Here is a 57,671-nt window from a genome sequence, read left to right as displayed (position 1 = left end):
TCCGCATCAATCTATTTATGGTATCTATGATCAAGCTCTTCTTTTTCGAGCGTTCTCACTCGATGTTAGTTCTCGGGGAAATGGTTTGTCAAAATTAGTTGTGGATGCACTGATTCCGTTTGTTCGCACACACTTCACCGGTATAAAGATGATTGTCTTAACGGTGAATGCTGAAAATCGCACGGCTATTGGATTGTACAAACGAATGGGTTATCGCGATACCGTTCGAACCTTTATCGGCAAAAAAGGAAAACAGTACATTTTTGAAAAAAGCATGATCTGACCTTTTCGTAACTTCTTCATTATATTGGGAATGGGCGACTGTGGACAATGTGAAATGATTTAATACGAGGAGGCGTTTTTTTTGAACTTTCGACAATTTGAATTAAGTGATTTTGACGGGGTCATCGTTTTATGGAAAAAAGCGGGGCTGATTCTATCTCAATCGGATACTTTATCGGGGCTGAAGAAAAAATTGAATTGTGATCCTGAGCTGTTTTTTATTGCAGAAGAGGATTCGTGCATTATAGGTGTCGTCATGGGCAGCTACGATGGGCGACGAGGTTGGATTAATCATTTGGCCGTTGACCCGGGTTATCAAGGAAGGAAAATCGGTCAAAAAATGGTTGAGGAACTGGAACAACTGCTCAAGAATAAAGGCTGTGATAAGGTAAATCTGTTAATTGAATTAAGCAACGATAAAGTTGAACACTTCTACGAAAAACAAGGATATCAAAGAGATGACCTGATTTTCATGGAGAAATGGATTTAAGACACAACTTAATCAATGGGGGAGAAATAATTTGACACATGGGCTGCTTCATCATGTTGAAGTAAATGTTTCAGATTTGAAAGAATCCGTTCGTTTTTGGGGCTGGTTCTTAGAAAAATTAGGCTATGAGCTCGTTCAAGAATGGGAGGAAGGGAAGAGCTGGGAGTTAGGCGATACATATATTGTCTTCGTACAAACAAGAAAAAAATATCTTGATATCCCCTTCCATCGATGCAGGACGGGGCTAAATCATCTTGCCTTCCATGCTGAATCAAGAGAAGAAGTAGATGAAATGACGGAGGCCCTAATCAGGCGAGGGGTGAACATCCTTTATAGAAATCGTCATCCCTTTGCAGGTGGCAAGGATTATTATGCGGTTTTCTTTGAAGATCCCGATCGGATCAAGGTTGAATTCGTTGCACCTTCGTAATGAATCGTTTAAAGCTAATCATTCAAACTTCGATAGGAAGGATTTATAAATGAGTCTATTTTCTAGATTTAATGTTTATTTTACAGGCGATCCTATTCTTGATTCTTATCATTTTTTAAGAAACAACCAATTACCATTAGTTGCTGAGCATTCAAGACGGGTAAGCGAAGAAGCAAATAGACTGGCACGTGCTTTTGGTGCATCGGAGAAAAAAGCTGAGATTGCCGGTGCTTTGCATGATATTAGTGCAGTGATCCCAAACAATCAGCGCTTATCTATGGCCAAAGAATTAAATATCGAAGTTTTAGAAGAAGAAATCGCATTCCCGATGATTCTTCATCAAAAGATCTCCAAGTTTATGGCAATGGAATTATTTCACGTTACTGATCTAGAAACTCAACGCGATTGAATGCCATACGACGCTCAGACGGGACCCGTCTGTTCTTGATCTCATTGTATTCATTGCGGATAAGATTGAATGGGATCAAGAAGGAAAACCGCCATACATTGAAGAATTAAAAAAACAGCTGCATTCTTCATTAGAGGCTGGAGCCTACGCCTATATCCACTATTTATGGAATCGAAAGGAAGAGTTAAAGGTCGTTCACCCTTGGTTAGCGGAGGCTTATTTTGAATTAAAAATAAAATGACAAACTGAAACGGCAGTAAACTAACAAAATAGCTATAAGCTGGAAGTGACAAAGAAATGTGAGAAAGCCCTATGTTTTGAGCATCGAAGGGGTTTGGATCTGATTCAACCAGTTAGTAAATATGAGCTTTTTAATGCGTGGGAGTTGAACGATAATGAGAAAAATTATTCGATTTCTAATGTATCTTTTTTATAAATTACATAACTTATATATGCTGCTTACTGTACTGGTGGCTGAACTTCTATTGACAATGGGAGACTTATCAATATTTCTCATAGTTCCCGAGCTTGCACCAACTATTTTTATGATCGCAGCAATAATTTTTATTTGGGAAAAATGGGGCAACCGAAAAGCAATTCGTTCACTATTTAATTATTCTTTGAACTTAGCTCAATCGCTTATGTTTTGGAGTTACGCATTCGTTTGGATTTCCCCATTTCCAAAAATTGATTGAAAATAAAAGCAATTGGGTTATCACTGTAAAAGAATGATAAAGTTCATTCGGGCCGGTACGCATACAAAAAAATGATTTTCGGTTTAAATGAATTACCGGATTTCGTTTAAAAGCCATGGTTGATGACATTTAGGGATGGAGAAATACCACATGCATCCTTGAAATCCATCGGCATGATAAACAGCTGCCTTAAAGGCTAAGCAACTATTTTTCAAAATAATACTCCCTTTCTAAACCTATTCGTTAACATGTCAACATAATTATAAGGATGTTGGGAATTCGCAAAACGATTGGTGCGGGAGGAGTCATAAATCATGGACATTCACGTTGTGCAGAGCGGTGAGTCATTATGGGAAATTGCTCAACATTATCAAGTGCCGCTTGTAGGCATTGTTGCGTTAAATGGATTAGCTTATCCGGAACGGCTCGTGCCGGGTCAGGCACTGGTCATCCCGTCTATGCCGCCGGTATTCGCCCCTGAACGGCCGGTAATTGAGATCAATGCTTATACTTATCAGCCAGTAAAAGAAGCAGCCGCGGAAATTGTTCAGCGAAACGGTCTTCTTTCGACTGTGCTGCCATTTGCTTATCATGTAACGGAGAACGGCAACTTGGATGATTTGGACGATCAGGAATCTATAGCTGCCGCCTATGCGCAAAGCATCATGCCCCTTATGCCCATTGTTAATTTCTCACTAAATGAATCAGGCGCTGATGTTGCGCATGCAATTTTTACTTCATCATTGGCACGCGAAAACCTGGTATCATCGGTGATTCGTGTCATGCAACAAAAGGGTTATCGTGGACTGAACATTGATTTCGAAAGTGTGCGGCCTGAGGATCGCCGAGGCTTTAATGATTTCTTGCAGTTTGTTGTTAACCGGCTGCATCCGCTTGGGTTTAGCGTATCTACAGCGGTTATGCCAAAAACAGCCATAGATCAGCCACGTGCGGAATACATTGCGTATGATTATGAAGCGCATGGCCGAATTGTTGATTTTGTTGTCTTAATGACTTACGAGTGGGGGTATCGATTGGGTCCTCCTCAAGCCATATCACCGGTTAATGAAATGAAGCGAGTGGTTGAGTACGCTTTATCAGTGATGCCGGCAAATAAAATTTCGCTTGGATTTGAAACGTATGCTCGAGATTGGCTGCTCCCACATAAAGAAGGACAGGAAGCAGAAACCTTTAGCCCAAAAGAAGCACTTGAACGCGCCATTTATAATGGCGTTAGTATTCAGTTCAATGAAGCTGCACAATCTCCTTTTTACACCTATGTGGATGCAAATGGAAGCGCACATGAGGTATGGTTTGAAGATGCGCGCAGTGCACAAGCGAAATTTGATCTTGTCCGATTATATAATCTGCGCGGGATCAGCTATTGGGCTTTAGGTTTTCCCTATCCGGAGAATTGGGCGTTGCTGGAAAGTAATTTTAGCGTTGGTAAATGGCTTTGAATCATTAGCGTGGTTAAGAGATGCCATAATGGCCGAAGAGGCAGGGTTGATGATCCGGTCGTTGATTCCCATGAGCTTCATGGAAGAAGGACGGAAAATTCATGAAACCAAGCTGTCTGATCATGAACATGTGAATGATGTTTTAATGGATCAGATGGTTATTAAGGTATCTTCATCAATCAATGAACAATTCATGATGTAACAAATTTAATGAAATTTGCGTTCCTATAATTGACTAAGTAAGAGGAGGAACGTGATGATGAAGATTGCTGCACTCTATGATATTCATGGAAATTTTCCTGCGCTGAAAACGGTCCTTGATGAGCTAGATCGGGTGAGGCCGGACAGGATCATTATTGGTGGCGACATGGTTTCCGGGCCGATGCCTGTTCAAACATTAAACTGCCTTTTAAATTTGCGGGATAAAACAAACGTCACATTTATTAGAGGAAATGGTGACCGTGAAGTTGTGGAAGCATCAAAGTGGGCACAACTGCTTCATATGTCAGAAAAAGGTCGAGCAACAACAAAATGGGTCGCAAACAGCTTAACAGAGAAACAGCTTGATTTTCTTTCGAATTTGGACGATGTCGCAACTATTCATGTGGACGAACTGGGTGACGTGCTTTTTTGCCATGCGACACCCGAGAACGATCACGATATTTTTACACCCTTATCGCCGAAAAAAAGAATCAATAAACTGTTCGCTGAAGTGGAGCAGTCCATCGTTGTGTGCGGCCATACGCATATTCAGTACGAAATGAAACTTGAGAGAACAAAAATATTTAATTCAGGCAGCGTGGGTATGCCGTTTGCAAAACAGCCAAGGGCCTATTGGCTGCTCATCGATTCGGATCAAATCGAATTCAAACGGACCACTTATGATTTTGAACAGGCTGCCTTGGAGATAAGAGAAGCACATAGTCCGGATGCGGAAGATTTTATTAATACAAATGTCATTCACGTTCCAAATGAAGAACAATCCATGATCTTCTTGGAGAATCTGGCGAATAAAATAGAAAAAAGCATTCCAAATGAATCAATCAAATAAAGATTCGCGAGGGGACAAGATGACCGATACTGAATTGAAGGACAAGCTTATTGAAATAAAAAATAGTGATTTTCATGTTCCAGAAGAATTTTCTGATTTTGAAGCGGTTGAGTACGTAATGCGTGCTCTTCATTCCACAGATAGTGATTTAAGAGATGATCTTGGGTATACCATTCTTTCAAAATGGCTGATTGAGTTCAAGCTGCTTGATGGAAAGCAGCTCATGACGATTCTTAATCGAACACTTTCAGAACGGTTGCTTTTTTATGAAGTCGGTGAAGAGCTGTCGGATCACGTGTTTCTGAGATCCTTCTCAGCATTGCTTATTGCGTTGATTTTATATCGGGATAATCAAGAGCCTTTTATCGGTCGACAGGACTATACGGAGCTGCTTGAGCATCTGAATCATTATTGTGAGTTAGAGAATGATTATCGAAGCTTTGTTGAAGGCAAAGGATGGACACACGCGCCGGCGCATATCAGTGATGCGCTTGATGAATGTGCACAGAACCGATTCGTAGGCGAATCCGAATGTATCACCATTTGGGAAAGCTTGCTGACCATGCTTCGGAATGCTCCGACCGTATTCGATGCGGAAGAGGATGAACGAATGGCAACAGCGGTTGTAAGTATGGTGACTTCGAAAAAAATAACGGTCTCCGTACTGATTCAGTGGCTTCGCAATATTGATTTACAGAAACCAAATCAATCCGTTCATGACTCAGCGTTTCGCAAGTATCTGATCCAAAGAGTGAATATGAAGCATTTTGTACGATGTATCTATTTTAGATTGAAAAATGCTTCGTTGCTCGATCAAGAGGCAGACGATGCGCTTATGCATTTGGAGCATGCATTTAACCCTTATTTTTGATGGACTCGTCAACTTTGGCACGTTTGCTAAGATATATGTTGAAAAGGATACCGCACGCGCAGATTATTCCGCTTATGATGGAAAGCGGATTTTTTGTGTACAGCCAAAGAATGAACGAAGCGATTAAAGTGGCAGCGAACAAAAACCATAAGATGCACATAACAAAATTGCCAATGATCGTGTTCAGAGATTTCTTTTTAGGAGTCATATTTACTCATCCTTTTTTGTAAGGGGATACATAATAATTATATAGCAAATTAAATACGGTAGCTATTCCGATCTTGAAATCAGTTCACAGTTGAGTTTGCGCATGAGATTAAGTACACTTTAACAAGATACAAGAATGCGAGTTTTTGAGTTTATCAGCCGGGGGAGGAGCGTTTTGATGAGCCGTTTCATACAGCGAATAGTTCTAATTCTCATGGCATTGTTTCTTTTGACTCCCGCAGTCCCGGCACGCGCAGCTGACGGTACGGTACTGATCAGCAATGAATCTGCGAACGGCTACAAAACGGAAAGTACAGGGAACTTCAGTATTAATAATAAAAGCTATGCGAAAAACAAAAAGCTGCAAAGGGCCTCTTACCGGCTTGATTATGTGCAGCCGCTAAAGATTCGAGCAAAATATAATCCATTGAATCATACATCGCAAAAGAAAAAAAGCATTAAAGTGGGTTCGGGTAAAAAATTCTGGGTATCCGATCTGTCGACGGATAAGCGATACCAAATTACAGCGAAATTAAGCTACGTGGGTCAGCACACCAAGGTGTGGGTGAACGGAAACCAGCTGACAAAAAAGGATGCGGAAACGCTTGGTAAGACGTTTGATCAAACTATTTTTCCGCTGGACAATCGTTATTTCGGAGCACCCTCTGATGTGGATCACGATGGAAAAATTAATCTGCTTTGCTTTGATATAAAGGATGGTTCGGCGGAGCAAAATGGCGGTTTTGCGTCGGGCTATTTTGACCCAAATGATTTATATAATGGGAAGAAATCAAATCGTAGCGAAATCGTGTATGTCGATACGTATCCGTCGCTTGGTTCAAGCAAACATAAAAAAGTGTCGCTCGCTTATTCGACGCTGGTACACGAGTTTCAGCATCTTATCAATTATAACCAAAATGTCCTGGTGGAAAAAAAGGATGAGATGGATACCTGGCTTGATGAAGGACTGTCGCTTGCTGCAGAACAATTGCTGGCGAAAAAGCCGCTTGACGATCGAATTGATTATTATAATGAATCCAGCTCCATAGCGAATGGCAAGTCACTGCTTTACTGGGATGATTCTGGTGACAATTTGGCGAACTATTCACTCTCATATCTCTTTGTGCAATACCTATATATACAATGCGGCCAACCGGATGATTTGTTTAAACGGATCATCCAAGATCCGCACAATAATTATCGGGCTGTCCAAGACGTAATCCATGAGTATATCAGCCGGGCTATGTCTTTCGGACAATTCATGAGTAATTTTCGCAAAGCCCTTTATTTGAACCAGGCGGACGGCCCTTATGGCTTTCATGGAATTGCTGGGTTTCAACAGTTGAAAAAGAAGGTGTATAACGGTAAATCAAAAGCACCAAAGCTCAGAGGCGGCGGTGCGATCATTGTTAACAGTGCCGCATCGATCCCAAATGAAAAAGGTGCACCTATTACTTATTCAAATCTTGCTGAACGCCAGGAAGATCGTGAGGCTCCAAGACAGCCGCGCATTGCTCCATTTGGAGATAAGGATTCACAGCTTAGAGGTAATTCAGAACCTGGAGCAGTCATTGCCATCGTCGGCAAAGCCGGATTATTAGCTAAGTGCAAGGCGGACGCCACCGGACATTTCCAAGCCACTATCGGAAGGCAGAAAGCCGGGACGGTACTTGATGTGTTTGCGGCGGATACCAGCGGAAACGCGGGCCAATCAAAGAAAATAACAGTTAAAGATCAGACACCTCCGGCGGAGCCGATTGTCTATCGTTTTTATCATCAGCAGTTGAAAATACAGGGAACAGCGGAACCTGGTGCACGTGTTACGGTTCGGTATGGCAAAAAAAAGCTTGGTGCTGTGGCTGCAAATACTCACGGTAAGTACAGTATTAAGCTGTACCAAAAACAAAAAAAGGGAAAGAAACTGACAGTTTATGCTCAAGATCGGGCGGGAAATAAAAGTCTTACTCGAACCTTTACTGTGTTTTAATAATGGGTTACTCATAAAAACGTAATAGTCGAACGTGTTTAAAAATTCCGGTGTAGAATCCGGAATTTTTTCATACACTCAAAAAGTATGGACGAATCGCAGAAAAAAAATTGGTCAATCCGGTTGTGAGAATTGAAAATGGGGTAAAGATAAGAGAATAGATTAGTGGCGAGATAAGGATGGTGTAGCGAACGTGAGTTGGTTTTCCAAAGACGCTGAACAGGTATTAAATGAGCTTCAGGTCAATCAAAGACAAGGTTTGACGGACGCGGAAGTACAGTCAAGGCTTGGAACCTATGGAGAAAATAAATTAAAAAGCAAACCAAAGAAAAGTATTGTTGCTCTGTTTTTTTCTCAGCTGAAAGATATGTTGATATACGTCTTGCTTGGTGCGGCAGTAATTACACTCCTCATTGGCGAATACACCGATTCAGTCATCATTTTGCTTGTTGTTATTCTGAATGCAATCATTGGTGTATTCCAAGAATTTAAGGCAGAAAAAGCGATTGAAGCACTTCAGAAAATGACGACACCGCGTGCGCTTGTTCGTCGAAATGGCGATGTCATTGAAATTGATTCAAAAAATATTGTTCCCGGAGACATTGTGGTTTTAGATGCAGGACGCTATATTCCGGCTGATCTTCGGTTGATCGAAAGCGTCAATCTGCAGATTGAAGAATCTGCTCTGACGGGGGAGTCTGTTCCGTCGGAAAAGAATGCCGCACATGTTTTTGAGGACCCCAAAACGCCGCTTGGCGATTTAGCTAATATGGCTTTTATGTCCACTCTTGTGACCTATGGGCGTGCGGAAGGTGTTGTTGTTGGCACAGGAATGAATACGGAAATCGGCAAGATCGCCAAGGGACTTGATGAGACGCAAACGGATATGACGCCGTTGCAGAAACGTCTTGCAGAGCTTGGTAAAACGCTTGGGTATATTGCCATCGGCATCTGCGTGCTCATTTTCGTTATTGCGCTGATTCAAAAGCGCGATCTTTTTGAGATGTTCCTGACCGCGATCAGTTTGGCTGTTGCAGCGATTCCGGAAGGGCTGCCTGCTATTGTTGCGATCGTATTGGCACTCGGTGTGACGCGCATGTCGCGGATCAATGCCATTGTGAAACGCTTGCCTGCAGTTGAAACACTGGGATCGGTCAACATTATTTGTTCGGATAAAACGGGGACACTGACGCAGAACAAAATGACGGTGCTCCACCTGTATACACATCGCAAATTTCTTGATGTGCCGAATGAAGGAACTGCGACAGCCGATGAGGGTACGGAACGAAAACTGATTCAAACGATGGTGCTGTGTACCGACGCCACACTTATTAATGGTGAGGGCACCGGTGACCCGACGGAAATTGCCTTGCTTGAACTTGGTGAAAAGTTTCATTCGCCGAAACGCGAATTGGAGGTGGGACATGCACGTGTGGCGGAAAATCCGTTTGATTCCGACCGCAAGCTGATGTCTACACTGAATAAGGAAGGCAGCCATTATCGTGTACACACAAAAGGTGCATTTGACAACATTTTAAAAATCTCTTCTCATGCGTTGGTTAATGGGGAAAAGGTTCCTCTTACAGATGAGCTAAAAGCGGATTACCTCAGAGCAGCGGAAGAAATGTCTGACCAAGCGCTTCGTGTTCTTGGTGCGGCATACAAAGATACCGATGAAATGATTGATGCTGATGTCATGGAAAAGGATTTGACTGTGCTTGGACTCGTAGGCATGATTGATCCGCCTAGACTTGAGGTTAAAGATGCGATCCATCAGGCGAAACAAGCAGGGATTACACCGATCATGATTACCGGCGATCATCAGCACACAGCAGCAGCGATCGCCATGCAGCTCGGTATGGCAACGTCACTGGCACAAACCGTTTCGGGCAGCGAGATCGACTCAATGACTGATGAAGAATTGAACGAAAAAATCGGTCATTATCGCGTGTTTTCACGGGTTTCTCCGGAACATAAAGTTAAGATCGTAAAAGCATTTCAATCGCACGGAAATATTGTTTCGATGACCGGCGACGGTGTCAATGACGCACCATCGCTGAAAAATGCGGATATCGGTGTCGCCATGGGAATTACCGGTACAGATGTTTCTAAAGGCGCGAGCGATATGATCCTGACCGACGATAATTTTACAACCATTGTTTCAGCGATTCGCGAAGGACGTAATATTTATAACAATATTAAAAAATCCGTTGTTTTTCTGCTCTCCTGCAACCTTGGAGAAATTGTTGCTATACTTGCTTCGGTACTCTTCTTCTGGCCGATGCCGCTTCTTCCGACGCAAATTTTATGGATAAACCTCATTACCGACACATTTCCGGCAATTGCGCTTGGCGTCGATCCCGGAGACAAAGATGTGATGAGTAAAAAGCCGCGTGATCCGAAGGAAAGCTTCTTCGCTGGAGGAGCAGCCATGCGGGCAGTTATTGGCGGATCATTAATCGGTATTCTGACTTTAGTCGCTTTCTACTTTGGATTAAGCGAACATGGCTACCAGCTGTGGTCCGGTTCAATTCCGGAAGATGTCCTGACCTATGCGGAAACAATGGCGTTTGTTGTGCTTGCCGTATCCCAGCTTTTCTACTCATTGTCGATGCGGAGCGCATCCAAGTCCATTTTCCAAGTTGGGCTGTTCTCGAATAAATATTTGATCGGCGCAATCCTGCTGGGGATTGTCCTTCAATTCGCTGTGATCTCCGTTCCGTTCTTGGCCGCAGCATTCCATGTTCAGATGCTGTCGTTGCAAGATTGGGTCATTGTTATCCTATTTGCCTTGATCCCGCTTGTGGTCAATGAATTGATCAAGATCGGGATGCGCGCAAAGAGCAGGTAAGTTAAATAAATAAAATTGATTAAGGCAGGTAAGCTCCGTCTAGAGCATGCCTGTTTTTTTCTATGGTCGGGTCATGGTTTACGTATGACTGAGTTTTGTTACGTGTTTGTTGAGAGTCTGTAAATCATATTGTTAGCGCAGTTTATTGATGTTTATAATTAAGTTGTTGAAGGACAAACGAATACTCAAATACATTCATAAACTGATTTATTCACAAACTTCTTAAAATGGTTGTTTCCTCTACAGAATCCTACAGTTTTACTCCATCATTGAAAAAATACGAAGCAGCCCTAAATCGGTTAAGTAAAAACAGCTGATAACAAACATTCATTTCGTTAAATCGGTAATGACTGAGCTATTCTCAATCTAAAGCTGAAGTCCAGAAAAATAGGAATTTCAAGTTAATAATATTTTAAGGAAGGGTGAACTTAATGGAAACTTTACCCGTCTGGGTATTGGTCATTTACTATTTGTTTTTGCTCACGTCTTTATTTGGCATACTCTTTTTCCTTCTTCAAAAGAAATTTATAGGCTACTCTTTAGTTGCGCTCCTTATGCTCTTAACAGCACCGTTAATGTTTTTGTGGATTGCCTTAGGACGTGCAGAAAGTTTTAATGAATTTGAATGGCTGATTAATCAGATAGGACGAGGATCAATTGCTGCCATCTATCCGGTTGCTGGTTTCTTATATCTATTTTTTTGGTGGGGTTTGATCTTAAAAACAAAGATAAAGTCAACTCAAGTCAGGTAATTATTCTATCTGTTGAAACCTCATTCAAGAAAATAAATTTATCTAATTCCATGATGAATCTTTGCAGGAGACCGTTTTGCTGCGCACAGCACAAATACTGAATAGACGAATTGGGTTAGTCAACATAGCACAAAGATGTCCTGTGCATGAGGCATTCAATTTCTTTTGCTTGTTCTTATGCTCGCGCCCATTCAGCAATTTGCCGTATGTTTTCCGGTGATGTACGGCAGCAGCCGCCAATAAGCGACGCGCCGGCTTTAAACCATGCTTTAGATGCTGATCCGTAGCTTTCCTGCATTTTAGCCGCTTCCCATTGCTTGGTCATTGGATTGTAGTGTTCGCCTGAATTCGGATAAACCACGACCGGTTTGTCCGTGACTTGGCGAATAACCTTAATCGCCGGTTCAACTCGATTCATTGCAATGCAATTCACGCCGATCGCCGTAATTTGCTCATAGGCATTAAAATAGGATACTGCATCAGCGAGCGGCGTTCCGTCACACAGATGCAAATCGTCGGCAAGACTAAACGAGAGCCATGCTTCTTCCTCAGGAAACTCGTCCTTCATCATGTCGGCCAACACCTTCGTTTCACCGAAAGCAGGCATCGTCTCAAAGGCGAACAGATCCGCCCCTGCTTCTTTCAGCAAGCGCATTCTTGAACGATGAAACATCCGATATCCGGCATCATTTAATGTGTAGTCGCCCGTATACTCCGAGCCATCCGCCAGATAGGCGCCATAAGGACCAACGCTGCCTGCAACAAGCGGGTAAGGACGCGCTTTTTTTTGCTCTGTGCTGATTTCTTCCCAAAATTCGGAGCGAGCCTGAATCGCGATGTTTACGGCATCTTGAATGAACTGCTCCGCTTCGAGTTCTGTATAACCGCTTTGCTGAAATCCGGCTAATGTTGCCTGATAAGTATTGGTCGTTGCGACATCGGCACCAGCTCGAAAATAATCCAGATGCACTTTTTTAATGCTTTCAGGATGGTCATGAATGGTGGCCGCTGACCACAGCTCGCTGTCGATCGTGATCCCCTGCTTCTCAATTTCAGTTGCCATTGCACCATCTAAAATGATTGGGGTGTATTGGTTCATCAGGTCACGGATACTGCTTCGCATAGGAGGCCTTCTTTCTGTCTGGCTTGATAAATCAGTCAGTAACATTATACAAAACTCGCCCCATCATTCAAAAATGGCATGGTAGAGGCGTTCTACACCTTCCTCGATTTTATCAACAGATAGGTTTGCAAAACCTAAAATAAAGGCCGGCCGCGCGTAGAGATAGCTGCCATCAAGGCAATAGGGCTTGAGATTATAGAGCTCTATTTTGGCTGCACGCGCACGTTCAGCGATATCATCAATTGTACGAGGTGTATCAAATTCTGCAGTGAAATGAAGACCGGCGTTTGCACCGTGCATCGTAATAGCTGAGTCAAAGTGCTTTTTCAATGCATCAATCAATTTCTTTTGCCGTTCAATATACACTTGTTTCATGTGTTTGATGTGCTTGCGGTATTCACCTGAATCAATAAATTGCTTCAAGGTCAATTGCCCCAGAGCGTTGCTCGTTGACATAATGAAGCTGCAGCGCTCTCTGTATTTTTTAAGCAGCTTTTGCGGAAGAATCATGTAACTCAAACGTAAACCAGGCAGCAGTGACTTGGAAAACGTGCCGAAATAAATGACTCGCCCGTAGCTGTCGAGGCCTTGGAGGGATGGAATCGTATCCGTTTCATACTTAAATTCACTGTCGTAATCATCTTCAATGATATAACGATCTTCTTTTTCGGCAGCCCAATTCAAAAGTTGGATACGGCGCGAAATCGGCATCACAACACCTGAGGGAAACTGGTGCGACGGAGTCACATAGACAACGTTTGGATTGATTTGTTTGAGAAGATCAATAGAAATTCCTTTATTATCAAGCGGAATCGTTCTAAGACGTACCTGTTCCATCTGCAGTAATTCATACATGCGCCGGTAGCCCGGATTTTCCATCGCGTACAATGCGTCTTCCTGAAACAGGTGGCGAAGTATGTAGAAGAGAAACTGGGTGCCGCCGCCTAAAACAATCTGCTCCGGAAAACATTTCACACCACGAGCTATGGACAGGAAGCGGGCAATTGTTTTTCGTACCGAATATATGCCTTGCGGAAAGCGTGATGAGTCATCGTTAAGCTCTAATCTGCTTAATTTCAGTGCGCGATGCTCACACGAAAACCAACTGTCAAATGGAAAGATTGATCGATCGACAGACATATGTGAAAAGGAAATCCAATCTTTTTTCGATTCTTTTTCCTCAACAAGATCAAGATCCAGTGATTGCGGGAGGCTCTGAGAAAGCGGGATCGTATCCAGTTTTTCAACGTAAAAGCCGCTTCGCTCAACAGCATAAATATAGCCTTCTTCGAGAAGCTGCTGATAGGCTCCGTTAACTGAGTTGACACTGACGTGTAATGTTTGTGCCAACTCGCGTTTGGAAGGAAGCTTTTCGTTTGGAAGAAAATGGTGAAGAAGGATCTCTTTTTTCAATTGTTTGTAGATTTGACGGTAAATATATTCTTTTTTAGTATCAGATTGAATGGTTAGTGAGATCATAGGCACTCCTGACACCATAATTATTTGAATTTTGATACTATACATAATACCAAAAAATTAGCAAAATATCTATTAAAGGAGTGAGAACATTGGGAAAGGAATTATTGGAAGGAAATCTAACAAAAGTTTGGCAGGATAAACGCGATCAATTTGTTGCGGCTGCCGTCGGAAATGGGAATCGCCATATTGCGGCAAAGGCGGAAGGAGCGTTAGTAACCGATATTGAGGGCAATCAATTCATTGATTTTGCCGGAGCAATTGGTGTCCAAAACGTCGGACATTGTCATCCGAAAGTTATCAGTGCTGTAAAAGAAGAGCTTGAGCACTTTATCCATCCCGGCTTTAATGTCATTATGTATCCGGGCTATATTGAACTATGTCAACGCTTGTGTGAAATTGCTCCGGGAGATTTTACGAAAAAGGCACTTTTGCTTAACTCCGGCGCGGAGGCTGTTGAAAATGCTGTGAAAATTGCTCGTGCCTATACTGGCAGACAAGCAGTCGTGACATTTGATCGTGCGTTTCATGGCAGAACAAACTTGACCATGGGCATGACAAGCAAGGTAAAGCCTTATAAATTCGGCTTCGGGCCGTTCGCCCCCGAAACCTATCAAGCGCCCTATCCTTATCCATATCGGAAACCGGAAGGAATGTCTGAAGAGGCGTATGACGAGTATATCATTGACAAGTTTAATTACTTCTTTTTAAGCAGTGTTGCTCCGGAAATGGTTGCTTGTATCGTGATGGAACCTGTTCAAGGTGAAGGCGGGTTCATTATTCCGTCGAAACGTTTTGTTACGTACGTACGCGATTTCTGTACCGAGCATGGGATTGTATTTATCGCTGATGAAATTCAAGCCGGTTTCGCTCGAACAGGAAAAATGTTTGCCATTGAAAATTTTGATGTGGCTCCGGATCTTATGACCGTATCCAAATCGATTGCTGCAGGATTCCCACTTAGCGGTGTCGTCGGAAAAGCGGAACTGTTTGATGCATGCGATCTAAAGGGATCCCTCGGCGGCACCTATTGCGGCAGCCCGATCGCTTGCGCTGCTGCATTAGCCGTTCTCGATATTATTAAAGAAGAACATCTTATTGAACGAGCAGAAAAAATAGGCGTGATCATTGAAGAACGGGCGAAAGAGTGGGCACAAACCTATTCATTTATCGGTGACTTTAGAAGACTTGGCGCCATGGCAGCCGTTGAATTTGTTAAGGACAAAGGGACGAAAGAACCGGATAAAGATCGGGCCAAGAAAATAGTTGCCTATGCCAATCAGCATGGTTTGCTTCTTCTTGATGCCGGATTGAAAGGCAATTGTATTCGCTTCTTATCGCCGCTGACGATTACTGAAGTCCAATTAGCTCAGGGATTGGATATAATTGAAGAAGCACTGGAAACTGTAAAATAAAAAAGGTGCATAGATTTTTCTAGCAATGACTAGTAGAATTCAAAATATGAATAACTGAAAATTGTATTTAATTATATAACTTAAATAATTCAATAACTGGGGAGGTCTTTTTCATGAAACGTTGGTTTATGTCAGCACTTATTCTTGTATTGCTCGTCGGTATTCTTTCAGCTTGTGGCTCAAGCAGTTCCAAATCAGGCAGCTCTTCTTCAAGTAAAACGACAGACACATTGGCGGCGGCAAAGAAAAAAGGAGTCCTTGTCGTGGGGTCTTCAAATGATGCGCCGTTTGCTTTCATTGACCAGAAGACGAAAAAATTCACCGGTATCGACGCTGAAATCATTAAAGAAGTTGCCAAACGTTTAGGAATTCCAAAGGTTGAAATGAAACAGACAAAGTTTGAGAACTTGCTCCTCGAATTAAACAATAAGAATATCGATCTCGTGACGGATGCTATGTATATTAACCCGCAAAGAGAAAAAATAGCGAAGTTCACAACAATTTGGTATACAGAGGGCGAAGCGTTCGTTATTCCGAAGAATTCACCGATTAAAAGTGTTAATGACCTGAAAGATAAAGTGGTCGGCGCACAAAAAGGAACAGCATTCTATGACTTTGCGAACAAGCTGAAAAAAGAAGGCAAAATCAAACAAATTAATGTGTTCGGTTCTCAAGCCGATTTGCTTCTTGCGGCAAACACAGGAAAGATTGATGCATTGGTAACTGATGGTGCTGTTGCTGCCTATAGCTTGAAACAAGATCCATCGCTGAAATTAAAAATTCTTGATCCGTATACACCACAGGCTTCCGGAAACATCGGTGCTGCTGCAAGAAAGGGCGACACGAAGCTGGTAAACGCGATCAACAAACAAATTAATATTTTGAAAGAAAACGGATTTATCAAGAAACTATTGAAGAAATACGGAATGCCTGATAACTATTACGTGCCCGTTCAAAAATAAAACTAAAATTGATTGAATCAGAGTTATTCTTTCAACAAGACTAACTCTGATTTCTGCTATTTGTATGGGAAATTCAAGTTAAGGGCAAGGTTGCAGAATGCAAGACAATTGATTGACGAATGAGGTGTAACGAATGGATATTTTGAGTCATCTGGATTTTGCCACAGCCATCAAAGAACTGACACCGGAATTATGGCAAGGGCTTTTAATTGCTCTTGAAGCAACAGTAGGCGGATTCTTGCTGGCTGTTATTCTAAGTGTACTCATTGCAGTGGGCCGTTTATCGGACTCAAAAGTACTAAAGGGCATATTGGTTGTTATTTTGGAAATTGTCAGGGGGACGCCGCTCCTTGTTCAGCTTGTGTATATGTTTTATGTTGTGCCCCTGCTTATCTCTTTAGTTGCTCAATTTTTCATGCCGGATTATCAATTTCAGCTCAATCCGCTTTTCGCCGGAATACTTGGATTAGGAATCAATTACGGCTGTTACTTATCTGAAGTGGTGCGTGCCGCGATTCTGTCGATTGACAAGGGACAGACAGAAGCGGCGCTTGCGCTGGGCTATACGCAGCGTCAGGCCTTGTGGTCTATTGTGATTCCACAAGCAACACGACAGGCGATTCCTGTATTTGGTAACTATCTGATTATGATGATTAAAGATACATCGCTGCTTGCGTTTATCACGGTCAACGAATTATTGCTGCGCACACAAGCCTATGCGTCACAGACCTTTTTAACGATTGAGTCCTATACGATTCTCGCAGTTGCTTACCTGATTCTCAGTTTGCCGTTGTCTCAAGTCGTGCGGCTGTTAGAAAAGAGGTTATCGAAACATGCCTAAACCAATGATCGAAGTGAATCAGCTTCATAAATCGTTTGGCAGTCTGGAAATTTTAAAAGGGATTGACTTGGATGTTCATCAAGGTGAAATTGTCGTGATTATCGGACCTTCGGGCTCAGGAAAATCAACGCTGCTTCGCTGTTTGAATTGCTTGGAGCTCCCAACATCAGGAACAGTCAAAGTTGAAGGGGAGAATTTTGCAGACAAGTCCGGCCGCTATAATGAGAAACGCGTTGCTAAGCTTCGCACAGAAATCGGCATGGTATTTCAAAGCTTTAACCTTTTCCCAATGATGACTGCAGTTGAGAATGTGATGGCGGCACAAGTGAAAATAAGAAGAAAATCAAAGGAAGAGGCAAGGAAGACTGCAGAGAACTATTTGAAAAAAGTGGGTCTTGCCGAACGAATGGACCACTATCCAAGTCAGCTATCCGGCGGACAAAAGCAACGCGTTGCTATTGCTCGCGCATTAGCGATGGAACCGCATATTATGCTGTTTGATGAAGCAACATCTGCCCTGGATCCCGAATTAGTCGGTGAAGTGCTTAAAGTCATTCGCGAACTCGCGGATGAAGGCATGACCATGGTACTTGTTACGCATGAAATGCGTTTTGCCGAAGAAATCGGAGATCGTATTATTTTCATGGATAAAGGTGCCGTTGTCGAAGAAGGAAAACCGAGCGATCTCTTTAACGCGCCGAAGCATGAGCGCACCAAGCTCTTTATCAATCAAGTACTGCACCCTGAAGCGGAAAAAGTATAAGAGAATTTTCGAAAAGTCCGGGAAAAAGGTAGTGAGGTGCTTCTGCTAACAAGAAGGATCTTCAACTAATAACCTCACGTCCTGTGAGCAACGTTGAAGTCACAGCACCTGCGGAGGTTCTGAGCAAGCATCATGTGAGGTGATTGAGACTGAGCGGGAATTCGATAAATAATGAGAACTCTAAAAAACTATATGAGAACTCTAAAAAATACTTAGTAAATGGTGTTGCCAGCAGCTTTCACAAAGCGGGTTTTCAAGATTTTCCAATCTGTTTTGATCATGGAAAAGGCGCTCATCTTTATGATGTTGACGGCAATGAGTACATCGATTATGTGGCGGGAATGGGTCCTTTGATTCTAGGCTACAGTCCGGATGCGGTGAATCTGGCTGTGGCCAAGCAGATGGCAAAGGGGACGCAGTTCTGCTCACCTTCTGCCGATTTGAACCGACTTGCGGAAAAGCTGACCGAGATTATCCCTTGTGCTGAGCGTGTCGTTTTTCAAAATACAGGCACAGAAGCGAATATGTTCGCGTTCCGATTGGCGAGGGCATTCACCGGAAAATCAAAGATCATTAAGTTTGAAGGACAGTACCATGGATGGTCTGATGAAGAACTGATCAGCACGGATGCCCGTTCCGTTGATGAGTTGGGACCAAGAGAGCAGCCGAAGAAAAATCGGGAAGTATTGGGACAGTTAGCCGATGCATCCGATCAAATCATCATTCTGCCGTGGAATGATTTAACGGCAATCAAGCATGTGATTGAAAAGCATCGTGATGAAATTGCCGCAATCATTACCGAGCCTTATATGTGCGATTCCGGTCCGATTTTTCCGAATGAAGGCTATCTTGAAGGGTTACGAACACTAGCGACAGAAAACAAAATTTTGCTCATTTTTGATGAAGTGATCACAGGCTTCAGAATGTCTTTAGGCGGCGCACAAGACTATTTCGGGGTAACGCCTGATATAGCCGTGTTTGCCAAGGCTGTGTCAGGAGGTCTTCCTTTATCGATTGTTGCAGGAAAAGGTCGCGTCATGGATTGTGGAATCCGTACTTTTGGCACGTTTAATGGTAATGCACTCTCTGTTGCTGCTGCCTTGGCGACTATTGATCAATTGCAGTGTGACGATGTCTATGAACGGTTTGATAACATAGGTCAGCAGTTAACAGAAGGCCTCAGAGTACTGGGCGATCGCTTTGGTATTCCTCTTTATTGCCGTCATGACGGAGCTATTTGCATGCTTTTGCTTGGGGTTGATCAGCCTGTGGATGATTTCAGAGATTATTTGAAGTTCGCCGATATCGAGCTTTATAATCGTCTGGTTGCCCGTTCGCTTGAGCTTGGCATTCGACTTACGCCGAACCGTGGAAGAATTTATCTGTCAACCCAACATACAGAAGCGGATATTCAAAAGACGCTGCAAATCTTTGAAACCATATTTGCCGAATGGCAGTGATGCGTGACACCTTTTATGAGCAGAGCTGAGTGCTCTGTTTTTTATTTGCCCCCATTTTTTAATGTCGGTGTTTTGAGCAACTGAACGATGTGAGTATTGACCAGTTTGCATAATCTAATACTCAAAAACGGAAGGATTATTAAAGGTACTAGGCAAAAATAATCATTAATACTAAAGAGAGAATTTCCACTTATAATTTAAAATTTATGTGGAAATACTCTCTTCTTTTAAGTTTAAATATTGGCCGTGTGATGGGCCATTGAAAAGCTTTTATTCAAACGGATAGACAATGCCCCATTTTTTACGTATCACACTCATCAACTCCATCACATCCGTCGTCAATTGAAGGGTCGTATCTTCTTTTTCTCCATTTACTACGGAATTCATATAGTCATATTCATAAACCATGGCGTCATCTGTATTTCCGGCTGTTACAACCTCTGTTGAAAAATCGGGATAAGTAATTGTCGCTGATTGTGCGCGTGGAAAGGTATCTACAGTTATATAGGCTTTTTCACCAGTAATGATTCCTCTTTTTGGAAGTTTTGCGAACAGAGTCAAAATAACTGAAGCCATTTCATCCTCAGAATTTCGTAGAATAATTTCGGATTGTTCGTCGACACCGGTTTTAAATCGTTTAGCGGTTGTTAAAATTTCATCGGGTTGTTTGTTAAGGAAAAAGCGTGTAAAGGATAAAGCATATACGCCAATATCCAGAAGGGCACCGCCTGCCAACTTTTCATTTAAAAAGCGACTGTTGACATCAGGAACTCTAAGGCTCCCAAATGATACTTGGATCATTCTTAATTTGCCGATTTTCCCAGCTTCGATAAGATTGTTCAATTTTTCATAAAGGGGCATATGATAAATGGTCATTGCCTCAATGACAAAAAGCTGCTTTTCTTTGGCAAGGTGAATCACGTGATTAAGCTGCTCACTATTTACGGTAATTGATTTTTCACAGAGGATATGTTTTCCGTATTCAAGGCATTTAATCATGAGTTCATAGTGATTAGAATGTGGTGTCGCGATGTAGACAACATTAATCTTAGGATTACTTAATAATTCGTCATAAGATCGGTATGCATTTTCCACGTGATGATCATTAGCAAACTTTTGGGCGCGTTCAAATTGCCTGGATGCGACTGCGAAAACAGGACGTCCTGATTGATGGAGTGTATCGGCAAATTCAGATGCAATGGTACCTGTTCCTAAAATCGCCCAATTTAAAGTATTCATCATTATTTTCCTCCCAAGTTCTGTTTTTTTTAAAGAATAAATCGAAAGTTGAAAAAAGATTAAGGTGGCAGGAGAAGTCTCAAGCCACCATAAATCATATAAAATCAATCAACATTCTTTATGAAGAGGAACAATGCCCAATTTATCGAAAATCAATGCCTTTTCCGCAATATATGCGTTGTATTCGATTCTCTCAAGCATGTCATAGGCTTTATGAAGTGTTTTATCTGTGATTAGGATCCCATGACTATTAAGAAGGCAGGCTTTTGGAACGACATCATCTCCAAGGGATTTGATGTGTTCACGCACAAGATCTGCAAGTTCAACCGTTGTTGCCGGGCGGTAATCAAGAGTTGGGATCTTACCCAGTTTTTGCGTTGCTTCTGTAAGGTTAGGCAACTCAATTCCTAATGTCGCGAAGAATAGTGAATCTCTAGGATGTGCATGGATCACGCAACCGATTTTCTTATTCTGTTTATAACAAGCCATATGCATGTTGATTTCTCTAGTCAGTTTTCCATCACCCTCAATGATTTCTTCATCCATGTTGACGACAAGAATATCATAGGGGTTAAGGTTGCACAGCTTTTGCTGAGACATTAATGTTGGCGTCATGATGATATGGTCATCATCTATTCGGACGCTGACATTTCCACCTGCAGCATTTGTTTCAAAACGATCAAACATTGTTTTAACAACGGTACATAAATCTTTTCTTTCAGACTCATATAACATGAGATCCCCTCCGAAAACATTATTTAATCTTCTCAAATGTCACTTGTTCTCTTAGCAGACGCGCTTCTTCAGGAATAAATCCGGAACTTGTAGGCTGCATCGCTTTTGAAGCACTTACGGAAGTTGCGAAAGTTAACATATCTTCGACAGAATAATTTTTATAGAGCGCGTAAACAATTCCTCCGACAAAAGCGTCGCCACAGCCGGTATCATTTACAGTTTTTACTTTAGGTGGAATAACATGGTAAATTGAACCGTTATGAAACAACAGAGAACCTTTCTTGCCAAGTGAAACAATGATATAATTTATGTTAGGTAAGTTAGACTTTTCCATCACTTCAATTGTGTCCTCAATTGAGGTGATATTTTTTTGAGTTAGTTCACCAAATTCATATTGATTTGGTTTAATTAAAGTCGGCGATATTTCAATGGCTTTTTTTAGATAGTCGCCGGAAGCATCGATGATGAGTCGTACGCCCGTTTTTTTTACTTTTTTTAATATCGAACCGTATTCATTAGGACTCATTAATCGTGATGGATTTCCGGCAAATACTACGATATCATCCGGAAGTAATTTGCCAGCAAATTCAGTTGTAAATCTTTCGAGTTCATCGGATGTTATCGATGGACCTGTTTGAGTAATCATAAAGCTGCCTGAATCTGTTTCATCCATAATGACATAATTCTGGCGAACGGCACGATTGGGCAGAACAAAGAATTCCGGGCTGACTTTTCGATCAATCAACAAGGCATACAATTCTTCTTTGCCATTCTCGCCGATAAAACCTGTTGATACATTCGGCGTATCAAGACAGGAGAGTACGACGGAAACATGTGTCCCCTTACCGCCAATGTCATTGTAGCTTTCGGATATATGGTTGTTTTTTCCACGAGTTAATTCATCTTTGACATGGATGATGCGATCAATGGCTGGGTTAAGTGTTACTGAATAGATCACCTTTTTACACCTTCCTTTCTCTGCATGTACTTTTGGCGAATCTCTGCTACCTTTTGATCGTATTTTTTGAAAAGCAGGTCATAGGCACAATACCGGACAAGCAGGCCAATAATTAAAGCAACGACCCACATCATCAAATCACCGGTGAGAAAGCCAAGTAACAGCAGGGTGAATCCAAGGAAAACCATGAAAATCCAAAATGCTTTTGCCAATTTTCCCGCTTTCATGATTCAAAACCTTCAGCTTTTGCTTCATCGCGATATCGCTTCGCATTTTCCTTCTTTCGACCAAAGTAGAAGTAGACGAACAGTGCGATCCAAACAACTGCTAAGAGAATTCCCCACCATTTTCCGGCCATCGCCTCAGAAAAAGCGAACTTAAATTCACCATTTTCCATCGTACTCCAAGTAAGCATGCTTCCGACGGGTACTTTAACGGCATGAGTTTCCTGAGCCAGTCGCGTCATATATGGTGCAAAGAATGTCGCCAGGTATAAGAACACCGGAGTTGTAATGACACCATAGACAACCATCCGAAGCAGATTTCCTCGGGCAAGCAAGACAACTGCCACGACAATCGACAGATTAATGATTCCACCGAATGGGAGCACTTTATTACCCGGAAGAATAACAGCGAATAACAGTTCAACCGGGATGAGCAGAATAGCGGTTACCCAAAGCTCATTTCTCCCTGCTAGGATTGGCCAATCAAGTCCAATTAGAATTTCTCGATTGTTGAAATGCTTTCTCATAAAGTCTGAAATTGCTTCCGAAATTGGTGATAGCGCTTGCATAAAAAGTTTGGAAACCATAGGAAACAGTGTTAACGCCGTCGCAGCTTGAACCGCGAGAATTAAAGATTTGGATACTCCATATCCAGCAACAAGTCCTAGAAGGAATCCAACAATTGCTCCCATGACATGATTTTCTGCAAAAACACCTAATTTTTCCTTTAATGCATCTGCATCCATCTTCTTATTGAACATTGGAATCTTATCCATTAATTGATTAATCGGATAGAGCAGGCTGGCAATGATTGTCATATGGTGTGGTACGGTAACACCAGGAATGCCGGTCAATTCTTCAATTTCTTTTCCCCAAATATCACCGATTTTCAGTTCAATAATGATTTGAATGACAACAACAACGAAACCGAGATAGACATTTCCAGAGATATACGAGACCATAACTGCTGTAAATGCTTTTCCCCAAACATTCCACATGTCAACATTCAGCGTTTTCGTCCACTTCAAGGCCAACATAACAATGTTAACGCCAATCGTGATGGGAAAGATCAGAAATGCAAGCGGCCATGCCCATGTGATTGACGCGCCGGTGGTCCAACCACCGTCAACGGCGGTGAGTGCAATTCCCGTGTTCTTAGCAAATGCTTGAGCTGCGGGACTAATCGAATCAAGCATGAATCCAACAACTAAATTCATTCCGGCAAATGCGACACCAAAAATGATGGCTGCACTAATTGCATCTTTGAATTTCATTCGCGCACAGATACCTATGATCAGCATAATAATTGGGACAAATACCGAGGCACCTAAATTGAGTACATATTGAACAACATTAGTTAAAACGTCCATTTCATTCACTTCCTTTTCATAGTTGGTCGTTGTTTTACTTTAATGCTGCAATCAGTTTTTCAACCTCTGCGTCCATTCCCAAACCTGTAAGAAAAGCAATGCCATTTAAAGTTGGAATTCCATATGCTTTCTTTGGTTTTGTAATGGCAACATAGACATCACAGTTCTTAATCAAATGATCAAGCGACTTAATATCTACGGCCTCAACTTCTGCGCTTATCTTTTTTTCGGACAAAATACGTTTTACTTTTGAAGCAACGGTTTGACTGGTTGCGACACCGGAACCACACGCGACAATAACTCGTTTCATTTTGACTACCTCCCAAATTTGTCTTTCAAGTAAGCTTCCATTTGTTGCGAATCATTGATCGTTCTCACATGATCGATAAAAGATTGATCATTAAAGCATGACATAATTTCAGAAAGTAATCCGACCTGGCCTTTTGGATCCTTAATACCGAGCACAAAAACGATTTCCGCATTAACTTGTTGATCCGACATTCCCATATGAGCGAAGCGAACAGGTTTTTTTAGACGAACGACTTGGACAAAGGGTCGGTTAACATAGGTCACATCAGTATGCGGTATCGCAAACTGAATTTTTTCGTTCGCTAAGCCAGTAGGATAAAGAGACTCTCTTTCTGTGAGCGCAGTGCCATAGGATGCATTGACTAACCCTTTGTCTTGTAGACTTTTAAAAGTTGAATTGAAGAGATCGTTTTGGTCTTGATACTCAGCATTAAGGATAATGAGATCTTTTTGAAATAAATTGCTGTAATTCACGGTGTTCACCTCCTTTCAAGCAGATTTAGAATGTCTTTCCTTGATTTACAAGCGACTATTGCTTCGATACGTCCTTTTTCCAAGAAAACATCATTAAGTTTTAATAGCAAAGGTACATGAGCATTTGATTTTTCTGGTACTAAGGCGACCATAAGTTGGAAAGGATCACCTTCCGGATTTGTCACCGCTTGCTTGAAAATAGTGATTTGAAGATCGGCAGATTCTTTTGTTACAGTTGCATGCGGCAGGTAGACTTTTGGACCGATAAGCATCTGTTGATAATTTGAATAAAATATGGATTTACATTTATTAATGTAATCGCTTCCGATATTTCCCCTGCTAATGATGGGATTAAAGGCAGCCTCGACACAGTTATCCCAAGAGACGGAGGAATCAATTAGTGAAATATTTTCTTCTGTTAAGCTTAACTTTTCATGACAAATTGGTCGTTTTTCTTCTTTTTTATCAAAAAAGGATTTTAGTGCAAGCTCAGCAAGTTCCAGCTTATCCTCAGGAATGAGATCTCTTATGGCATAAACAATACCTTTAGCCTCTCGATGTGGGTCTTGACTAAGTAACTTGGTAACAACTTTTCTCAATTGTTTTCGGCTATCAGGCTCGAGAAAAGGTGGAACAATAATGGTCGCGATACGACTTTTCATTGGAACAGTTGTGAAAATAAAATCAGGCTCCAGATTCATTTGCTCAAATTGGCGAAAAGAAAATGCCCCAACAAAATCAATATCAGGAAACATATCTTTTAAATTTTCGAGCAATAACTTTGAAACCGATGTGCCATTAAAGCATAAGACAACGGCTTTATAATAGGCTGAATTATCTTCCTCTGTTTGATACATCCACCCGAGTACAATCATAGAAAGATACACGATTTCTTCATCCGAAAAATCATGTTCCAGAATCGTTCCAAATGATTTTTTTGCCGCATGAGCAACTGCCTTAAAAACGTAATAGTGCTCGTTTATGAACCGTTCAGTCAGAGGATTATTGACACGAAAACCTAAAATATTTCTAAAAATTGCCGGCTGGATATGCAACATAATCTTAGATTTGAAATCCGTCTCTTTCACAAAATCAATGGCTAATTTTTCCTTCAATAGTGCAATGAATTGATTTACCGAACTGTTTATTTCTTCGCTATCTGCAAACTCAAGAGCTGATTCGATTCGATTAGATGAAAGAATGTGTAAGGACAGATATAATAAATCAACATCTTTCAAAAAGGAAAATTCGCTGAACTGTTTTTTGATGATTGGAAATTCTAAGGTGTTTCTAATATCATACTTCTCCACCTTGAAGTTCCAAGGCTTTGGAAAATTTTGCATTCGTTGTAATAAGATCGATAGAATAAAGGGTAAATTTCCAAGTTGTTCGTCAGTAAGACGAATCATTATTTCGTCTTCAATACACTCTAATTTTTGCTTAAACATCGATATTGAGCTTTTATTAATATTAAATCGATCAATCAGACAGGATCTTCCATAAGCTGTTTTTAATAATTCATTTATGAGTTGAACTAAATGATTTCGGATTAAATATTCCGGTCCATTGATTTGATAACCATCTTTTCTCGAGTATGTTACGTGAAAATTCAAATTTCTTAGTTCTTCTTTCAAATACTTCATATCCGAAAAAACTGTGTTTTTGCTTACATAAAACAAATCAGATAGTGTTTGCAATGTGTGATGATTGCTATGAACGATTAACTCGAGTTCGATTAAATTTTTTCTGAGATCGACTTCATACTCATTTGAATTTGACGATAAATTGCCAACCAATGATGCATATAACTCATCGACACACTTTTCAGATATTTTTACTTCTCCGTTAACTACTTCAATTGATTCATGAGGAAGCCGCTCACTGATTAAATGAATCCGTTCAAGGACTTTGTTCTTTTCTGTAGATAAATGGTGGGCAATTTCCTCTACGCTTAAGTGCTTTTGAACAAGTATAAGATTTGTAATCTCGCGGTCTAAGATGATCAATTGTTTTCACCTCCTTCACAAAATCAATTATATGTGTACGACGTCTAAGTTTCATCACAACGTTTTGAAAACGTTTTCATTAACGATGTGATGTACTCGTGGGAATGTGACTATATACTCTACTTGAATGATAAAGAGGGGAGGAATGGGGAATGAAGAGGATCTACCTGGTAAGGCATGGTCAGACATTCTTCAATTTGCTTAATATTGCTCAGGGTTGTGCTGATTCACCACTTACTACAAGGGGCAAAGAAGAAGCGAGCGCGCTAGGGAGAGCTTTGAAGCAAAATAACATAATAATTGACACTGCTTTTACGAGTGACCTTACCAGGGCAAAACACACTGCCAAATTCATTTTGCACAGCGCAGGATTATCCATGAATAATCTTAGTGAGATCGAAGAACTGAGAGAAGTATCCTTTGGTTCATTTGAGGGAATGAATTCCCACTTGATGTGGAATAAAGCGGGAACAGCCGCAAATCTACCCCAGTTTAATTCTGATTATCCGGACTGGCAGAAGATATTTGTATTGGAGGGCTTAAAAAAAATTGACACATTCCATGCCGCTGAAAATTATAGTGATGTAAAAAAGAGAATACATCGTCTTTTAGAGATATTCACATCCACTCCTTCCAATGACATTTTGGCTGTTAGTCATGGATTATTTCTCAGCTGCCTTGTTTATTTTCTTTCAAGCGAACAGATTAAAGTAGACGTTATTCCCAATGCAAGTCTAACTAAAGTTGTGTATGACGGGAAAGCTTTTAACATTGAGTATGTTGGAAAAAGACTTTAAATAGCGAAATAAGTTAGCAGCGCAATGAAATGAAAACGATTACTTTTTTGGATGCAATTAACATCCCCATTTTATCAATTGATGAGAGGAATGATTAACTATGACCGTAGCTTCGAAAAGCATAATAGAGGCAAATTTTGTTAAAGAAATGGCAGAACTGGCATCAATAATGTGGTTGCATGGCTGGGATGAACGTAACGGGGGGAACATTAGTTACATTATTGATGAGGATGAGTTAAGACCTTATCTGAATCCGGATCATGTTAAGAAATCATTACCATTCAACGGATTCGGAGAAGTACCTGAAAACTTGGTTGGAAAAACATTCTTAGTCACTGCCACTGGTAGCTACTTTAAAAATGTGGAAAAACGGCCTAGTGAAGAACTGGGAATTGTTCGGTTGAATGAGCGCGGTGATTCGATTGATGTACTTTGGGGGTTTGAGGCGGGAAGAGGTCCAACAAGTGAATTTCCAACCCATTTGCTTTCACATAGTGTGCGCCTAGCACGGAATCCAAATCATAAGGTGATTCTGCATAATCACGCGACGAATATATCCGCGATGACTTTCGTTCATTCCCTTGATGAGAAAGAGCTGACGCGTACACTATGGGGGATCATCAGCGAATGCCTGATTGTGTTTCCGGATGGTGTCAGTGTTATCCCATGGATGGTGTGCGGAAATCGTGATATTGCTGAAGCAACCGCTGAGAAGATGCGGGATTCGCGAATTGTTCTCTGGCCTCATCACGGTATCCTGGCGTCTGGTGACACTTTTGACGATGCCTATGGTTTAATTGAGACGGTTGAAAAAGCAGCACAGATCTATATGCTTACCTACCGAAATGTTCGTGCTCAAATAACGGACAGTCAATTAAAGGATCTTGCACAGGCATTCAATGTAGTACCCAAAGATGGTATTCTCCATTAAGAAAAAAATAATTAATATAGCAGACAATCAGGGATCAACAGGCATCAACTTTTTATTACGACGAAGCTATGGAATGACGATCAGGGATATGAAGAGACGCTCAGGGCTTTTGATAAGAGCTTGAAGACTCTGGGACTTGACTATTTAGATCTTTATCTTATCCATTGGCCGGTAACCGGGAAATTCAAGTATTCGTGGCGGGCAATGGAGCATCTGTATCAGCAAGGCAAAGTACGAGCGATAGGCGTAAGTAATTTTAATCCGCATCATATTGAGACATTGTTAGAGGATGCCAAAATTCGGCCGGCAATTAATCAATTTGAACTTCATCCGCTCTTGTCACAAGTACCGCTAAGAGCCTATTGCGCTGAGCAGAATATTCAGGTCGAGGGATATTCACCGCTTGGAACGGGGAAGGTACTGACCAATTCGTCAGTAAATGAGATAGCTAAAATGCATGATAAAACTGCGGCACAGGTGATTCTGCGTTGGACTGTGCAGCACGGCATCATCACAATTCCGCGATCAATAAATCCAGAGCATGTGGTCAGCAATGCGAACATTTTTGATTTTGAGTTGTCTGCTTATGAAATGGAGCAGATTGATACGTTGAATGAAGATAAGCGCAATAATAGTGACCCAGAAGATTTTTAACAATATCCATACAGAAACAAGCCTGAACGCGGAATACTCTACGTTCAGGCTTGTTGTTTATCCTTTATATGCGACACAGGAGACTTCCAGTTTTGCTTGCTTTGGCAGGGCAGCTACTTGGATGGCGCAGCGTGCCGGGAGGATTTCTCCAGTGAAGTAATTTGAGTAAATGCCATTTACGGTCGCGAAGTCATTAATGTCAGCAAGATAGACGGTGGCATTCACGACGTTTGAGAAATCGAGGCCGGCTTCATTTAACACGGCCTGCAGGTTGAGAAAAACGCGTTCAGCTTGCGCTTCGATACTGCCTTCGACGATTTCGCCTGTTGCGGGATCAAGAGGAATCTGTCCGGAAGCGAACAGGTAGTCTCCGGCAAGAACGGCTTGTGAATAGGGACCAACAGCTTTTGGTGCAGCATTTGTTGCGATTTGCTTTTTCATTGAATCAAACCTCCAGATGTGTGTGAACGGCTACGCGCGATTGTCGGAGCAATCAATGACGAAAGCCGCGAATCAATAGTCTTTATTAGTTTACCATAGCGCTGCACGATGCGAATAACTAATTGTGGAACAAAAAGATTTGTCACTACACAGGTGCTCATCAGCGTCTTTTTTTCAGCAACCCTTTTCTATTTAAATAGTGAAAGAAACGTACGGATGTAAAAGCTAATAACCCTATGAGAATCGGTGCGACAATATTGTTATGAACAAAGAGATTAATCAGGATCTCAAAGGGGATTACAATTGCCAACACAATGATTAGCGATGTACTTCTTTTCATCAAAAGTAACCTCCAATCATTGATCTCAGGAATGAACAACCTTTTGTTTCATTGTAGTTCCAGTAGTATCTTTGTGCCCCGCATTTTTGGTGCGTGCATCCGCATTTATCATGCGTGATCACGCACTTCCCGTATAATCAGGAACGCGTGCGTATGGCGTAGGCATCCAGAATGATGCGCGCCATGACCTGCAGCGGGAGCCGTGAGCGCACTTCGTAATCCGGGAAATAGGATACTTTCGACTTGTAGCCGACGAGCGTCAGTTCGGACAAGGTGTAAAGCGGACTCTCACGATTGGCGGTCAGTGTGATTGTGCTGACTCCGTTTGCCTTGCAGTTCTTCGCTGCCTGTACCAATTCTTCGGTACGTCCATTGAGTGAGATGAAGATAACGAGATCTTTCTTATCTATTCGCTTGCTGATCGTCGTGATGATGTTCGGATCGTCATGCATTTCACAATACTTGCCGGTGAGCTGAAATTTAACGGTCATCTCTTTGGCGATCAGTTCAGAAAAGCCGCGGGCGAACAGCACAATTTTTCTTGAGTAAATGATTTTCTGCAATACATCTTCAATCGTACCGCGATCAAGCATTTGTATCGTTTTGGTGACTTCCTGTTCATTCTTAAGCATGGCTTCTTTAATTTTATTATCGACTTTTTCGACAACGGAAAACTCGGGAGCAAGCCGATGCTCGTCCTTCAGACGAATCTTGAAGGACGTAAAACCTTCATAGCCAAGCTTCTTCATTGTACGGACAATCGTCGCTGTCGACACGTTGGCATTCTCGCTTAAACGGACGATTGAAATTTTCGGCATGTCATTCAAATGCTCCTGAATATAGCGGAGCAGAAACTTTTCGCTGTCACTGAGTGTTTCGAAATACTGATTGACGCGTTCGAAAAAAGTAAAGTCCATCTTGACCTCCAATTTGAAAACCTTTACATTGATTATATCCTTTTTCGAAAACATTTTCATAAACAATCATGGCATAATGAAAAAGTAGAGAAGATGCAAGTGAAAGCGAGGGATAATCCGTGATCTATACATGCACGATGAATCCGGCAATTGATCTGTTTACTGAGTTTAACAGTTTCGAACCTCATGTAGTTAATCGAAGTGTTTTCGAAGATTACCAGGCAAACGGGAAAACGATCAATATATCATTTATGCTGAAAAAAATGGGGATTGACAGTGTAGCTACCGGATTCTTAGGTGGGTTTACAGGTACGTATATTGATGATGAACTGAATCGGACCGGTATTGTGACCGACTTCGTCATAATCGATGGTATCACACGCATTAATACGTTTATAAAAGCAGGTGCCGCGGAATATAAAGCGGTGAATCGCGGACCGGCGATCAGTTTGGCCGCGCAAGCGCAATTGATTGATAAAATCAGTAAGCTTACCGGCAAGGATATGCTGTTCGTGTCAGGCAGTTTACCGAGAGGCGTCGATGATTCGATTTTGAAAAGAATTTCTCAATTGTCAGCACAAAAAGGATTTCAATTGATTCTTGACGTCAGCTCGAATGCGCTACTGAGTTGCCTTGAAGATCATCCCTACCTAATCAAGCCGAGTGATGAGGAGTTGGCGGCATGGCTGGGTGTAAAGCCTGACTCTTTTAATAGTGAAGCGCAGCTGATTGAAGCGGCAGAAAAGTTACTGAAAAAAGGGGCACAGCGAATCTTGGTTTCTCGAGGGGAGAAGGGCACGATGTACGCAGATGGTGAGAGAGTACTGTTCACCACAGCACCTAAGGGCGAAGTAGTCAATACAGCCTGCGCCGGTGACACACTGCTCGGTACTTTTGTTGGTTCCAGGCTCAAAAACAAAAGCCTGGAAGACGCACTGGTTTATGCGACGGCAGCGGGATCCTCAACGGCGTTTACCGCAGGACTCAGCGATTTAACTGATGTTCCGGAATTAATGAAACAAATTAAACTTACGACACATTTGAAGGGGGCAAGAGAATCATGACAAAAATTATTGCGGCAACAGGTTGTCCGACAGGAATTGCGCATACGTTTATGGCTAAGAAAGCGCTTGAAGATGCGGCAAAGGCAAAAGGTATTGAGATAAAAGTGGAAACGCATGGACAAGCGGGTATTGAAAACGGCTTGACACCAAAGGAAATTGCAGAAGCGGACGGCGTGATTATCGCCGCTGATAAGGATGTTGACGAAGATCGCTTTGCGGGTAAACGTGTGATCAAGGTTTCGGTAACGAAAGGAATTAAAGAACCGGAAAAATTAATTGATGAAATTGTAAACGGTTCCGTACCTCTGTTCAAAAGCGGACAGACTCCGAGCGGAAGCGGTGCGACCGTAAGTGTTGATAAAGAATCGGTTGCACACAAACTGTATGTTTACTTGATGAACGGCGTTTCTCACATGCTTCCCGTAGTTGTTGCCGGTGGTGTGCTGCTCGCCATTTCCTTCATGTTCGGAATCAATTCGGCAGATCCGAAAAGCAATGAATACAATGTTTTCGCAGCCAATCTGAACGCGATCGGCAAGGTAGGGCTGGGATTAATGGTACCGATTCTGTCGGCATACATCGCTCAAGCGATCGGAAAACGCTCAGGTCTCGTGATTGGATTTATCACCGGTATGATCGCGTTCACAAATGGAACCGGTTTCCTTGGCGGTATTGTCAGTGGGTTTTTATCCGGATATCTGATCCTTCTGCTTGAATACGGCTTGAAAAGACTGCCGAAACAACTAGATGGTCTGAAATCAATTTTTCTGCTTCCGGTGCTGGGCGGTCTCATTGGTGGATACGCAATGATTTTACTGTCTTCGCCAATGACAGCAATAAATGAAGGTATGATGCAATTTCTAAGCAATATGCAGAATCAAAGTCCTCTTGTGCTCGGATTGATTGTCGGTATCATGTGCGCGTTTGATATGGGCGGTCCGGTAAACAAGGCAGCCTATGTAACTGGGGTCGCACTGCTTGGTCAAGGGAACTTCTATTTCATGGCCGGCGTCTCTGCCGCATGCATCGCGCCACCGATTGCGACTGGTTTTGCAGTTCTGTTTGCCGGTAAGTATTTTCAAAAAGAAGAACGTAACGCCGGCTATGTCAACTTTCTGCTTGGCTCCACACATATTACTGAAGGCGCGATTCCATTTGCGGCGAAGAGTCCGTTTACTGTCATCCCATCATTGATGGTCGGTTCGTCGATCGCTGCGATTCTAACCTATTATATGAAGGTTCAGGTACCGGCACCTCACGGAGGATTTATCGTGCTGCCGATTGTAACCCATCCGCTGCTCTGGGTCTTGGCCATTCTTGCAGGAGCTTTAGTGTCGGGTTACTTAATCGCTATTGATCAGAAACATCGCTTTAACAAAAATTTGAAAGCAACGGAAGCAGATAATGCTGCTCAGGCAGCTGCAGAAAGCAATGAAGCTGCTCCGACACTTGCTCAAGAGACACTCTTGAGCAAAGAGAACATCTATTTTGAAAAAGGTGTCCAAACGAAAGATGAGTTGTTCCGATTTATTGCTGAAAAAATGCAGATTAAAGGGAATGTGAGCGACCAAGAACGATTAGTCAAGGCTTTTCAATATCGGGAAAAGCAGAGCTCAACCGGCATGGAAGACGGTTTTGCGATTCCACATGCTCAGTCTGAGACCATTAAAAAGGCGGCGATGCTGGCAGTAAAACTTGAAACTCCGATCACCGACTGGCCAACGTTTGATCAGAAACCGGTAACCTTTGTGATTGCCTTCTTAATCCCACCGAAAGGCAGTGAAGCACACCTGCACTATTTGTCGGATACTGCTCAGAAATTGGTTGATAAACGTATAGTCCATGAGCTGAATACAGCGACAAATGCAGACCAAATCTATGCATTGCTTCATTGAAGAATTGTTTCTTAAAAAACCATCCGACGCCGGATGGTTTTTTTTAGCAAGACTCACCATATTTTGCAATCACGTCCTACTTAAAACATGTAGGAGGTGATCAAGATGGCAACCAGTACAATCACAGAATCGGTCTTTGTGATGAATCTGAATGGCGGCTTAGATGAAAAAGGCGAGCAGATTCTGCTCACCAAATCATTCAGAAACATTAAGCCAGCTGCTTCAGAGAATAGCTTGCTCGCAATCGCACAGAAATTAGCGCCGCTGCAGCAGCACCCGCTCATTTCAGTTGAGCGTAACGACACAGCCGAAATAATCGGCTGATCCTTTACAAATAAATCGAAAGGAGGAGCTAAGGAATGAAGAAACTGAATCTTGTTTTTTTAAATACTGAGGGCAAAAGTGTGACACTCTCATTGAATGATCCGGTTGAACCGGCGGATCCAGTTGCGATTAAGGACGCGATGAATACACTTATCGCAGAGAACGTGTTCCGATCATTGGGCGGTGATCTAACAAGCGTTAAATCGGCACGCATCTCGGAAAACAACACGACGCCAGTTGAACTAGACGTATAATGAGATCATATGAGGCCGAAGAGAATGTCGAACACGTTCTCTTTGGCCTTTATTAATGATCAGAAAGGAGGATGCTTCTATGGAGGTGTGGTTATCCATGGTTAAGGATGTTGGTTTTCCGGCTGTCGTCACCTTTTTTCTCTTGCATCGAATTGAAGGCAAGCTTGATGAGCTGATTCAGTCGGTACGTTTGCTTCCGGTCGACCAGGAGGCCGGCCAGCCGGACGAACGGATGAAAAGACAAATCTGAATGAAAGGCGGCACAACGTTCGTTTGAACGGTTTATGCCGCCTTTTACTATTATTCCTGCATTGATGCTCAGCCGTGATCGAATACCACGTGCATCGGTTTGAACCAGTTTTGTCACACAAGGGTTGGCAAAACTGGTTTTAGTTTGTGTTGTTTTTGTGAACGGGGGATCACTATAATAGAAATGTAGCAGAGATATAGAAAATGTAAGCGCTTAATAAACAATAATAAACAAACCGTTTTTTTAAGTAGCTTCAATTAGTAAGACCTTAAAAGGAGGAGAAAATAATGTCCGCAGGCTCTGGTGTTAAAGTTAAGGTTCAAAAGTTTGGAAACTTCCTAAGTTCAATGATTCTGCCGAATATTGGTGCTTTTATTGCTTGGGGGTTGATTACAGCACTTTTTATTCCAACAGGTTGGTTGCCGAATAAAGAATTAGCGACAATGGTTGACCCGCTTGTAAAATATTTGCTGCCGATTTTGATTGGTTACTCCGGCGGTAAACTGGTATTTGGTCATCGCGGGGGTGTCGTTGGTGCTATTGCAACTGCCGGCGTCATTGTTGGGACCGATATTCCAATGTTTCTCGGTGCGATGATTATGGGCCCGCTTGGCGGCTATGTCATTAAAAAGTTTGACAAATCGATTGAAGGCAAAATCAAGACCGGTTTTGAAATGCTTGTTGATAACTTCTCTGCAGGTATTCTCGGAGCAATTCTTGCAATTGTGGCATTCTTTGGTATCGGACCGGTTGTTGATGTGGTCAGCAACGGACTTGCTTCTGGTGTCGAATGGCTCGTGCATGCCGGTTTGCTTCCGCTTGCCAGTTTGTTTATTGAGCCAGGCAAAGTATTATTCTTAAACAATGCAATTAATCACGGTGTACTGACCCCAATTGCAGTTGAACAGGCACGTCAGTACGGTAAATCTGTTCTCTTTTTCCTTGAAGCGAACCCTGGACCAGGCATGGGCGTTCTTCTCGCTTATTGTTTCTTTGGAAAGGGCAATGCGAAAAAGTCGGCACCGGGTGCTGCAATCATTCATTTCTTCGGCGGCATCCATGAAATCTATTTTCCTTACATTTTAATGAAACCGCTTTTACTGTTGGCGACCATTGCAGGTGGGATGAGTGGTATCTTCACCTTGGTTACATTGAAAGGCGGTTTAGTCGGACCGGCATCTCCCGGCAGCTTTCTCGCAATGTTGGCCGTAACTCCGAAATCGTTTAGCAGTTTTGCAGCAAACATTGCGGATGTGCTTGTCTCATTAATCGTTTCATTTGTGATTTCGATGCTGATCTTAAAAACAGATAAATCAGGGAATGATGATCTTGATGAAGCAACACGGAAAATGGAAAGCATGAAAGGAAAGAAGAGCAGCGTTTCCGGTGTATTGACTAATAGTGAAGGATTTGATCCGAAAGCTGTGAAGAAAATCGTTTTTGCATGCGATGCCGGCATGGGATCAAGTGCTATGGGTGCGTCTCTGCTGAAGAAAAAAGTAAAGGCAGCAGGGCTGGATATTTACGTGACCAACACGGCAGTCAGCTCCATACCAAGCGATGCGCAAATCGTGGTGACTCAATCCGAATTGACACAAAGAGCACGAGACAAGGCACCGAACGCATTCCATATTTCTGTCGACAACTTCCTAAGCAGCCCTGAATACGATCTTTTGATCAATCAGTTGAGCAAAGGAGAAAAGATTGAATCGGCGGCACCGGAAGAAGCGGAAACACAGCCATTTGTTGATGGAAAGATTCTTCGAAAAGAAAATGTGTTCATCCAGCAATCCTTTAAGACCAAAGAAGAGGTTATCCGTTTTGCAGGTCAAAAGCTGGTGGAAGGCGGCTATGTGAAACCGTCGTATGTCGAAGGTATGATTGCCCGTGATCAGTTGATGTCAACATATATGGGCAATGGCATTGCCATTCCGCACGGCACTGAAGAAGTGAAGAAGGAAGTGCTGGAATCAGGAATTGTGATTGTTCAAATCCCGGATAGTGTTAATTTTGAAGGAAACAAGGTTCGGCTCGTTTTCGCAATCGCAGGTAAGAATAACAGCCATCTGGAAATTCTTTCAAAAATTGCTGTTGCCTGCTCGGATGTAATCAATGTCGGCGAGATGATACGTGCACAATCGGTCGATGATCTGCTAACGATCATAAATAAAGCAGCAGCGCAAAACGAGTAAGTGCTTTCACAAGAAATCGCCTGATCGTTATGCTATGTTAGAAGAAAAAGGCGGATAAATCGAATGTACATGACCACACGGGAAAAAACCATACTTGAGTTGCTGATTAAGACGAGCGGCAGGCACTCAACGTTGTCGATGGCGTCCTATCTCCAGGTCAGCATGCGAACGGTTCACCGCGACCTAAAAAATGTTGAGAAACTGCTTAAACCATTTGGTCTGCAATTGATTCAAAACGCAGATAAGACCCTGCAAATTCAAGGACCGGATAAATCCGTATTCAAACTGGTTCAAGAGCTTTCAAAAATAAAGCCAGTAGATTTGTCAGCCAAGGAGCGCAAACTTTTGCTCTTCCTGAAATTATTTGAGGCCGATGAACCCATGAAAACTGGACCGCTGGCAAAGGAACTGGATATCTCGTCAACAACTTTAAGCGGGTATCTGGATGAACTGTCCGCATGGACTGAGGACTTTGAGATGCATGTCGTTCGCAAACGCGGCGTCGGCTTGCAAATGATCGGCACGGAACGCGCCAAACGCACAGCGCTCGCTCATTTTTACCTGTTCTACTTTAATGAAGAATTAATCGAAGCGATTTTTCAAATTAACCATCAGCAGCTAAAGCCAGGAGTGCATGTCCTGCATTATTTCAAGTCCGATTACCTGTCGACGGTCGATCAAGCGATGAAGCATGATCTTGGGAAGCTTTATACGGAATTGGCGGACAGTGACTATGTCAGCTTTCTCATTCAGGTGTGCATTGCACTGCAGCGTTTTGAAAGCGGGCATCCGCTTGAAGAGGGAACGGGTGGTGATGAGAAGCAAAACAGTCATGAAAAGGAAGCGCTACCTTTTATTAAGAAGATTTCGGGACTCCTGTCCGATCAATTAGGCATCGTACTTACGGACTCGGAAAAGGCGTTCATGGCAACACTGCTCAAAGGATCACGGTTGCAAAGTGCCGAATCCATATACTTTGATCAGGTCATCACGGGCAAAGCAATTAAAAAATTGATCCAGCACATCTCACAGCAGTTGCAGGTCGATTTGAACAGTGATTTCTCTTTATTTCAAGGCTTGATGGCACATCTGGAGCCGTCACTGTTCCGGATTAGAAAAGATCTTGCCTCGTTTAATCCGTTGACGCAGCAAATTAAGGATCAGTTTCCTGTTCTGTTCAAGATTACTGAACAGGCTTTGAAACAGGTGTTTCAACAAATCCGGTTTCCTGATGACGAAGTTGCTTATATTGTGCTGCACTTCGGCTCCGCTCTGGAACAGCGAAAACAAATGCGAAAGATTCGTGCGTTGATCGTCTGTCCGACCGGTATCGGTGCATCGAAAATGCTGGCAGCAAGGTTAAGAAAGGAAATGCCGGACCTTTATTCGGTGACTGTAGCATCGATCCATGAAATGGGGCATATGGATTTAAATGCCTTTGATCTGATTTTATCTACCGTACATTTGCCGAAACAAAAAATACCGTGCCTGTTTGTAAACCCGCTGCTCAGTCAAGAAGATATTTCAGCGATCGAACAGGTCACGCATGATTTGGCAAAAAGCGGGACCGATGCGGAGCTGCTTCCGGAACGAATCGTTTCGAGCCCTGAGGTTGCCGGTCAACGTTCGCTACAGCAGTTGATGGATGAAGTGGATCAAGCACAGGCAGCAATTCGAGGCATTCTAAAAGCCTTCTCAGTAATTCAAGTGAACAAGGCGGAAAAGATGAACGATGTCTTAATCCAATTAATTGATACTTGCTTTGATCAAGCAATCATCGATGACCGTGAATCCGTCTATTGGCGGCTGATCGAACGTGAGCGTATGGCCGGACTTGCCGTTCCGGGAACGAATATGGCGCTGTTTCACTGCCGAGACAAGTCGGTACGGCACTTATGTTTTAAAATAGCACATTCAACTGAGCATTTTGAACTGGCAGCAATGGATGGTAAAACGTGTTCGGTCAGTAACATTTTGCTGATACTCGCGCCTGACCCCTTAAATCCGGTCGCTCAGGAAGCGATCAGTATGATCAGCTCCTCACTTGTCGAGGATCGCGAGAGTACACTAATTTTCGCATCAGCAAATGAAGAAATGATTCGTGCAAAATTAGAAACGATTTTTTATCGATTTTTCATTCATAAATTCTAATAAAAGGACTGAGGATCATGCAGGAAGTTGTACATTTTGGTGCAGGCAATATTGGAAGAGGGTTCATTGGCGCGCTATTCGCGGAGTCCGGCTACCATGTAAGTTTTGTCGATATCGCGGAAGAAATAATTAATGCCTTAAACGAAAAACAGACCTATACGGTGAGAACAGCGGCAGAGAATCAAGAAACGATCACCATTCATAATGTTTCCGGAATCAACAGTAAGACAAATCCGGACCAAGTGATCGAAGCAATCGGTAAAGCGGTTTATCTGACAACGGCGATCGGTCCAAAAGTGCTTCCATTCATTGCTCCGCTCATCGCCAAAGGGCTGGCTGAACGCGTAAAGCATACGGATGAAAAGATTTATGTGATCGCCTGCGAAAACCAGATCAATGCGACCGATCTGTTGAAAAAAGAAGTTCTGAAAGCACTTGATGAAGATACGTTGAAGAAGCTTGACGGAACCGTTTATTTCTTGAATTCAGCAGTCGACCGAATTGTGCCTATCCAGCATAATGAAGAATTGCTTGACGTGCTTGTCGAAGACTATCACGAATGGATTGTCGCAACGAATGAAAAGCTCCCGGAAGTAAAAGGAATGCAAATTGTTCCGGATCTTGCGCCGTACATTGAACGCAAACTGTTTACCGTAAATACGGGGCATGCGACGACCGCATATCTCGGCTATCAGGCAGGGAAAGAGAAGATTCATGAAGCACTGCGTGATTCCGACATCTATCAAGATGTGAAGGCAACGATTGAAGAAACCGGTGCTTATCTCATCAAGCAATATGGCTTTAAACCAGAAGTACATGAAAAATATATTGAAAAAATCCTGCATCGTTTCCAAAATCCGAAGCTGAATGACGATGTTACTCGTGTCGGACGTTCACCACTTCGTAAACTTGGACCGGAGGATCGGCTTGTAAAACCTGCTCGTGAAGCTGAAAAGCTTGGATTGTCCTTTACGCATCTTGCCAAAGTGATTGCGGCGGCACTTCGGTTCGATGTTGCCGAAGATGCGGAAGCAGCACAGCTGCAACAACAGTTAAAGGAAAAAGGAGTGGTTGCTGTTCTGCAAGAAGTGAGCGGACTTGGAGCCAACGATCCGATTGCGAAGGAAGCCGTAAGCTACTATGAGAACTTCAATTTGCTTAAAAAATAATTTTCTACACATATATTAAGATTAGCAGCACAGGCCAGGGCTATGGTCTGTGCTGCTTTTTTAGTGCGCCCGGCATGGGCAATAACTTGGCGGTGAAAGTCCGCTGTAGACCGTAGCGGTCGGAACTACTAGCCGAGGACAAGGGTGTCTCCCGTGAGGGAGAATCTGAAGGAAGTCTAAGGCAAAGTGCTGAACTGATGCACAAGAACCAGCTATAAGGCTGCGCGTCATGGATAAGGTTGCTAAACAAACCAAAGTCCGATACCGCTCAAAATGATGAGTAGTAGAGCTGGCAGTTACATGGCACGAAGGTTATTGCTCTTACCCGGGGAGATCTGCATCATACATTGCCGGCAAGAGGGATGCCATATCCCACAGCGACAAACGGTATAGTGATGTGCCGCTGAATGATGCAGAAGTCAGCCGAGGTCATAGTAGCTGTCTCTAGCAGCGAAGGACCGAACACTAACAATTCTCACTGATATTGGAGGTGGAAGCCGTGCGACAATCGCAGAAAACAGAACATCAAGCTGACCGCCGGAAGAGGGCAGGCATGGAAGGCCAAGAGTACTCCGGGGCGCGTAGTACGGTCTCCGGTGAAGGTGCAGCTGAGAATGGCACTTTAATGATGGAGCGTCTCCTGTCGCGAAAGAACCTAAATCAAGCTTACCTTCGGGTGAAGCGTAACAAGGGGGCGGCAGGAATAGACGGAATGACCGTAGAAGAAGTACTGCCTTATCTCAAAGAACACCGGGACGAATTAGTCGCATCCCTGCGGAATGGAACCTATAAACCAGCTCCAGTAAAACGTGTAGAAATACCCAAACCGGATGGCTCCAAGCGCAAACTTGGCATACCGACAGTCGTCGATCGGATTGTTCAACAGGCAGTGGCTCAAGTGATGATGCCCATGTTTGAAAGGGCGTTCTCAGATCACAGCTATGGCTTCAGACCGCATCGCAGTGCTCATGATGCGATCCACCAAGTGGTGGCACTCTACAATCGGGGCTATCACTACGTGGTGGACTTAGACCTGAAAGCCTACTTTGATACGGTCAACCACGATCTTCTCATGAAATTTATCAGCCAATATATTGATGATCCGCAACTCTTGCATCTGATCCGCAGATTTCTGACGAGCGGAGTGATGAACGGTCAGTTCTTTGAGGCAACGAACAAAGGAACACCGCAAGGTGGGAATCTGTCGCCCTTGCTGGCTAACGTCTATCTTAATGAACTGGATCAACTGCTCACCGCAAGAGGTCATGAGTTCGTGCGCTATGCGGATGACTGTAATATCTATGTCAGAAGCCGGCGTGCGGGATATCGAGTGCTTGCCAGTGTCACGAAGTTTCTGGAAAAAGATCTGAAATTGACGATCAATCGGCAAAAGACGCAGGTGGGTTCCCCACTGAAGTTTAACTTTCTGGGATTTTCCCTGGGTGTCTCCCGTAAGGGTGCCTATGCTCGCCCTAGCACGAAAACCAAGAAACGCATCAAAATGGCTCTGAAACAAATGACCAAACGCAACCGGGGACGCAGCCTTGAGGTCCTCTTCGGAGAAATTCGATTGAAGATGAGAGGCTGGCTGCACTACTACGGGATGGGGCAGATGAAGACCTTCATCCAGCGTCTCGATGAATGGCTCCGATCGAGAATTCGTCAATATATCTGGAAATCGTGGAAGAAAATTAAAACCCGTTATAAGAAACTCCGAAAATTAGGGTTGTCTGAAGCACAAGCGTTCACCTTCGCTAATACCCGTAAGGGTTACTGGCGGACAGTACACAGCAAGACGCTCTGCTACACCCTAACGAATGAAAAACTGGAGCATCTTGGATTGATTAACCTTTCCAAGACACTCCAGCGTATTCAAAGTGCTTAAAGTTATTGAACCGCCGTATACGGATCCGTACGTACGGTGGTGTGAGAGGTCGGCAGATGAACTGCCTCCTACTCGATCACAAAAGTATAAAGATTTAGAGAAATTTAATGTAAGTGGCTCGGCAATAAAGGAGCTTCGACTACCGGTGTTCACTTCCTATGAGGAACGTCGAAGCCAACACGTCCTGTGGAAGTACGTCCTGTGGCGAACCGGACCTAGGTCATCCGTGACCGTCGCGACGGCAGCTTCGTCTTCACCAGAGGCTTGGCGAAGCTAAGTTTTCTAACAGTAGAAGTGAAGAATAGGTCGTGACACCTTTCTGATTATACAAAACCTTAATTTGTCAATCTTGTGATTTTATGCTTCATTAGAAAGCTGATAAAAGCCTTTGCTGCAGGATGTATATAACGATCTTTGAGAAAGGCTAGATAGATGATTCGGGCAGGTATGTTATCCGCAATGTTAATAATTTTTAGGTTAAAGGAGGACAGGGCTTTAATCTTCGGAATGATTGCAATGCCGTAATTATTGGAAACAAGACCGGCCATCGCCAAGTCCTCTTCTACGACACAGGCAATTTTCGGATGGATCTGTAGTGATTGCATCGTTTGTTCGATGAGTGGGTATAGACCGCTCTCTTTACTGAAAAAGATATACGGATATGGCGTTGTCTGCTTCAGACTAACAGAATCCTGCTTTGCTAAAGGATGATTCTTTGCTGTGATTAAGACAAGCCCCTCTTGATAGACAGGAAAAAATGATAGTTCGGGAAGATCAGGCACGTAGGAGCAGATAGCCAGATCATAGGTTTCGTCGTAAATCTTGGGGATCACGTCATGAGTTGTCCCCTGATGAAAGTTAAAGGTTACATTTTGATAAGCCTCTTGGGAAGAAAACAGGCGAACCATTTTTGGAACAAAAGATGCCCCCATGGTGTAAATAAAAGCCAGCTCAATTGTCCCAGATTTCGGATCAATCATATTTTCAAGTGTTCGTCTTCCCTTCTCCAGTTCATTGAGTGAATTCTGTACATAAGGAAGAAATAAACGACCATATTTTGTTAAACGAATGTTGCGACCTTCTTTTTCAAAAAGGAGAACGTTAAGCTCGGATTCAAGTGTTTTGATCATGTGACTGAGCGTTGGTTGAGAAATGTCGAGAAGTTCAGCGGATTTGGTGTAGTGCTCGGTTTCGGCAAGATTGGCGAAATAATACAATTGTTTCAGATTCATAAACACACCTCCGAAAAATGCATAGATGGCATCTATAGATAAAACCGTATACCTTTATTGTATTTGATGTAAGCGCGTTCTACAATAAGATTGTGAAATAAATATCATTCTCTTTTGATTTAATACATGTGAAATAATTATCAATCATTTTTAACAATATGATATGGGGGTCATGTCACTATGGAAGACTATCCTTTACTTTTCAAACCATTAACAATTAAAAGAATGACGATTAAGAATCGAATTATCATGCCGCCAATGGGAACAAATTTTGCCAATCTCGATGGCAGTATGACAGAGGATCATCTTTCTTATTACACAGAACGAGCCAAAGGTGGTACAGGATTAATTATTTTAGAAAATGTTTGTTTGGATTATCCGATGGGCACAAATGGCACAACACAGCTCAGAATGGATAATGATCAGTTTATTCCCGGTTTATTTAAGTTTACGGAAACGATGCACGCTTATGGAACGTGTGTTTCCGTGCAAATGAATCATGCGGGTGCTTCAGCTTACCCTGGTCGGCTTCAGGGAAAACAGCCGGTATCAGCCTCCAATATTCCGTCAAAATCCGGTGGGGTGATTCCGCGCCCATTAACAAAGGGTGAAATAATGCTCATCGTTAAGAAATATGGAGAAACGGCACGACGCGCACAACGTGCAGGATTTGATTGTATCGAAATTCATGCCGGACACTCTTATCTTCTCAGCCAGTTCCTTTCACCTATTTATAACAAGCGGACGGATGAATTCGGCGGGTCACCGGAAAATAGAGCGCGATTCACGAGACTAGTGATCAATGAAGTGCGTCGCCAGGTGGGGGTCAACTTCCCAATCGCTTTGCGTTTTAGTGCGGAAGAATTTGTAGCGGGTGGTAATAAATTAGAGGATACTTTGCAGTTGTTGGACTATTTGACTGATGATGTTGATGTGCTGAATGTATCGGCGGCGTTGAACGACTCCATTCAGTATCAGATCGACGAAATGTCTCTTGAGGATGGCTGGCGGGCATACATGGCTGAGGCTGTGAAAAAGAAATTCAATAAACCAACAATCACATCGGGGAACATTCGTACGCCTAAAGTGGCAGAAAAAATTCTTGAAAGCGGAAAAGCAGATTTGATCGCGATCGGGAGAGGGCTTCTTGCCGAACCTTATTGGGTCAATAAAGTGCAACATGGGCAAGAAGAATTAATGAGAAAATGCATCTCGTGTAATATAGGCTGCGCGGATAATCGAATCGCACAATGCAAGCCGATTCGCTGTACAATTAATCCGGATTTGATTCATGGGGATTCATATAAGCGCTATCATGTGAGTCATCCCCTGCGCGTCATGGTCGTTGGTGGAGGAACGGCCGGATTGGAGGCGGCTTGTACGGCAGCTGAAGTCGGTTGTGATGTGCATCTGTTTGAGACGAAAAGCTATCTAGGCGGACTCGCACGAGAAATTTCAAGGCTTCCGGATAAAAAAAGAATTGAGGATTTTCCCAACTATTTGGAAAAAAGGGCGAAGTCGCTCACGAATCTGAAAGTTTCGTTGAACACGACGGTTCATTTTGATCGGATCGCCGCTGAAGCCCCGGATATCATCGTTACGGCAACAGGTGCGAAACCATTTTTACCGCCAATTCAGGGGCTTAAGGAGCAACTTGTCAGTTCGGAGCGTAAGGTCTTTTCCGTTTTTGATTTATTGTCCGATTTGAAGCGGTTCAGTAGTTTTAAAGGTAAGCAAATTGCGATTGTTGGCGGTGGCGCAGTTGGACTTGATGTGGCTGAATACTTTGCAAAACGCGGTGCCGGTTCGGTTACAATCATTGAAATGCTTCCTGTCTTAGGAAAAGATCTGGATCTGGTCACACGTGTGTCAATGATGGCGATGCTGGACAAGTATCAAGTCAATCAGTTAACTGAAACACCGTTAATAAAAGTGGAACGTGATCACTTTAATGTAAAGGTTGCAGGTGCTGAGAAACAGATTCCTTTCGATTTCGGATTCATTTGTTTAGGCATGCGTTCCTTTAATTCGCTGACGAATGAGCTGAATGATTATTGCCGAGAAAACAAAATTGAACTGGTTAACATTGGCGATAGCAAGGTGGCGCGGCGATTAATCAATGGCACCAAAGAGGCTAGAGATATCATCAAAACAATTAAAAAAGTCGATAGCATGAAAGCGGGTTTTTCTGCTGCATTATGAAAGCCGGAGTAAGTATTCTAGCTTTCGCGCAGTTGTATATAAAAATTTTAAGTGATGAAGGGAACGATTATCATGACAGAACGAATTACAGGACACACAGAACTCATTGGTTTGATTGCAACACCGATTCGGCACAGTCTGTCCCCGACTATGCACAATGAAGCTTTTGCGAAGCTGGGGTTGGACTATGTTTATCTTGCGTTTGAAGTAAATAATCAGGAATTACCTGATGTGATCAAAGGGTTTCGTGCTTTGAAACTGCGCGGTTGGAACGTATCAATGCCGAATAAAAGGTTGATCGGGAACTATTTGGATAAACTTACTCCGGCTGCCGAATTAGTTGGCGCGGTAAATACCGTAGTCAATGATCATGGTGTTTTAACAGGGGACATTACAGATGGAACAGGCTATATGCGTAATTTGAAAGAAAATGACATTGATATTATCGGTAAGAAAATTACGATTGTTGGTGCAGGCGGTGCAGCCACGGCCATTTGCGTGCAGGCGGCACTGGATGGAGTAAAAGAGATTTCAATTTTCAACCGCAAAGATGCGTTCTTTGAAAACGCAATGCACACAGTTGAGAAAATTAACTCAAGAACATCATGCAAGGCAACACTTTTTGACTTAGCCGATGAGGAGAAACTGAAAGCGGAAATCGCTGACAGCGTCCTGTTCGGTAATGCCACAGGTGTCGGTATGAAGCCGCTTGAAGATCAGAGCATTATTAATGATCCGAGTGTATTCCGTAAGGATCTGATTGTTACGGATGTAGTTTATAGCCCGAAAAAAACAAAAATGCTCAGCATGGCCGAGGCTCAAGGCTGCCGATTCTTTAACGGACTTGGCATGATGCTGTGGCAGGGCGCACGTGCATTTGAAATCTGGACGGGAAAACAGATGCCTGTGGATTATATACGCTCACTGCCATTCTTAGCAGAAGACGAAACAAAAAGCGCGGCACCTCAAAATAAGTAAACGGATATCGATAAGTATTCATTTGTGATTTTTATGTGAAAAAAATCACATTTAATCTATTTTAGAAATAAAATTCTGTATTTGGTCATTCTGTTCGGTACAAGATTTTAATAATGTCTCAGTTAGGAAATGCTGAATAATTTTTAACTTTGACAATGAGGAAGGAAGGTCAGCTATGAAGAACAAATATATGCCCACTGCGCTCGGATTGTATATCAATTACTTTATTCACGGGATGGGTGTCATTATCCTTGCACAAAATATGGATGCTCTCGCCGCACATTGGAACACAAATGTCGGCGGTGTCGCAATTGTTATTTCAGCTCTAGGGATCGGACGCTTGATCGTTCTGTTTGTTTCAGGTGTTCTTTCTGACAAATTCGGACGGAGACCGTTTGTGTATATGGGTTTGGCGACGTACATTGCCTTCTTTATCGGTATCTTGATCAGTCCGAATATTGGTATTGCCTATGTATTCGGCATTCTAGCCGGAATCGCTAATTCATTCCTTGATTGTGGCACTTACCCGGCACTCATGGAATCGTTTCCAAAAACAGCTTCAACGGCAAACATTGTTTTGAAAGCATTCATTTCTGGAGGACAGTTTTTGCTTCCATTGATCATCAGTTTTCTTGTAGCTTCTCATCTTTGGTACGGATGGTCATTCATTGTTGCAGCGGTCATCCTTGTCGCCAATGCCATTTACTTGATTAAACGGCCATTCCCGCCTATGACCGTCAACGAAGAATCCGAACAGTCGGGAGATCAAACATCAATCTTTATCAGCAAGCCGAAATTTTGGCTCGAAGGCACCTGCTTTTGTTTGTACGGTTATGTCTCTCAGGCAACTTTCTATTTGGTGAGCCAGTGGCTGACCAAGTATGGCAGCAGTGTCGCAGGTATGGGCGATGCATCTTCACGTGCGTTAATGAGCTATTATGCGATTGGCTCCATTGTCTGCGTTTTTGTGACTGCAGTTCTTGTACGCAAATTGCACACAATTTTTTTCTTGGTTGGCTACACATTCGTATCAATGGCTGCACTAGTGGTTCTATGTCTCTTTCCGAAACCGCTCGTTTGTGTACTATTCTCATTTGTGATTGGGTATTCAGCTGCAGGCGGTGTCATGCAACTCGCTCTTGTTTTGATGGCTGAAGTATTTCCACGTGGTAAAGGAACGATTACCGGAACATTTTATACGCTGGGCAGCATTGCGTCGTTTACTATTCCATTGATTACGGGTGTTCTGTCAAATACCAGTATTGCTAACATTATGGTATTTGATGCTTGGATCGCAGCTGCAGGTTTTGTGCTAGCTTTGATCATTGCGTATCGGTATCGTAAGGTAGTTCCGATGATGAGAAAAATGGAATCAAAAACAATATGAAAAGACCTGGTGCAATTAACTAGTGTTGACTTTGAGGGACGGGATGCAGATGAAACAAAAGAACAGGTACTTATTTTCAGCACTCTGCTGTTATTCGATTTATTTTGCCTTCGGCATGGCTTACATCATGCTGGCGCAGAATATGAGTTTTCTTCAAGCTAAATTTCATACGGATTCTGCAGGGATCAGCTTCCTTATTGCTACATTTGGTCTCGGCAGACTTTGCACTGTATTTATCGATGGACTTCTTGTTGACAAAATCGGGCGTAAGTGCATGATTGTGATCGGCTGTCTGTTCATGACTGTTTTTCTTTTCGGCATCCCGTTGGCGCCAAATTACTATGTAGCTCTATGTGTTGCTGTGTTCGGCGGACTATCTATCGCATGTCTCGATACGGGGACTTATCCATCACTGATGGAATTTTTCCCAAAATATTCTGGTTCATCAACAGTCATACTGAAAGCGATCATTTCTTGTGGATCGGCACTGCTTCCGGGGATCATTATCTTTCTGAACAATAATCAACTTTTTTATGGGTGGGCATTCTTTATTCCCGGTGCAATTTATATCATCGTTCTTTTATTGTTAAGCAGAGCGCCGTTTCCAAGTAAAAAGTCAAAAGCGGTGTCCGGAGAAGCACCACCGAATATACGCTTTACCGGAAAGCCAAAGTTCTGGCTTGAGGGTGCGGCATTTATTCTCATTGGATTTACAGCACCTGGTCTTTTATATATTATGGGGACATGGCTGCCGACTTATGGGCAGAAAGTGGTTGGCATGGATTTGGGAGACTCGTTAAAACTGGTCAGCTATTTCAATATTGGCGCGATTGTTTCAGTAATTTGTTTGGCATTGTTGCTGATGAAAGTTATCCGACCTGTGACGATTCTTGCTGTTTTTCCAATCTGTTCTTTTCTAGCGACTGTTCTGTTCATGTTCTCACGATCCGCATTTGTGGCGGGAACAGCTGCTTTCTTGATTGGCATTTTCACGGCAGGAGTCTTCCAACTGTGCATTGCTGTATTTTGCGAATTCTTCTGGAGCCGCAAAGGTACAGTTACAGGTACAATTGACACGGCTACTGGTATCGCGCAGACAACAATTCCCTTTGTGACAGGAATCATTATTCGCTATTCAGACATTCACGGAGTATTCGCTTTCTCATTATGTGTGAATACTTTAGGAATTCTACTTGGACTCTTTGTCAATTATCGCTATCGAAAATTAATTGCACGAACACCGGCTACTGAAACAACATCGTAAAAAAGCTCTATGGCGTAAATAAAGAAAGGTGAAAAAAATGAAGACAGTTAAAGTGAAAAATGTGGAATTGGGAATTGGTATTCCGAAAATAGCGATACCGATTGTCGGAAGAAATCTTGCGGAACTTCAGAAGGAAATTTTGCTGCTGAAGGAACTACCTGCCGATGTGATTGAGTGGCGCGTTGATTTTTTAGATGAGGTAGCCGACGTTGCAGCGGTTAAACGAGTTGCCTGTGAACTCAGAGATCTGTTGCCGGATAAACCGATTCTTTTTACGTGCCGGACGCTGAAAGAAGGCGGAGAAAAAGAAATTAGTTCAAATGACTATGCTGCGCTGAACCTTGAATTGATTCAGAGTGGATGGATTGATCTAGTGGATGTCGAACTTTTTATTGGAGAGGGTGTGGTGCGTCGTATTGTTACAGAGGCACATCACAATGGTGTCAAGGTGATCATGTCAAGTCATGAGTTCCATCAGACACCAAGCACGAAGACGATCATTGAACGGTTGTGCGAGATGCAGAATCGTGGGACTGATATTTCAAAAATAGCGGTCATGCCGCAATCAGCATTCGATGTTTTGACACTGCTCAAAGCAACGGAACAAATGAAAACTAAATTTGCCGATCGCCCGTTCATCACGATGTCAATGTCCGGAAAAGGTGTCATTAGTCGGTTAACCGGAGAACTCTTCGGTTCGGCTTTAACGTTTGGCTCGGCAGCAAAAGCTTCTGCTCCCGGTCAAATTAGGGCTGATCAATTGGCGAAATTGCTGTACTTCTTCCATGAACAAGCAGGAATATAATCACTATAAGAATGAGGTGTTTCAAAAGTCCGTCTTTGACTTTGAGACAAATTAAAAGAGAGATCGCGCAGTAAAATGGTACCTGTAGTTAGGACACTTGAAAAAGAGTGTTTTATCTACAGGTATTTTTTTATATACTTGAATTTCAAGCTTTGAGGAAAGAGGCCATCATGAGTAAACGAACATTTTCAACCAAAGAGATAAACAAGCTTAGAAATAATCCAAATGTACAACGTGTTAGCGAACGAGCAATTACCTATACCGATTCCTTTAAAAATAAATTCATCGATGAGTATCTGACTGGCAAACTTCCGAGACAAATTTTTATGGAGAACGGTTTCGACGCAGAGGTTATCGGAACGAAGAGAATTGAACAATCCGCTTATTGGTGGAAGAAATCCTACGATAATCATGGGTTAATCGGACTTACAGATTCACGGAAAACAGCTTCTGGAAGACCCCTAAAACGAGAACTGGCACCGTCCGAAATCATTGAAAGGCAGCAAGCAAGAATTAAGCTGCTCGAAGGGCAGGTGGAGCTATTAAAAAAATTAGAAGTGACAGAAAGGAGGCTGCTCAATGCAAGCAAAGGTTTAAATCCAAATAGAATATTTCAACTCATTTATGAAACTGTGGAACAAAATCATTTTAAGCGAATGACCAAGTATTTTTGTGACCTCTTGGAGGTCTCCCGATCTGGATACTATAGTTATCTAAGGGCCTCTACTCGTCGAGAAACAAGAGAACAATTAGACTTAGAAGCGAAGAAAATCATAGTAAAGGCATTTAATCATCGTGGATACAAGAAGGGATCACGTTCCATAAAAATGATCGTGGAGAATGACTTTAACCTGATCTTTAGTCGTAAAAAGATACAGAGAATTATGGGAAAGTACGGAATCGTTTGCCCTCATAGAAAGCCCAACCCTTATAAAAAGATGGCTAAAGCGACCAAGGAGCATTGGGTTGTTCCGAACAAATTGAACAGAGTGTTTAAGCAAGGAGTGCCGGGAAAAGTATTATTAACCGATATTAATTATCTGCCGTATAGCGGGAATTGTATGGCTTATTTATCGGCTATAAAAGATGCCTCCACGAATGAGCTCCTAGCATATCATGTTTCTGATCGGATCACCTTGGACATCGTAACCCAGACCATGCATAAATTAATCAATAATAAGAAAGTTACGCTACATCCAGAGGCCTTTATCCACTCGGATCAAGGCAGCCATTATACCAGCCCTAAATATCAAGAATTAGTAAAAAATCATGGCCTCGGCCAGTCCATGTCCCGACGAGGAAATTGTTGGGATAATGCCCCCCAAGAGTCTTTTTTTGGTCATTTAAAAGATGAAGTCGATTACCAATCATGTAAGACGCTCAAAGAACTAAAGGCGAAAATAAGTCATTATATGGTTTACTATAATAATTATCGCTATCAGTGGAATTTAAAAAAGATGACCCCTATTCAATATAGGAACCATCTTCTAGCTGCTTAATCTCTTTTTTATTGTGTCCTTGATAAAGTACCAGTTTACAGCGATCTCTCTTTTCTATGATTCCTTCATCAAGGAAGAATTCGAAGGAGTTAGCGGCATACTCAGTTCAAAATCATACCTATTAAATGAATCGAATATTATTTATGAACAATCAATCAGCAGACAGCGCGTCAATTGGATTCAGTCGTGAAGCGCGTCTTGCCGGTAAAAGTGCGGCAATAAATGAGATCACAAGAGCAATAATTACGATTGTGATGATGTTGGCTGCTGTAATCTGAACCATGTTGAATTTAACGATACTGTAGAGCAGGTGATTAAGCAACGCGCTAAATCCGTAAGCAAAGATTAGTGCGAGAGCTGCCGAGAACAAGCCGATCAGGATTGATTCTGCGGTAAACAGCCTTCGAATGTCCTTCTTGCGCTGTCCCAGCGCACGCAGAATGCCGATTTCTTTTGTTCGCTCAGATACAGACATATACATCGTTACGATGATCATGAGTGCGGAAACGACGAGCGAAATGCCGGCAATCGATGCGAGGACAATCGATGCAATCTGGACGTACTGATTAATCGTGTCCAAAATGTCGCCGACCGTAACGGCCCCATAGGCATATTTACCGTTATCCTTTAATTCTTGAATCTTTTTTGCGACCTGTTTAACATACGTTGAATCGGTGACATTAACGGAGACAAAATTCGCATCCGTAACACCATTATTTTTCTCAATCAATTGGCGCATCGTGTCATAGTTGGTTGCCGCCGGTAGAGTCTGGGCATTGTTTGAAAATCCAACGACCTTAAGGTTACCGATAATCTGAACAGGCTGGTTCTTTTTATTGATCCACTGCATCGTAAGCTTGATTGTTTTTCCTTGAAGCTTTTTATAGGTTTTGGCACTGGTGAGTGCGATCGCCTGGTTCTTATTGATCACAATTTCATTATCTCCGGGTGCATGTCCCGTTTTAATTGTATCTGTAGCAAACCCCTTGGTCCAAGTTTGGATTCCACTGCCGTTTGAATTCTTCTTGTTATAGGACAAGGTGTAGGTGCTTAGCTGATAGCCAGGTTCCACCTTGTTGACGTGCTTTAAGTCGCGCAGGCGGTCAACCTGATCGTTGGTAAGCAGCAGCCTCGATGGGTCATTGGCAAACTGCTGCATGGACTGTTGCAGCTCGGCAGTAGTCGCTTTTTTGCCGGTTGGGTTCTTAAACACAGTAATTGAATTGGGGTTAACCATTGAATTAATTTGGTCCTGCATGAAGGCGTTAACTCCGTTGCCCAGACCACTGAAGAGCAGTACGGCGAATAGTCCGATGGCCGTTCCCAGCATGATAAGCGAATTGCGCCAGAAATTAAAAGTGAGGTGTTTGAATGCATTCCGATAACTTGCTCCGGAAGAAAGCGCTTTTGGTCGAAACTCGTTCTGAGCGTCTGTTGGTAGCTGATAGGCTGGTCTTAGTCTTGTGTCACCGTCGATCTTCCCGTCTGTCAGATGGACAATTCGAGTTCCATAGTTGGCGACCTCTTGAGAATGGGTGACGGCAATGACCAATTTGCCTTCTTCCGCAATTTGCTCCAGAAGCTTGAGTACTTCTGCTGTGTTTCCGGAGTCCAAAGCGCCTGTTGGTTCATCAGCAATGATGATTTCAGGATCGCTGGCTAAGGCCCGTGCGATCGCTACACGCTGCTTTTGACCGCCGGAGAGTTGACTTGGGCGTTTCTTTAAATGCTCGCCCAGACCGACCTTTTTCAGTAAGGCGATGGCCCGTTCTTTTCGCTGGCTGCCGGTGAGCGTAGTCATATCTAAAGATACCAATACATTTTCAACGATGTTGAGATGACTGATTAAGTTGTATGATTGGTAAATGTAACCAATAGTGCTGCGGCGATAGTCATCCAGCTGTTTCTCCTTGGTATGATCCAGCTGATGTCCATCTACGGTTACCTGACCGGTGAATTTACGATCTAATCCACCAATGATGTTCATCAGGGTTGATTTGCCGCCGCCTGATTCCCCTAAGATCGAGACAAATTCACCGCGTTCCAGTTGCAGATTAATACCCTTCAGAACGGGAAATTCTTCTTTTCCTAAAAAGTATGATTTGTGAATGTCATGTAATTCGAGATAGGCCATGTGTCTCCTCCTTTACTAATATCAAGCTTAAATATACGAAAACTAAAACAAAATGTCAACGTTGTTTTAGTTTTTTTGACAAAATACAAGATTACTTTTACAATTATTAGACAAAAGATGAGCATGGAAGTGAACAGTAAATGAAACGAAGCGAACGGAAGAACATGATGCGCGAACACATTCTAAGGACCGCTGCTGAACTGTATTTAAAAGTGGATCCGGACACAATCAAAATGCGTGAATTAGCGCAAACCATTGGCATCTCATCGGCGACGCTTTACAACTATTTTCCAAGTAAAGACGAGTTATCAAAGGCAGTCGTTACGCGAATATTTACTGAGTTTTATGATTCAATCTTGGGGTTTTTAAATGATTCGACGTTAACATTCCCTGAGTGTCTGCAGGGCATGCAACAGTTTTCGAAACAGGCACTCAGTCATGTGAATAAGAAGATGATTGATCTTTTCTTCAAAATGTATCAAGATAATAGTGAAATTAATCTGTTATTTGACAGTAGGAGTGTTTTTTGGAGAAAATTTGTTGCACGCGGGCGAGCGGAAGGATATATTGACGATGATTTGAGCGATACCGCAGTTTTTATCTACATCGACATGTTCTTTCAGTATTTTCGTAATCGGCAGTATATGGAAAAATTTAACATGACTCCGCAATCGTTGCAAAAAATTGATCATGAATTGGACAAGATGTTTTACCGAGGGCTGCTGGGCATTAACGATAGTTGCATTGAAGTTAAAAAGAATTCTGAAAAAAATCTAAGTAATTAGGTAGCAGATAACCAAAATTAATAATCTATAGTTCTTCACTTTTCTAATGGGATGAAACTAAATTACGATACGAGGGAGAGAATTTATGAAATTATTGCTCACATCTGCAGGCATCACTAACAAAAGCATACATGACGCGCTGGTTGACTTACTGGGCAAGCCGATCGCCGACTCCAATGCCCTGTGCATCCCCACTGCGATGTACGGACACCCTTGGGTCGGCCCCGGTGTCAAAACCTGGCAGTTCATCAGTGGGAATTCCGAGAATCCCATGGTCGACCTGGGTTGGAAGTCTGTCGGTGTTCTGGAACTCACAGCGCTGCCAAGCATCGATGAAGACCGCTGGGTGCCACTGGTTCAAGAGACGGATGTCCTGCTGGTGGCTGGTGGCGACGCTCTCTACCTGGGACACTGGATGCGGCAGTCCGGGTTCGCAGATCTCTTGCCATCCCTGCACGCAGTCTATGTGGGAATGAGTGCTGGGAGCATGGTGATGGCACCCAACATCGGGGAAGACTTCGTTGGCTGGACTCCGCCCAACGGTGGTGATGAAGCGCTGAGACTGGTCAATTTTGCAATGTTTCCGCATCTGGATAACGAGATGCTGCCGGGAAACACTATGGCTGCCGCAACGAGATGGGCCGAAGGGATGCAAGGGCCGGCATATGCGATTGACGATCAAACTGCAATCAAAGTGATCGATGGAGCGGTAGAAGTGATCTCCGAGGGACATTGGAAACGATTTTCGCCCTGATATTACTCTGCCGCTAAACATATTAAAAGTAAATTATAAAAGTTTTGAAATGGGTGTCGCTTCTGGTTCGGGGCGGCACCCATTTCATGCAAACCCCTAAAAAAAGTGTCCGTTTTTATCTAACGTAAACTGTTACTTTAGTTTAGCAGTTGTATCAAGCCAAGTGACCCTTGGTTCTTCGAACGTGGAGATGCGTCATTCAGACAAAAAATGACCACAAAAAGAAGAGACCGGGAAGAAAAATCAATGACCGATCGCCTCGCAACTGTCCTCCAAAAATAGAGGTTGACTGCCCGGTGAGAGAAAAGTGACACAGACGCAGAAAAAAGCCGTGAATCCTTGATACATCTAGAATCCACGGCTTTACTTACTATGATTACCCCATCTGGATTCGAACCAGAACATCGCGGCCCCAGAAACCGCTGCCTTACCGTTTGGCCATGGGGTAATGAATCAGAACAAGAAATATTATACCCAGTACAGATTAATAATGCAAGGCTTTTTCTGAAAAAAGTTGAATTACTCCCAAAATCAGGTTATATGAGTGGACAAGGATCAAAAAAGCTATAATGAAAGCAGAATCATTTTTTGATGGGAGGAAGGATGAGTGAATGCGTGTCGCGGAGACGTGATCCGCTGCCCATTACGTGTATCATGTATCGACGCAACGAAAATTTGCCGCAAACGATTAATATAGTTCGTGCCCACACACATAATTTGAAGGATGTGACCGTTCAGATACCGTTGCGAAAACAGGTTGCAATCGCCGGTGTCTCGGGATCGGGAAAGTCGTCGCTTGCAATGGGGGTTCTCTATGCTGAAGGCAGCCGCTGTTATCTTGAAGGACTGTCGGCGTTCACACGGCGTAAACTTCATCAGATGGAGCGCGCAGATGCGGAGAAAATTGAATTTCTTCCGCCAGCGCTTGCCTTGCGCCAGCGTCCTCCAATGCTTGGTCGTCGCAGTACGGTCGGAACCGTGACGGAGATTTATAACCTTCTGAGGCTTATGTTTTCTCGATTGGGGACACATCAATGTCCGAATGGACATAGGGTTAATCCGTCTCTGACGGCTATTTTAAATGAAGAATGTGTGTGCCCGGAATGTGGCATGTCGTTTCCTCTGCCAAGTGCCGAAACGTTTTCATTCAATGCTGCGCTTGGTGCGTGTCCTGAATGCGGCGGACTCGGCGAACGTGCGGAGGTGGACCCCGCACTTGTAATCGCAGATCCTAATAAAACGATTCGTCAAGGCGCAGTTGCCTCATGGCGAGCCGCGGGCCGAGGCTACACAGTGCGGCTCGTCGCACAGCTTGGCGTGCGCATTGATGTGCCATGGCAGAAATTGAGCAAGAAAGAACAGGAGATTGTCCTGCGCGGCAAACAGACAAAGCGACCGCTCACGTTTCACAACCGTGAAACAGGCGAGGAGTATCCAATCACGTTTACCTATGACAATGCTGTTGAAGCGGTGCGGCAATCGCTCGCCGGCGACCGCAATCAGACACGGTATGCACGCATGAAAAAATTTCTAAGCGTGCGTCCATGCGAGCACTGCCATGGAACACGCCTGCGACCGGAAGCGCTGCTTACGCGGTTAGGTGGTTTGTCTATTGCAGAAGCCGCAACATTGACCATCAATGAGCTGAAGCATTTTACAGATGAATTACCGAACCATTTGGAATCGCCGCTTCGGCCTGTCGCAGAGAAACTTGCTGAGGGTATGCGTCGGGAAATTGATCCGATGCTGGAGCTTGGAATCGGTTATTTAACGCTGGATCGGTCCGGTGGAACACTTTCAACAGGTGAACGTCAGCGGCTTGAATTGCTTAATATGGCCAAAAGTCATTCAACAGGCATCCTTTATGTACTTGATGAACCATCTGTCGGTCTGCATCCGGCTAATGTAGCCGGTTTGCAGCGGATTATGCGGCGAATGGTTACGAATGGCAACAGCTTGGTTGTCGTTGACCACAACTTGGAAATCATTCGCGGAGCCGACTACATGATCGAGATGGGACCGCAAGCGGGCGAACGAGGCGGGCAGGTTGTCGCTGAAGGGACACCGAATCAGGTGGCACATATGCCGAATTCAGTGACCGGCAATTATTTATCAAGGCGGCGGATGGTACATGGCCGGAAACAACGCTCTATTAAACAAAATCATTCCTTTGTTGAGATAAGCGTTCATGATCTACACAATCTTCATGACGTAACAGCACGTTTTCCGCTTAATCGAATGACAGCGGTGACCGGTGTTTCCGGAGCGGGAAAGACGGCGTTGATTCAAGGAGCACTCGTTCCGGCAATCCGTACGCATCTCAATAAAACGAGTCTGCCGACATGTGTCAGCCAATTGACCGGTGCAGCCGAAATCCGGCGTATTCTCGTTGTTGATGCGGCACCGATCGGACGCAATGCACGTTCTACCCCGGCGACGTATACCGGCATTTTTGATTTAATTCGTAACCTGTATGCCCAGGCTTCAGCAGAGGCAGGCAGGAAATGGGATGCCGGCTATTTTTCCT

The 57,671-nt window shown here is 43.1% G+C and carries 53 protein-coding genes, 1 tRNA gene and 1 pseudogene (2 of these 55 cut by a window edge); 38 read left to right on the top strand and 17 right to left on the bottom strand.

The features are described from left to right. The 12 genes and pseudogenes from AC1MBV_RS05170 to AC1MBV_RS05115 all read left to right on the top strand — a co-directional run. Positions 1–283, top strand: partial view of a GNAT family N-acetyltransferase gene (locus AC1MBV_RS05170; protein WP_480947718.1) — the 3' portion only. It extends 203 nt beyond the left edge of the window; the window shows 283 of its 486 coding nt (coding positions 204–486); the start codon falls outside the window, past its left edge; its stop codon occupies positions 281–283. Between the two features lie 81 nt (positions 284–364). Beyond that, entirely contained in the window at positions 365–772 is a 408-nt protein-coding gene (locus AC1MBV_RS05165) for a GNAT family acetyltransferase (RefSeq protein ID WP_480947717.1), read from the top strand. 31 nt (positions 773–803) lie between these two features. Beyond that, positions 804–1,202, top strand: a complete 399-nt coding sequence (locus tag AC1MBV_RS05160; RefSeq protein ID WP_480947716.1) for a VOC family protein — start codon at positions 804–806, stop codon at positions 1,200–1,202. Positions 1,203–1,251: 49 nt separating this feature from the next. After that, positions 1,252–1,852 (top strand): annotated as a pseudogene (gene yqeK, locus AC1MBV_RS05155) (bis(5'-nucleosyl)-tetraphosphatase (symmetrical) YqeK). Between the two features lie 154 nt (positions 1,853–2,006). Continuing rightward, the gene (locus tag AC1MBV_RS05150) at positions 2,007–2,306 is read left to right on the top strand and encodes a hypothetical protein (protein ID WP_480947715.1); all 300 of its coding nucleotides are present in this window, start codon (positions 2,007–2,009) and stop codon (positions 2,304–2,306) included. Between the two features lie 314 nt (positions 2,307–2,620). Beyond that, positions 2,621–3,766 (top strand): glycosyl hydrolase family 18 protein, encoded by a 1,146-nt coding sequence (locus tag AC1MBV_RS05145; RefSeq protein WP_480947714.1) that lies wholly within the window; start codon positions 2,621–2,623, stop codon positions 3,764–3,766. Positions 3,767–3,794: 28 nt separating this feature from the next. Beyond that, positions 3,795–3,968: a hypothetical protein gene (locus AC1MBV_RS05140; RefSeq protein ID WP_255747663.1), complete on the top strand. Its 174-nt coding sequence runs from the start codon at positions 3,795–3,797 to the stop codon at positions 3,966–3,968. Between the two features lie 54 nt (positions 3,969–4,022). Then, complete coding sequence (locus AC1MBV_RS05135) at positions 4,023–4,817, top strand: metallophosphoesterase family protein (RefSeq protein ID WP_480947713.1); 795 nt, start codon at positions 4,023–4,025, stop codon at positions 4,815–4,817. Continuing rightward, entirely contained in the window at positions 4,801–5,688 is an 888-nt protein-coding gene (locus AC1MBV_RS05130) for a DUF2785 domain-containing protein (protein WP_480947712.1), read from the top strand. The genes AC1MBV_RS05135 and AC1MBV_RS05130 overlap by 17 nt, the downstream gene beginning before the upstream one ends. A gap of 385 nt (positions 5,689–6,073) precedes the next feature. Continuing rightward, the gene (locus tag AC1MBV_RS05125) at positions 6,074–7,882 is read left to right on the top strand and encodes an Ig-like domain-containing protein (RefSeq protein WP_480947711.1); all 1,809 of its coding nucleotides are present in this window, start codon (positions 6,074–6,076) and stop codon (positions 7,880–7,882) included. Positions 7,883–8,075: 193 nt separating this feature from the next. Further along, positions 8,076–10,733, top strand: coding sequence for a calcium-translocating P-type ATPase, PMCA-type (locus AC1MBV_RS05120; RefSeq protein WP_255747655.1), 2,658 nt, complete (start codon positions 8,076–8,078; stop codon positions 10,731–10,733). Between the two features lie 431 nt (positions 10,734–11,164). Next, positions 11,165–11,485 (top strand): hypothetical protein, encoded by a 321-nt coding sequence (locus tag AC1MBV_RS05115; RefSeq protein ID WP_480947710.1) that lies wholly within the window; start codon positions 11,165–11,167, stop codon positions 11,483–11,485. Between the two features lie 175 nt (positions 11,486–11,660). Here the strand turns inward: AC1MBV_RS05115 and mmuM are convergent, their stop codons facing one another. Next, on the bottom strand, positions 11,661–12,608 hold the full coding sequence (gene mmuM, locus AC1MBV_RS05110) for a homocysteine S-methyltransferase (protein ID WP_480947709.1): 948 nt from the start codon (positions 12,606–12,608) through the stop codon (positions 11,661–11,663). 63 nt (positions 12,609–12,671) lie between these two features. Continuing rightward, complete coding sequence (gene gabR / locus AC1MBV_RS05105; RefSeq protein ID WP_480947708.1) at positions 12,672–14,087, bottom strand: MocR-like transcriptional regulator GabR; 1,416 nt, start codon at positions 14,085–14,087, stop codon at positions 12,672–12,674. Between the two features lie 89 nt (positions 14,088–14,176). On the opposite strand from gabR, the gene gabT reads away from it, so the two are divergent. The 5 genes from gabT to AC1MBV_RS05080 all read left to right on the top strand — a co-directional run bounded on the left by gabT (position 14,177) and on the right by AC1MBV_RS05080 (position 19,525). Next, the gene (gene gabT / locus AC1MBV_RS05100) at positions 14,177–15,499 is read left to right on the top strand and encodes a 4-aminobutyrate--2-oxoglutarate transaminase (RefSeq protein WP_255747649.1); all 1,323 of its coding nucleotides are present in this window, start codon (positions 14,177–14,179) and stop codon (positions 15,497–15,499) included. A gap of 113 nt (positions 15,500–15,612) precedes the next feature. Continuing rightward, the gene (locus AC1MBV_RS05095; protein ID WP_480947707.1) at positions 15,613–16,461 is read left to right on the top strand and encodes a substrate-binding periplasmic protein; all 849 of its coding nucleotides are present in this window, start codon (positions 15,613–15,615) and stop codon (positions 16,459–16,461) included. Between the two features lie 133 nt (positions 16,462–16,594). Continuing rightward, complete coding sequence (locus AC1MBV_RS05090; RefSeq protein ID WP_255747646.1) at positions 16,595–17,302, top strand: amino acid ABC transporter permease; 708 nt, start codon at positions 16,595–16,597, stop codon at positions 17,300–17,302. Between the two features lie 4 nt (positions 17,303–17,306). Beyond that, a complete protein-coding gene (locus AC1MBV_RS05085; protein ID WP_255747707.1) occupies positions 17,307–18,065 on the top strand; it encodes an amino acid ABC transporter ATP-binding protein in 759 nt (252 codons plus the stop codon). Between the two features lie 143 nt (positions 18,066–18,208). After that, positions 18,209–19,525: an aspartate aminotransferase family protein gene (locus AC1MBV_RS05080; protein ID WP_480947706.1), complete on the top strand. Its 1,317-nt coding sequence runs from the start codon at positions 18,209–18,211 to the stop codon at positions 19,523–19,525. A 270-nt stretch (positions 19,526–19,795) separates the two neighbouring features. On the opposite strand, the gene AC1MBV_RS05075 is transcribed toward AC1MBV_RS05080, so the two are convergent. The 8 genes from AC1MBV_RS05075 to AC1MBV_RS05040 form a co-directional block, all read right to left on the bottom strand. Beyond that, positions 19,796–20,764 carry a Gfo/Idh/MocA family protein gene (locus AC1MBV_RS05075; protein WP_480947705.1) on the bottom strand — a complete coding sequence of 323 codons (969 nt, stop codon included), beginning with the start codon at positions 20,762–20,764 and terminating at the stop codon, positions 19,796–19,798. Between the two features lie 108 nt (positions 20,765–20,872). Further along, positions 20,873–21,499: a class II aldolase/adducin family protein gene (locus AC1MBV_RS05070; protein ID WP_255747639.1), complete on the bottom strand. Its 627-nt coding sequence runs from the start codon at positions 21,497–21,499 to the stop codon at positions 20,873–20,875. A 19-nt stretch (positions 21,500–21,518) separates the two neighbouring features. Then, the gene (locus AC1MBV_RS05065) at positions 21,519–22,457 is read right to left on the bottom strand and encodes a 1-phosphofructokinase family hexose kinase (RefSeq protein ID WP_480947704.1); all 939 of its coding nucleotides are present in this window, start codon (positions 22,455–22,457) and stop codon (positions 21,519–21,521) included. Further along, on the bottom strand, positions 22,454–22,684 hold the full coding sequence (locus AC1MBV_RS05060; RefSeq protein ID WP_480947703.1) for a hypothetical protein: 231 nt from the start codon (positions 22,682–22,684) through the stop codon (positions 22,454–22,456). Before AC1MBV_RS05060 ends, AC1MBV_RS05065 begins: the two co-directional genes overlap by 4 nt. Continuing rightward, complete coding sequence (locus tag AC1MBV_RS05055) at positions 22,681–24,051, bottom strand: PTS galactitol transporter subunit IIC (protein WP_480947702.1); 1,371 nt, start codon at positions 24,049–24,051, stop codon at positions 22,681–22,683. The genes AC1MBV_RS05060 and AC1MBV_RS05055 overlap by 4 nt, the downstream gene beginning before the upstream one ends. A 34-nt stretch (positions 24,052–24,085) precedes the next feature. After that, complete coding sequence (locus AC1MBV_RS05050) at positions 24,086–24,361, bottom strand: PTS sugar transporter subunit IIB (RefSeq protein ID WP_255747634.1); 276 nt, start codon at positions 24,359–24,361, stop codon at positions 24,086–24,088. 5 nt (positions 24,362–24,366) lie between these two features. Next, positions 24,367–24,834 carry a PTS sugar transporter subunit IIA gene (locus AC1MBV_RS05045; protein ID WP_480947701.1) on the bottom strand — a complete coding sequence of 156 codons (468 nt, stop codon included), beginning with the start codon at positions 24,832–24,834 and terminating at the stop codon, positions 24,367–24,369. Between the two features lie 5 nt (positions 24,835–24,839). Then, positions 24,840–26,840, bottom strand: coding sequence for a BglG family transcription antiterminator (locus AC1MBV_RS05040; protein WP_480947700.1), 2,001 nt, complete (start codon positions 26,838–26,840; stop codon positions 24,840–24,842). A 152-nt stretch (positions 26,841–26,992) separates the two neighbouring features. Between AC1MBV_RS05040 and AC1MBV_RS05035 the strand changes: the two genes are divergently transcribed. The 3 genes from AC1MBV_RS05035 (at position 26,993) to AC1MBV_RS05025 (ending at position 29,222) form a co-directional block, all read left to right on the top strand. Then, a complete protein-coding gene (locus AC1MBV_RS05035; RefSeq protein ID WP_480947699.1) occupies positions 26,993–27,637 on the top strand; it encodes a histidine phosphatase family protein in 645 nt (214 codons plus the stop codon). A 100-nt stretch (positions 27,638–27,737) separates the two neighbouring features. Then, the gene (gene rhaD / locus AC1MBV_RS05030; protein WP_255747630.1) at positions 27,738–28,568 is read left to right on the top strand and encodes a rhamnulose-1-phosphate aldolase; all 831 of its coding nucleotides are present in this window, start codon (positions 27,738–27,740) and stop codon (positions 28,566–28,568) included. Between the two features lie 33 nt (positions 28,569–28,601). Continuing rightward, the gene (locus tag AC1MBV_RS05025) at positions 28,602–29,222 is read left to right on the top strand and encodes an aldo/keto reductase (RefSeq protein ID WP_255747703.1); all 621 of its coding nucleotides are present in this window, start codon (positions 28,602–28,604) and stop codon (positions 29,220–29,222) included. 57 nt (positions 29,223–29,279) lie between these two features. Here AC1MBV_RS05025 and AC1MBV_RS05020 read toward each other — a convergent pair whose 3' ends face one another. The 4 genes from AC1MBV_RS05020 to AC1MBV_RS05005 all read right to left on the bottom strand — a co-directional run bounded on the left by AC1MBV_RS05020 (position 29,280) and on the right by AC1MBV_RS05005 (position 30,920). Beyond that, positions 29,280–29,663: a RidA family protein gene (locus tag AC1MBV_RS05020; RefSeq protein ID WP_255747629.1), complete on the bottom strand. Its 384-nt coding sequence runs from the start codon at positions 29,661–29,663 to the stop codon at positions 29,280–29,282. Continuing rightward, the gene (locus tag AC1MBV_RS05015; protein ID WP_480947697.1) at positions 29,660–29,809 is read right to left on the bottom strand and encodes a hypothetical protein; all 150 of its coding nucleotides are present in this window, start codon (positions 29,807–29,809) and stop codon (positions 29,660–29,662) included. Before AC1MBV_RS05015 ends, AC1MBV_RS05020 begins: the two co-directional genes overlap by 4 nt. 14 nt (positions 29,810–29,823) lie before the next feature. Further along, positions 29,824–30,003: a hypothetical protein gene (locus tag AC1MBV_RS05010; protein WP_480947695.1), complete on the bottom strand. Its 180-nt coding sequence runs from the start codon at positions 30,001–30,003 to the stop codon at positions 29,824–29,826. Positions 30,004–30,140: 137 nt separating this feature from the next. Further along, on the bottom strand, positions 30,141–30,920 hold the full coding sequence (locus tag AC1MBV_RS05005; protein ID WP_093671345.1) for a MurR/RpiR family transcriptional regulator: 780 nt from the start codon (positions 30,918–30,920) through the stop codon (positions 30,141–30,143). A gap of 119 nt (positions 30,921–31,039) precedes the next feature. Here AC1MBV_RS05005 and pfkB point away from each other — a divergent pair, with 119 nt between their 5' ends. The 9 genes from pfkB (at position 31,040) to ltrA (ending at position 42,104) form a co-directional block, all read left to right on the top strand. Then, entirely contained in the window at positions 31,040–31,984 is a 945-nt protein-coding gene (gene pfkB / locus AC1MBV_RS05000; RefSeq protein ID WP_480947693.1) for a 1-phosphofructokinase, read from the top strand. Next, positions 31,981–33,879, top strand: a complete 1,899-nt coding sequence (locus tag AC1MBV_RS04995) for a fructose-specific PTS transporter subunit EIIC (RefSeq protein WP_480947692.1) — start codon at positions 31,981–31,983, stop codon at positions 33,877–33,879. Before pfkB ends, AC1MBV_RS04995 begins: the two co-directional genes overlap by 4 nt. A 105-nt stretch (positions 33,880–33,984) precedes the next feature. Then, complete coding sequence (locus AC1MBV_RS04990; RefSeq protein ID WP_255747621.1) at positions 33,985–34,203, top strand: DUF1659 domain-containing protein; 219 nt, start codon at positions 33,985–33,987, stop codon at positions 34,201–34,203. 35 nt (positions 34,204–34,238) lie between these two features. After that, on the top strand, positions 34,239–34,457 hold the full coding sequence (locus AC1MBV_RS04985) for a DUF2922 domain-containing protein (RefSeq protein WP_255747619.1): 219 nt from the start codon (positions 34,239–34,241) through the stop codon (positions 34,455–34,457). 79 nt (positions 34,458–34,536) lie between these two features. Continuing rightward, the gene (locus tag AC1MBV_RS04980) at positions 34,537–34,707 is read left to right on the top strand and encodes a YvrJ family protein (RefSeq protein WP_480947689.1); all 171 of its coding nucleotides are present in this window, start codon (positions 34,537–34,539) and stop codon (positions 34,705–34,707) included. 287 nt (positions 34,708–34,994) lie between these two features. After that, a complete protein-coding gene (locus tag AC1MBV_RS04975; protein WP_255747615.1) occupies positions 34,995–36,899 on the top strand; it encodes a PTS mannitol transporter subunit IICBA in 1,905 nt (634 codons plus the stop codon). Positions 36,900–36,968: 69 nt separating this feature from the next. After that, positions 36,969–39,050: a BglG family transcription antiterminator gene (locus tag AC1MBV_RS04970; protein WP_480947687.1), complete on the top strand. Its 2,082-nt coding sequence runs from the start codon at positions 36,969–36,971 to the stop codon at positions 39,048–39,050. Positions 39,051–39,067: 17 nt separating this feature from the next. Next, positions 39,068–40,219 (top strand): mannitol-1-phosphate 5-dehydrogenase, encoded by a 1,152-nt coding sequence (locus AC1MBV_RS04965; RefSeq protein WP_480947685.1) that lies wholly within the window; start codon positions 39,068–39,070, stop codon positions 40,217–40,219. Between the two features lie 499 nt (positions 40,220–40,718). Beyond that, complete coding sequence (gene ltrA / locus AC1MBV_RS04960) at positions 40,719–42,104, top strand: group II intron reverse transcriptase/maturase (RefSeq protein WP_480947684.1); 1,386 nt, start codon at positions 40,719–40,721, stop codon at positions 42,102–42,104. 335 nt (positions 42,105–42,439) lie between these two features. On the opposite strand, the gene AC1MBV_RS04955 is transcribed toward ltrA, so the two are convergent. Beyond that, complete coding sequence (locus AC1MBV_RS04955) at positions 42,440–43,336, bottom strand: LysR family transcriptional regulator (RefSeq protein ID WP_480947683.1); 897 nt, start codon at positions 43,334–43,336, stop codon at positions 42,440–42,442. A 180-nt stretch (positions 43,337–43,516) separates the two neighbouring features. Here AC1MBV_RS04955 and AC1MBV_RS04950 point away from each other — a divergent pair, with 180 nt between their 5' ends. The 6 genes from AC1MBV_RS04950 (at position 43,517) to AC1MBV_RS04925 (ending at position 51,471) form a co-directional block, all read left to right on the top strand. After that, positions 43,517–45,538 carry an oxidoreductase gene (locus AC1MBV_RS04950; RefSeq protein WP_480947682.1) on the top strand — a complete coding sequence of 674 codons (2,022 nt, stop codon included), beginning with the start codon at positions 43,517–43,519 and terminating at the stop codon, positions 45,536–45,538. 72 nt (positions 45,539–45,610) lie between these two features. After that, positions 45,611–46,516: a shikimate dehydrogenase gene (locus tag AC1MBV_RS04945; RefSeq protein WP_480947681.1), complete on the top strand. Its 906-nt coding sequence runs from the start codon at positions 45,611–45,613 to the stop codon at positions 46,514–46,516. A gap of 175 nt (positions 46,517–46,691) precedes the next feature. After that, a complete protein-coding gene (locus AC1MBV_RS04940) occupies positions 46,692–47,903 on the top strand; it encodes an MFS transporter (protein WP_480947680.1) in 1,212 nt (403 codons plus the stop codon). A gap of 43 nt (positions 47,904–47,946) precedes the next feature. Then, on the top strand, positions 47,947–49,167 hold the full coding sequence (locus AC1MBV_RS04935; protein WP_480947679.1) for an MFS transporter: 1,221 nt from the start codon (positions 47,947–47,949) through the stop codon (positions 49,165–49,167). 37 nt (positions 49,168–49,204) lie between these two features. Beyond that, entirely contained in the window at positions 49,205–49,972 is a 768-nt protein-coding gene (gene aroD / locus AC1MBV_RS04930; protein ID WP_480947678.1) for a type I 3-dehydroquinate dehydratase, read from the top strand. A 170-nt stretch (positions 49,973–50,142) separates the two neighbouring features. Then, on the top strand, positions 50,143–51,471 hold the full coding sequence (locus AC1MBV_RS04925; RefSeq protein ID WP_480947677.1) for an IS3 family transposase: 1,329 nt from the start codon (positions 50,143–50,145) through the stop codon (positions 51,469–51,471). Positions 51,472–51,622: 151 nt separating this feature from the next. Here AC1MBV_RS04925 and AC1MBV_RS04920 read toward each other — a convergent pair whose 3' ends face one another. Continuing rightward, positions 51,623–53,605 carry an ABC transporter ATP-binding protein/permease gene (locus AC1MBV_RS04920; RefSeq protein WP_480947676.1) on the bottom strand — a complete coding sequence of 661 codons (1,983 nt, stop codon included), beginning with the start codon at positions 53,603–53,605 and terminating at the stop codon, positions 51,623–51,625. 140 nt (positions 53,606–53,745) lie between these two features. Here AC1MBV_RS04920 and AC1MBV_RS04915 point away from each other — a divergent pair, with 140 nt between their 5' ends. Beyond that, on the top strand, positions 53,746–54,390 hold the full coding sequence (locus AC1MBV_RS04915) for a TetR/AcrR family transcriptional regulator (RefSeq protein WP_255747607.1): 645 nt from the start codon (positions 53,746–53,748) through the stop codon (positions 54,388–54,390). A gap of 85 nt (positions 54,391–54,475) precedes the next feature. Then, the gene (locus tag AC1MBV_RS04910; RefSeq protein ID WP_480947675.1) at positions 54,476–55,144 is read left to right on the top strand and encodes a Type 1 glutamine amidotransferase-like domain-containing protein; all 669 of its coding nucleotides are present in this window, start codon (positions 54,476–54,478) and stop codon (positions 55,142–55,144) included. Between the two features lie 376 nt (positions 55,145–55,520). Here AC1MBV_RS04910 and AC1MBV_RS04905 read toward each other — a convergent pair. Continuing rightward, a tRNA-Gln gene (locus AC1MBV_RS04905) sits at positions 55,521–55,592 on the bottom strand. Positions 55,593–55,747: 155 nt separating this feature from the next. Here AC1MBV_RS04905 and AC1MBV_RS04900 point away from each other — a divergent pair. Beyond that, positions 55,748–57,671, top strand: partial view of an excinuclease ABC subunit UvrA gene (locus AC1MBV_RS04900; protein ID WP_480947674.1) — the 5' portion only. It continues 638 nt past the right edge of the window; 1,924 of the gene's 2,562 nt are visible here — the first part of the coding sequence; the start codon lies at positions 55,748–55,750; its stop codon lies beyond the right edge, outside the window.

It is taken from the genome of Sporolactobacillus sp. PKPK-6 (assembly GCF_056678885.1).
The sequence above is the reverse complement of the archived record's forward strand: the minus strand, read 5'-3'. Positions and strand labels throughout refer to the sequence as shown.

Coding starts and splice junctions, on each gene's coding strand:
- AC1MBV_RS05150 (WP_480947715.1), top strand. CDS start 2,007: ATGAGAAAAATTATTCGATTTCTAATGTATCTTTTTTATAAATTACAT.
- AC1MBV_RS05145 (WP_480947714.1), top strand. CDS start 2,621: ATGGACATTCACGTTGTGCAGAGCGGTGAGTCATTATGGGAAATTGCT.
- AC1MBV_RS05140 (WP_255747663.1), top strand. CDS start 3,795: ATGGCCGAAGAGGCAGGGTTGATGATCCGGTCGTTGATTCCCATGAGC.
- AC1MBV_RS05135 (WP_480947713.1), top strand. CDS start 4,023: ATGATGAAGATTGCTGCACTCTATGATATTCATGGAAATTTTCCTGCG.
- AC1MBV_RS05130 (WP_480947712.1), top strand. CDS start 4,801: ATGAATCAATCAAATAAAGATTCGCGAGGGGACAAGATGACCGATACT.
- AC1MBV_RS05125 (WP_480947711.1), top strand. CDS start 6,074: ATGAGCCGTTTCATACAGCGAATAGTTCTAATTCTCATGGCATTGTTT.
- AC1MBV_RS05115 (WP_480947710.1), top strand. CDS start 11,165: ATGGAAACTTTACCCGTCTGGGTATTGGTCATTTACTATTTGTTTTTG.
- mmuM (WP_480947709.1), bottom strand. CDS start 12,608: ATGCGAAGCAGTATCCGTGACCTGATGAACCAATACACCCCAATCATT.
- gabR (WP_480947708.1), bottom strand. CDS start 14,087: ATGATCTCACTAACCATTCAATCTGATACTAAAAAAGAATATATTTAC.
- AC1MBV_RS05095 (WP_480947707.1), top strand. CDS start 15,613: ATGAAACGTTGGTTTATGTCAGCACTTATTCTTGTATTGCTCGTCGGT.
- AC1MBV_RS05090 (WP_255747646.1), top strand. CDS start 16,595: ATGGATATTTTGAGTCATCTGGATTTTGCCACAGCCATCAAAGAACTG.
- AC1MBV_RS05085 (WP_255747707.1), top strand. CDS start 17,307: ATGATCGAAGTGAATCAGCTTCATAAATCGTTTGGCAGTCTGGAAATT.
- AC1MBV_RS05075 (WP_480947705.1), bottom strand. CDS start 20,764: ATGAATACTTTAAATTGGGCGATTTTAGGAACAGGTACCATTGCATCT.
- AC1MBV_RS05070 (WP_255747639.1), bottom strand. CDS start 21,499: ATGTTATATGAGTCTGAAAGAAAAGATTTATGTACCGTTGTTAAAACA.
- AC1MBV_RS05060 (WP_480947703.1), bottom strand. CDS start 22,684: ATGAAAGCGGGAAAATTGGCAAAAGCATTTTGGATTTTCATGGTTTTC.
- AC1MBV_RS05055 (WP_480947702.1), bottom strand. CDS start 24,051: ATGGACGTTTTAACTAATGTTGTTCAATATGTACTCAATTTAGGTGCC.
- AC1MBV_RS05050 (WP_255747634.1), bottom strand. CDS start 24,361: ATGAAACGAGTTATTGTCGCGTGTGGTTCCGGTGTCGCAACCAGTCAA.
- AC1MBV_RS05035 (WP_480947699.1), top strand. CDS start 26,993: ATGAAGAGGATCTACCTGGTAAGGCATGGTCAGACATTCTTCAATTTG.
- rhaD (WP_255747630.1), top strand. CDS start 27,738: ATGACCGTAGCTTCGAAAAGCATAATAGAGGCAAATTTTGTTAAAGAA.
- AC1MBV_RS05020 (WP_255747629.1), bottom strand. CDS start 29,663: ATGAAAAAGCAAATCGCAACAAATGCTGCACCAAAAGCTGTTGGTCCC.
- AC1MBV_RS05010 (WP_480947695.1), bottom strand. CDS start 30,003: ATGAAAAGAAGTACATCGCTAATCATTGTGTTGGCAATTGTAATCCCC.
- AC1MBV_RS05005 (WP_093671345.1), bottom strand. CDS start 30,920: ATGGACTTTACTTTTTTCGAACGCGTCAATCAGTATTTCGAAACACTC.
- AC1MBV_RS04995 (WP_480947692.1), top strand. CDS start 31,981: ATGACAAAAATTATTGCGGCAACAGGTTGTCCGACAGGAATTGCGCAT.
- AC1MBV_RS04990 (WP_255747621.1), top strand. CDS start 33,985: ATGGCAACCAGTACAATCACAGAATCGGTCTTTGTGATGAATCTGAAT.
- AC1MBV_RS04985 (WP_255747619.1), top strand. CDS start 34,239: ATGAAGAAACTGAATCTTGTTTTTTTAAATACTGAGGGCAAAAGTGTG.
- AC1MBV_RS04980 (WP_480947689.1), top strand. CDS start 34,537: ATGGAGGTGTGGTTATCCATGGTTAAGGATGTTGGTTTTCCGGCTGTC.
- AC1MBV_RS04975 (WP_255747615.1), top strand. CDS start 34,995: ATGTCCGCAGGCTCTGGTGTTAAAGTTAAGGTTCAAAAGTTTGGAAAC.
- AC1MBV_RS04970 (WP_480947687.1), top strand. CDS start 36,969: ATGACCACACGGGAAAAAACCATACTTGAGTTGCTGATTAAGACGAGC.
- AC1MBV_RS04965 (WP_480947685.1), top strand. CDS start 39,068: ATGCAGGAAGTTGTACATTTTGGTGCAGGCAATATTGGAAGAGGGTTC.
- AC1MBV_RS04955 (WP_480947683.1), bottom strand. CDS start 43,336: ATGAATCTGAAACAATTGTATTATTTCGCCAATCTTGCCGAAACCGAG.
- AC1MBV_RS04950 (WP_480947682.1), top strand. CDS start 43,517: ATGGAAGACTATCCTTTACTTTTCAAACCATTAACAATTAAAAGAATG.
- AC1MBV_RS04945 (WP_480947681.1), top strand. CDS start 45,611: ATGACAGAACGAATTACAGGACACACAGAACTCATTGGTTTGATTGCA.
- AC1MBV_RS04940 (WP_480947680.1), top strand. CDS start 46,692: ATGAAGAACAAATATATGCCCACTGCGCTCGGATTGTATATCAATTAC.
- AC1MBV_RS04935 (WP_480947679.1), top strand. CDS start 47,947: ATGCAGATGAAACAAAAGAACAGGTACTTATTTTCAGCACTCTGCTGT.
- aroD (WP_480947678.1), top strand. CDS start 49,205: ATGAAGACAGTTAAAGTGAAAAATGTGGAATTGGGAATTGGTATTCCG.
- AC1MBV_RS04925 (WP_480947677.1), top strand. CDS start 50,143: ATGAGTAAACGAACATTTTCAACCAAAGAGATAAACAAGCTTAGAAAT.
- AC1MBV_RS04920 (WP_480947676.1), bottom strand. CDS start 53,605: ATGGCCTATCTCGAATTACATGACATTCACAAATCATACTTTTTAGGA.
- AC1MBV_RS04915 (WP_255747607.1), top strand. CDS start 53,746: ATGAAACGAAGCGAACGGAAGAACATGATGCGCGAACACATTCTAAGG.
- AC1MBV_RS04910 (WP_480947675.1), top strand. CDS start 54,476: ATGAAATTATTGCTCACATCTGCAGGCATCACTAACAAAAGCATACAT.